Genomic DNA, 56,158 nt, shown 5'->3' with positions numbered 1-56,158 from the left:
ACTTCGGGCAGGTCGGCCAACGAGGGGAAGCAGGCCAGGCCCTGCAGTTCGCGGCGGCTGGGGTTGATGGGGTAGAGCCGGCCGCGGTAGCCCAGGCGCTGCATGTAGGCGATCGGCCGGCCGCCGATCTTGTGCGGGTTCTCGGAGGCGCCAATGATGGCGATGGACTGCGGGTTCAGCGCGGCGGCGAGCAGGTCGGTCATGGCGTGAACCTCGGGGTGCGCTTGGTGAGGAAGGCATCGATGCCCTCGCCGCATTCGGGGCCGTACAGGCCGGCGACGAAGGCGTCGCGCTCGGCGTCCAGCTGCGCGCGGTGGCCGCGGCCGCGCGCGGCGTGGACGAGCTGCTTGATGCGCTGCTGCGCGGCGCGCGGGCCGGCGGCCAGGCGCTCGGCCCAGGCCAGCGCGGACGCGATGGCCGTGCCGGGCGCGACGACGCGGTTGACCAGGCCCAGCGCCTGCAGCCGCGCGGCCGTGGCCACGTCGCCGTCCAACAGCAATTCGAGCGCGGCCTGCGGCGGCAGTGCGCGGGCCAGCGCGTCGGAGCCGCCGCCGTCGGGCGACAGGCCGATGCGGACGTACGACATCACGAAGCGCGCATCCTCGGCCGCCACGATGAGGTCGCAGCCCAGCGCCACCGAGAAGCCGCCGCCGGCCGCCGCGCCCTCGACCGCGGCGATCACGGGCACGGGGCAGTCGCGCATGGCCTCGACCCAGTCGTGCAGTGCGTCGAGGATCTGCACCTGGCCGGCCTCGGGCTGGCTGCGCTGCTGCTGCAGCCGGCGCAGATCGCCGCCGCCGCAGAAGTGCGCGCCGTCGCCGCACAGCACGATGGCGCCCAGGCTCTCGTCATCCATTGCGGCGCGGAAGATACCGGTGGCCTGCGGGTACAGGCTGGGGTGCAGCGCGTTGCGCGCGGTGGGGTTGGAGATGGTGAGCTGGAGCACGCGGCCGTGGCGCTCCACCAGCAACTGCGCCGTCATCCCGATCGTCCCGGCAGCACGTGGGCGGCCGATGTGCCGATGGCCGCGGAGCAGGCCATGCCAGCGACCGCCGCGGAACTGGCTCTGCCAGGCCGCTGGCGGTGCCCCCCTTCGCGCAGCAGAAGGGGGGAGCGGCGAAGCCGCCTGGGGGGATGTTCCATGCTTCAATCCATCTTGATGTTCGCGGCCTTCACGACCTTGGCCCACTTCTCGATCTCGCCGTGCAGCATCTGTGCGAACTTCTCGGGCGAGGTGGGCATGGACTCGGCGCCGGCTTCGTAAAGCCGCTGCTTCACGTCGGGTTGCGTCATGACCTTCTGCAGGTCGGCGCTGATCTTGGCGACGATGTCCTTGGGTGTGCCGGCCGGGGCCACGAGCGCGGCCCATGAATACGCCTCGTAGCCCGGCAGGCCGCCTTCGGCAATGGTCGGCAAGTCGGGCAGCAGGGCCGAGCGCTGGGCGCTGGCCACGCCGAGCGCGCGCACCTTGCCGGCGCGGATCTGCGGCAGCGCGGTGGGCGCGTCGGCGAACATCAGCTGCACCTGGCCGCCCAGCAGGTCGGTCATGGCCGGCGCGCTGCCCTTGTACGGGATGTGCTGCAGCTGCGTGCCGGCGTGCATGTTGAACAGCTCGCCGGCCAGGTGTGTGCCGCCGCCGTTGCCGGCAGAGCTGAACGCGATCTTGCCGGGCTCGCGCTTGGCGAGTGCGATGAGCTCGGCCACGTTCTTGGCTTGCAGGCTGGGGTGTGCGACCAGGATCACCGGGAACATCGCGCCGAAGCTCACGGGCACGAAGTCCTTTTCGATGTTGTAGGTGAGGTTGGGCTTGAGCGCGGGCAGCACCGAGTGGTGGATCGAGCACACGAACAGGTTGTAGCCATCGGCCGGCTGCTTGGCCGCGATCTCGGCGCCGACGATGCCGCCCGCACCGGCCCGGTTGTCCACCACACCGCTCTGGCCCCACAGCTCGCCGAGCTTTTGCGCCATGGCGCGGGCCGTGGTGTCCACCGGGCCGCCGGCCGGAAAGGGCACGATGAACTTGACCGGGCGGTTGGGGTAGCCGGCCTGTGCGAAGGCCGGGCGCGCGGCGATTGCGGCCGTGGCGGCCAGAGCCAGGCGGCGCGTGATGGGCAAGTGGTGCACGGGGTCTCCTTCAGAAATGCATCAAGCCGCGATGCGGGCGCGGCCGGCGTCCAGCACGGTCACGCCGCGCTCCACCGCGATGGCGCGGAACGCGATGTCGCCCAAACCCGCGCCGGCATACATCTCCATGCGGATGGTCTCGCCCGGGAACACCGGGGCCGAGAAGCGGGCGAACAGGCGCTGCAGCCGCTCGGGCCGGTCGCCGCACCAAGCCGACAGCAGCGCGCGGCAGGCGATGCCGTAGGTGCCCAGGCCGTGCAGGATGGGGCGCTCGAAGCCGGCGGCCTGCGCCACGGCGGGCTCGGAATGCAGCGGGTTGCGGTCGGCCAGCAGGCGGTACAGCAGCGCCATCTGCGGCGAGGTGCGGATCTCCAGCACCTGGTCGGGCGTGCCCGTGGGCGGCTTGGGCGGCGCGGGGGGCGAAGCGTCGGTCACGCCATCGCGCGCCGAGAAGCCGCCGTTGCCGCGCGCGAACGTGGTGTGGCGCACGGTCGCCAGCAGCGTGCCGTCGGCCTTGTCGTGCAGCTCTTTGTCGTAGGTGATGGTGGCGCCGCGGCCCTCGCCCTTGTCGACGATGGACACGATGCGGTGCGTGGCCAGCACGGTGCCGGCGGCCGGCAGCGGCTGGTGCAGCACCAGGTCTTCCTCGCCGTGCACGATGCGCGTGAAGTCGATGCCGCTGGCCGGGTCCTGCATCCACGAGCCCGGGAAGCCCAGCACCACGGCCATGCTGGGCAGTGCCAGCGGCGTGCCGGCGATGGTGTCGTTCACGTACTGCAGCTGGCGCAGGTCCATCGGGTCTTCGCCCAGGCCCAGGGCCAGTGCGTAGCGCATGCTGTCATCGGCCGTGTAGGTGTGCTCGATGACGGGGAAATGCCAGGCCTTGAGCTTGTGGTAGTCGATCATGGGTTCATTCAACCGTTGCGCCGCTGAGCTTGACGACGCGTGCCCACTTGTCGATTTCGGCGGTGATGAAGGCGTCGAAGGCCTCGGGCGTGTTCCAGGCCGCGCTGAAGCCCTGCGCGTCGAAGCGCTCGCGCACGTCGGGCTGCCCCAGGGCCTTGCCCAACTCGGCACTCAGCCGGTCTATCACGTCCTTGGGCGTGCCGGCCGGGGCCAGCAGGCCGTTCCAGGCGATGGCCTCGAAGCCGGGCAGCCCGGACTCCGCAATGGTCGGCAGGTCGGGCGCGGCCGGCGAGCGCTGGGCGCTGGTGACGGCCAGCGCGCGCAGCTTGCCGGCCTTCACGAGCGGCATGGCCGAGAGCATGGTGTCGAACATGAGCTGCGTCTGCCCGCCCATGGTGTCGGCCAGGGCTGGCGCGCTGCCCTTGTACGGCACGTGCCTGATCTGCGTGCCGGCCGTGGCGTTGAAGAGCTCGGCCGACAGGTGCGTGGACTGGCCATTGCCCGACGAGGCGAAGTTCAGCGCGCCCGGCCTGGCCTTGGCCAGCCCGATCAGGTCGGCGATGTTCTTCACCGGCAGCGCCGGGTTCACGACCACGACCAGTGGCCCGCTCGTGAGCTGCGAGACGGGCGCGAAGTCCTTGCCGAACTGGTAGGTCAGGTTCTTGAACAGGGAGGGGTTGATCGCATGCGCCGTGGTGCCCACCAGCAGCGTGTAGCCGTCGGCCGGGCTGCGCGCCACGGCCTCGGCGCCAGTGTTGCCGCCGGCGCCCGGGCGGTTCTCGACGATGAAGGGCTGGCCGGTCTGCGTCTGCAGCCTCTGCGCGACCACGCGCGCCACGATGTCGGTCGGCCCGCCGGGTGGGTAGGGCACGACCAGCCTGACGGGCTTGGACGGCCAGGCCTGGGCCAGTGCGCCGGTGGCGGTGAGCGCCAGCGCGAGAGCGGCCAGGGCGCGCGTGGCGTGGCGGCGTGTGGTGTGCATGGCGTGCCCCTTGCTCAGTGGGCGGCCGGCGAGAAGCGCAGCAGGCTGCGTTTCTCATGCGCGAAGGTGCCGGCCTTCACGTGGTCGCCGATCGTGGTGCCCGGCATGGCGTGGCCCATCACGCGCGGGCCTTCGTCCAGCTCGACCAGCACCAGCGTGTACGGCACGAGCGGGCGGAACGCGTCCGATGGCGCGCGGCTGACCACGCTGGCGGCGACCACGGTGCCGCGGCCCTGGGCCTCATGCCAGGCCAGGTGCTCGCTGCCGCAGTGCGCGCAGGCCAAGCGCGTGAGCGTCTGTGCGCGGCCGCAGTCGTCGCATCGCTGGTAGCGCAGCAGGCCCTGGGCGAGGCCGTCGGTGTAGGGATGGGTGGCTGTTGTCGTCATCGAAACTCCTTCGCCCTGGCGGGTGGCGGTGCGACCGCCTTCGGGCGGCGGTACTGCGGTCATGTGGCACTCCTGGACAAGATCAGACTGACATGCGAGGACAGCACGCCGCCGTCGGCGTGCACGAAAGCGTGGCGTGGCGGGCGCAGTTGCCGGCCGGCGGCGGCCGAGCGCATCTGGCGCACGGCCTCGACTGCGTGGCCCATGCCGCCGGCCACACCGCAGTGGCCGAAGGACAGCAAGCCGCCGTGGGTGTTGAGCGGCAGCCGGCCGTCGGGCGCGAAGCTGCCGTCGCGCACGCCGGCGGCGGACTGGCCGCGCGGGGCGAAGCCGGTCTCCTCCAGCAGCATGGCCAGCGTGATGGTGAAGGAGTCGTAGATGCCCAGCCAGTCGATGTCGCTGCGCGCGATGCCGGCCTCGGCGAACGCGCGGTCGGCCGCGGCCGATGCGCCGCTGGCCAGCACGTCGTCGAGCGCAGACAGGTGCTGGTGCTGGTGCGCCTGGCCGGCGCCGACGATGGCGACCGGCACGTCGTCGCCCGGATCGGCCGCCACCACGAAGGCCATCGCGCCGTCCGAAATGGGGCAGCAGTCCAGCAGGCGCAGCGGCGTGGCGATGGGCTTGGACGCGGCCACGTCGGCGGCCGTGATGGGCTCGCGCAAGTGGGCGTCGGGGTGGCCGATGGCGTTGCTGCGCATCTGCACGGCGAACTGGGCCAGGTCGTCCAGCGTGAGGCCGGTGGCGGCCATGTAGCGCGAGGCCAGCAGCGCGTAGTAGGCCGGCACGCTGGCGCCATTGGGCACTTCGAAGTCCGGGTCGCCGACCTGGGCCAGCGTCTGGATCGCGCTGTCGCGCGCCTGGCCACTGAGCCGGTTCTCGCCGGCCACGACCAGCACGCGCCGGCAGCGGCCCACGCGCACCAGGTCGCGCGCCAGCATCAGCATGGCCGCACCCGTGGCGCCGCCCAGCGCCATGCCGTGGGCGTAGTGCGGGCGCAGGCCGAAGCGTTCGGCGAACAGCGTGGACAGCATCAGGTGCGGCAGCGTGGTGGCATAGCCGCACAGCAGCCCGTCGATGTCGCCCCGCCGGCATTGCGCGTCGGCCAGCGCCTGCGTGGCGGCCTGGGCCATGAGGTCGAGCGGGCCCCGGCCTTCGAGCCGGCCGAAGCGCGTGTTGCCGGTGCCGGTGATGTAGGCGGTGTTCATGTGGGTGTCGATGCGGCGCCGGGCCACTGCGACTGGCACAGCGCGGCTTCGTGTTGCAGGGCTTGGGCCAGTTCCGTCTCGCGCCCGGTGATGCGGTCGCTGAGCGCGGCGATGCTGAGGGCCGCGACGGGCCGTCCGTCCGCGCCGAGGATGGGCACGCCGATGCCGCCCATGCGCTCGACGACCACGTCCAGCAGCACGGCATGGCCCCGCGCGCGCGACGCAGTGGCATTGGCCTGCAGCAGCGCGCGGTCGATGGCCGGGTAACGCTGCGTGCGCTGCAGTTGCGCGCCGACGATGTCGAGCACGGCGTCGCGCTCATGTGCAGGCAGCCACGCCAGCAGCGCCAGGCTGCCGGCGCCCACGCCCAGCAGGCGGCGGTGGCCGGGCTCCAGGTAGTTGGCGCGGATGGGGTAGCGGCCCAGCTCCAGGTCCAGGCACAGCGATTCGGTACCGCTGGGCACGGAGAGGATGGCGGTGTCCTCGAACCGGTGGGCCAGGCGCAGCAGGCTGGGGCGCACGATGGCGCGCGGGTCGATGCGCGCCAGCGCGGCGACACCGGCCAGTTGCAGCTCGGGGCCGGCGCGGTACAGCTTGGTCTGCGCGTCGCGCTGCACGAAGCCCTCGCGCGCCAGTGCGTCGAGCAGGCGCAGCACGGTGGCCTTGTCGAGCTCGGTGGCCTGGGCGATGTCGGTCAGGCGCGGCTGGGCCAGGGCGCCAATGGCGCGCAGGATGCGGCACGCCTTGGCCACCGAGGAGGGCGGCTCGGTCGCGGTGGCATCGGCCGTGCGGACGGGGGCGGCGGATTTCATCGTACAAAAAGTTGAATGCAAGGAAATACTAGGTGTCTGCAAAACTAATTTACATAGGGTTTTCGCGTGTTTCATCCCTCAAAACACAGTGAAGGCGCCAGATCGGCGCGCACGCAGTACGGCTAAAATCTGGTTGATTCAACCAACTTCTGTCGAGGACGCCATGGCCGCCATCGGACTGTTCGAAGCCAAGACCCATCTGAGCGAATACGTCGCGCGCGCCGAAGCGGGCGAAGAAGTCATCATCACGCGGCACAACAAGCCGGTGGCCAAGATCGTGGCCTTCGTCCAGCAACACCATGCACGCGATGCGCGGCAATCGGCTGTCACAGCCTTGTTGCAGCAGGCCGGCCAGCGCACGCTGGGCATGGACTGGCGCGCCCTGCGGGACGAGGGCCGTCGCTGATGCAGGCATCGTCACACCTGGTGCTGGACACCTCGGTCGCCCTGGGCGCCGTGTTCGCCGACGAGCAGGACGATTACTCGGTCGGCGTGCTGCAGGCCTTGACCGACCTGAACGCCGTGGTGCCGGTGCTGTGGCATCTGGAGATGGCCAACATCCTCTCACGCGCGCTGCGCAGCGAACGCATCTCGGCCGACGGCATCAAACAGTGCTGGCAACATCTCGCGGTGCTTGACCTGCAAACCATGCCGCTGGAGCCCGACGCCCGCTACTGGACCGAGCGGGCCTACGACTGGGAGCTCACCTCCTACGATGCCTGCTACCTCGACCTCGCGCGCCAGCAGCGCCTGCCGCTGGCCACCAAGGACAAGAAGCTGATGGCCGCCGCAAAGCGCTTTGGCGTCGACATCTTTCAGCCAGTCTGATCCCGCCCCGAGACAAACTTTTCAGTTGCGTAACCCCATGAACCAGACCGCCCCTTTCACCACCGTCGCCGACATCCGCAAGTCCTTCCTGGACTTCTTCGCCTCCAAGGGCCACACCGTCGTCGCGTCCAGCCCGCTGGTGCCGGGCAACGACCCCACGCTGATGTTCACCAACTCCGGCATGGTGCAGTTCAAGGATGTGTTCCTGGGCAGCGACAAGCGCAACTACGTGCGCGCGGCCTCCGTGCAGGCCTGCCTGCGCGCCGGCGGCAAGCACAACGACCTGGAGAACGTGGGCTACACCGCCCGCCACCACACCTTCTTCGAGATGCTGGGCAACTGGAGCTTCGGCGACTACTTCAAGCGCGACTCGCTCAAGTGGGGCTGGGAGCTGTTGACCCAGGTCTACAAGCTGCCGCCCGAGAAGCTGCTGGCCACCGTCTACATCGACGACGACGAGGCCTACGACATCTGGCACAAGGAGATCGGCCTGCCGCCCGAGCGCATCGTGCGCATCGGCGACAACAAGGGCGGCAAGTACAAGAGCGACAACTTCTGGATGATGGCCGACACCGGCCCCTGCGGCCCCTGCAGCGAGATCTTCTACGACCACGGCGCCCACATCCCCGGCGGCCCCCCGGGCAGCCCAGAGGAAGACGGCGACCGCTTCATCGAGATCTGGAACCACGTGTTCATGCAGTTCGACATGCAGGAAGACGGCAGCCTCGTGAAGCTGCCCGCGCCCTGCGTGGACACCGGCATGGGCCTGGAGCGCCTGGCCGCCATCCTGCAGCATGTGCACAGCAACTACGAGATCGACATCTTCGACCGGCTCATCAAGGCCGCGGGCAAGGCGACCGGCACCGAAGACCTGGCCAATCCCTCGCTCAAGGTCATCGCCGACCACGTGCGCGCCACCTCCTTCCTGGTCAGCGACGGCGTGATCCCCAGCAACGAAGGCCGCGGCTACGTGCAGCGCCGCATCATCCGCCGCGCCATCCGCCACGGCTACAAGCTGGGCAAGAAGACGCCGTTCTTCCACAAGCTGGTGCCCGAGCTGGTGGCGCTGATGGGCGATGCGTATCCGAACCTCAAGGCTTCCGAGCAGCGCATCGTCGAGGTGCTCAAGGCCGAGGAAGAGCGCTTCTTCGAGACGCTGGAAAACGGCATGGAGATCCTGGACGCGGCGCTGGCCGGCGACGCCAAGGTGCTGCCCGGCGAAGTGGCCTTCAAGCTGCACGACACCTTCGGCTTCCCGCTGGACCTGTCGAACGACGTGGCGCGCGAGCGCGGCGTCACGGTGGACGAGGCCGGTTTCAACGCCGCCATGGAAAAGCAGAAGGCCGCAGGCCGCGCCGCCGGCAAGTTCAAGATGGAGCGCGCCGTGGACTACGGCGGCGCCGGCCACCCGTTCACGGGCTACGAGCGGTTGGCCGAGCCGGCCCATGTCGTCGCGCTGTACCACGAGGGCACGGCCGTGCAAGAGCTGCGCGAAGGCCAGAGCGGCATCGTCGTGCTGGACACCACGCCCTTCTACGCCGAGAGCGGCGGCCAGGTCGGCGATTGCGGCGTGCTGGCCGCCGAGGGCCTGCAGTTCGGCGTGGAAGACACGCTCAAGATCAAGTCCGACGTGTTCGGCCACCACGGCACGCAGACGCAGGGCACGCTGAAGGTGGGCGACACGGTGGACGCGCGCGTGGACACCGCGCGCCGCCAGGCCACCATGCGCAACCACAGCGTCACGCACCTGATGCACAAGGCGCTGCGCGAAGTGCTGGGCGACCACGTGCAGCAAAAGGGCTCGCTGGTCGATGCCGACAAGACGCGCTTCGACTTCACGCACAACGCGCCCGTCAACGACATGCAGATCCTGGAGATCGAAAAGCGTGTGAACGCCGAGATCCTGGCCAACGCCGAGACGCTGGCCCGCGTGATGGACATCGAGGCCGCGCAACAGACCGGCGCCGTCATGCTGTTCGGCGAGAAGTACGGCGACACCGTGCGCGTGCTCGACATCGGCACCAGCCGCGAACTGTGCGGCGGCACGCACGTGGGCCGCACGGGTGACATCGGCCTGTTCAAGGTCACGTCGGAGAGCGGGGTGGCCGCAGGCATCCGCCGCATCGAAGCCATCACGGGCGAGAACGCGCTGGCCTACCTGCAGCAGCTGGAGTCCACCGTGCAGCAGGCTGCCGCCAGCCTCAAGACGCCGGTCGCCGAACTGCAGGCCCGCATCACGCAGACGCTGGAGCAGGTGCGCGCGCTCGACAAGGAAATCACCGCGCTCAAGGGCAAGCTGGCGTCGAGCCAGGGCGACGAACTGGTCACGCAGGCCGTGGATGTCAAGGGCCTCAAGGTGCTGGCAGCCCTGCTGCCCGGCGCCGACGTGAAGACGCTGCGCGACACCATGGACAAGCTCAAGGACAAGCTCAAGACCGCCGCCATCGTGCTGGCCGTCGTCGACGGCGCCAAGGTGCAGTTGGCAGCTGGCGTGACGGCCGACAGCGTCGGCAAGGTCAAGGCCGGCGAGCTGGTCAATTTCGTCGCCCAGCAGGTCGGCGGCAAGGGCGGCGGCAAGCCGGACCTGGCCATGGCCGGCGGCACGGACGCCAGCGGGCTGGCGAAGGCGCTGGAGTCGGTGAAGGGGTGGGTGGGCGAGCGGGTCTGATTGCCATCGCCCTGGGGTGGATGCTTGGTCATTATTCTGACCAAGATGCCTTGTTTTGGTTAATATACTGACCAAATGACGCACTCACCAGTCACCGCTGTACTGGAAACTCAGCTCCTGCAGCAGTTGGGCGACCGTCTCATGCGTCTGCGCAAGGCAAGAGGGCTGGGCACGGTGGAGATGGCGTCCAAGGTGGGCATCACGCGCAACACCCTACGCGCGGTCGAATCCGGCGACCCTGCGCCTTCCATGGGCACCTATCTGCGGGTGATGTCCGTCCTCGGCGTGAGCGGCGAATTTGCGCTGTTGGCGGGCGACACGATGCGGCCCGCCACGCCGGGCTCCGCGGCCGCGCGCAGTCGCCATGCGCGACCTGCCGTGCAAGTCATGGTGTCGGCTGACGCATCGCGCCACCAGGCGCAGGATCTGCAAAGCCTGGCGCTGCACCAAGCCGCCATCGAACTCGTGCAGTCCGACCCCGCGTACATCGAGCAGGCGCAGGCCACGCTGGCGCACTGGCTGCGGGACGGCGCGTCGCGCTCTGCGGGCCTGTGGAAGGAATGGGAAGAAGTCCTGCGCAGGCGCATGTGGCGCAAGGTGCTGGGCCGCACACGGCGCGCGCAGGAGCTGCGCCAGGCCTCGCCCTTGGTGACCGTGCTGCCCGATGCGACGCGCCAGGCGGTGTTGGCGCAGATCAACGAGCTGAAGCAAGGCGTCGTGCTCGGTGACGTGCAATAGGCGGCCGCGCCATGAACCGCCAGGACCTGGAACACATCATCCGCGCCAGCGCCGACCTGACGAACCAGTACGAGTTCATCATCGTGGGCAGCCAGTCCATGCTGGGGCCGGTGCCTGACCCAGAGGATGTCTTCAAGATGTCTGCAGAGGCCGACATCTACCCGCTCAACGCGCCTGAACTGGCCGACCGCATCGACGGCGCCATCGGCGAGGGCTCGCAGTTCCATGCGACCAACGGCTACTACGCGCAGGGCGTCGGTCCCGACACGGCCATCCTGCCGGCTGGATGGTTGTCGCGCGTGCAAAGCGTGCAGAACGGCAACACCAACGGCCGCGTGGGCTACTGCCTCGACGTCATGGACCTGTTTCTCTCAAAAGCCGCAGCAGGCCGCGACAAGGACCGCGTGTTCTGCATGGCGCTGCTGGAGCACGGCTACGTCACGCCAGCCAAGGCGTTCGAGCTGATCCCTCAGATGCCGCTGGACGCCGATGCGCAGCGCAGGTTGCGCGCGGGCATTCGCCGCTGGGCCAAAGCCTTGCGTCAGGCCGGGCACTTGATTCCCGAGGCGTGACAGCAGCCTCAGCCGGCCGCCACATGCACCCCCGGCCGCCTTCCCTCATTCCACTTCCCCTCGATCGCCCGCTCGACCTGCGCCGCCAGCTGCAGCAGCAGCCCGTCGTTTGCCTGCCGCGCCTGCGCCTGGATGCCCATCGGCAGGCCGCTCTCGTAAGTGGCCAGCGGCAGGCTGATGCCCGGGATGCCGCACAGGTTGGCCAGCGGCGTGTAGGCGAAGTTCTTCCACAGGTTGCCGAACCAGTCGAGCACCGAGGGGTTGTCGCTCAGCGTCAGGTATTCGGTGGTGCCGATCTTCGGCGTGGGCAGCGCGGTGATGGGCGTGAGGATGATGTCCCACTGCTCGAAGAATTCGCCGAATGCCCGCGCCGTGGTGTTGAACACGGTCTGCATCTGGAAGCGCTCGGCGAACGAGGTGTCGCGGCCGGCTTCCCAGATCTTGATGTTGATGGGCTCGATCTTGTCTTCGGGCGGGCGCTGCAGGCCCAGCCTTGCGAGATGGCCGGAGATGGTCTGCGCGAAGTTGCTGATGTAGCAGGTGGTCTGCGCGGCGAACGCGGCGCGGATGTCCACGTCGGGCAGCGCCCAGTCGACCTCGTGCCCCAGGCCTTCGAGCAAACGGCCCACGCGCGTGAGCTCGGCCACGATGTGCGGCGTGGCGCGGTAGTCGCCCCACTCGTGCGAGAGCGCGATGCGCAGGCGTTGCGGGTCGCGCTGGATCAGCTGGGCGTACGGTTCGGCCGGCGTCCAGTACGGCATGAACTCGCCCGGCGCGCCGCCGCGGCACTGGTCGATGAAGGTCGCGGTGTCGCGCACCGTGCGGCTGTGGCAGCCCTGGGTGGAGACCAGCCCCGTCAGGTCCGACAAGTGCGGCGCGATCGACAGCACGCCGCGCGAAGGCTTTAGCCCGATCACGCCGTTCACGCCGGCCGGGATGCGGATGGAGCCGCCGCCGTCCGTCGCATGCGACAGCGGCACCACACCCGCGCCCACCATGGCGCCCGTGCCGGCCGATGAGCCGCAGGTCGTGTACTCCAGGTTCCAGGGGTTGCGCGTGACGTACAGCGCCGGGTTCTCGGCGGAACTGCAGACGCCGAATTCCGGCGTCGTCGTGCGGCCGATGATGTTGAGGCCGGCCTGGCGGATGCGGCCGGTGAGGTAGCTGTCGGCCGGCGCGCGGTGGCCTTGCATCAGCAACGAGCCCATTTCCTGCAGCCGGCCCTTGAGCGTGGGCCCCAGGTCCTTCATGAGGTAGGGAACGCCGGCCAGGGCGCCTTGCGGATTCATCCCGTCATGCAGCGGGTCGGCCACCACGTCGTCGAAGACCTGGACCACCGCGCTCAGGGCGGGGTTGGTTTTCGCAATGCCGGCGGCCGCTTGCTGGGCCAGCTCGGCCGGTGTCAGCTGCCCGGTGCGGACCAGTTCGGCCAGGGCCACGCCATCGTGCCGGCTCCATTCGTCCCAACCCATCGCCAATGCCATCGTTGCACTCCCGGGCCGACCGTGGCCCGGGCGCATTGTCGCAACAAGCGTCTCAGTGGGCGGCGTCGGCCTCGACCAGCGAACGGATCGCAGCGACCACCGCCTGCGGCGCGTCGCGCTGGATGTAGTGGCCGGCATTGGCCACGGGCGTCAGCGCGCCGGTGCCGGTGAGCTGCAGCCAGTCCTGTCGCAGCGTGCCCAGCGTGGCCTGAAGGCCTTCGCCCGCGTAGGCGCTGGGGCGGGTGGACACCATCAGCAGGGCCGGCGCTGCCAGTGGCGCGCGGGTGTCCAGTGCATCCAGGCAGGCCGTTTGCGCATCGAATTCCTGGCGCATGGCCGAGGTGAACACCGTGGCGCGCGCCAGTTGCAGCAACGCCGCCGCCCCGGGCGTCTCGCGCTGCAAGGTCTTCAAGATGTCGGGGTGGGTCGGGTCCAGCAGCACCAGGCCGGCCACCTCGTCCGGGTACTGGCGGGCGTAGACGTACTGGTACAGGCCACCCAGCGAATGGCCGACCAGCACGTAAGGCGGCTTCACGCCCGAGCGCTGCAGCAGCGCGCGCTGCTCCTGCGCAATGCGGCAGGCGTCGCGCAGTTCGGTGCTTGCCGGGCTGGCGCCGTAGCCGGGTCGGTCCGGGGCAATGGCTTCGATCCGGGATGGCAGCTGCTGCAGCACCTGGGCCCAGGTGCCATGGTCGTCGCCCAGGCCGCTCTGGAACACCACCGCGGGTGAGGTGCTGCCGCGGCCCTGGTGGGCAAAGGCAATGGTCGTGCGGTCCAGCGCCGCCGTCGATAGCAGCGGCCTGGCCTGCGGGATCGTGCCCATGCACGCGCTGAGCACCAGGCCCAGGGCCAGCACGCCGCCAGCGGCCCGCCACGAATTCAATCCCAACCGCATGCGCCGTGCCCGTCCAATTTGTGTACAGCGCGCGATTGTGCATGCTGTGACACAGCCATGGATACAGGCAAAACGTCGTGAACGTGCAAGAGGCGGGATGGCGCCTGTGTCGGTCAGCATGCCGCAGGGCCGCAACAGGCTGCGCCGGGCGCGGCAGTACGATCGCGGCGAACCACAGGTGTTCCATGCGGCCGCCGGTCAGGTCGCCATGCGGCACCCCAAATGCACGCCCTGAACCGCGTGCCCAACCCCATCGAGACAAGGAAAAAAGATGGCGCACAAGCCGAGCTCCCAGTACATCGACATCCCCGCCGCCGACGGCAGCGGCACGTTCCGCGGCTATCTGGCCCTGCCCAGCGCCGGCACAGGCCCGGGCCTAGTCATCGCGCAGGAGATCTTCGGCGTGAACGCCACCATGCGCGAAGTGGCCGACGCCTATGCCGAAGAGGGCTACGTTGCCCTGGTGCCCGACCTGTTCTGGCGCCAGCAGCCCGGCATCGAGCTGGGCTACACGCCTGATGACTGGCAGCGCGCCTTTGCCTTGTACAAGGGCTTCGACGAGGCGCGCGGCGTGGACGACATCCAGTCCGCCATCAGCGTGCTGCGCCAGCGCGCCGAGGTGCCCGGCCGCCAGGTCGGCGTGCTGGGCTTCTGCCTGGGCGGCAAGCTGGCCTACCTGGCGGCCTGCCGCACCGATGCCGATGTGGCCGTGGGCTACTACGGCGTGGGTATCGAATCCGCACTCGACGAGGCCGCGCACATCCAGGCGCCGCTGTTGCTGCACATCGCCGAGCAGGACGGCTTTTGCCCGCCAGAGGCACGCGCGCAGATCCTGCAGGCCCTGCGCGGCCACCCCAAGGTGCAGGCCCAGGTCTACCCCGGCGTGGACCACGCGTTCGCGCGGGTCGGTGGCGACCACTACCACCGCAGCTCGGCCCTGCTGGCGCACGAGCGCAGCATCGCCACGCTGAAGGCCGCCATCGGCCCGCACTACGACCTGGCCGCGCTGTGGGACAAGCACTGCGAATACGAATTCGGACTGCGCGACGTGGACGCCACCATGGCCACCATGGTGGCCGAGCCCTACGTGAACCACATCCCCACCATGACCGGCGGCGTGGGCTACGAGAAGCTTCACCACTTCTACACCCACCATTTCGTCAACAGCAACCCGCCCGACACGGCCCTGGTGCCGATCTCGCGCACGGTGGGCGCCACACAGGTCGTGGACGAGATGCTGTTCAGCTTCACGCACACGTGCGAGATCCCGTGGATGCTGCCCGGCGTCAAGCCCACGGGCAAACGCGTGGAAGTGCCGCTGCTGGCGGTCGTCAAGTTCCGCGGCGACAAGCTGTGCCACGAGCACATCTACTGGGACCAGGCCAGTGTGCTGGTGCAGGTGGGCCTGCTGGACGCGAAGCTGCTGCCGGTGGCGGGCGTGGAGACGGCGCGCAAGCTGGTGGACGAGAGCCTGCCGTCCAATACCCTGATGCCTGGGGGCGGGGCGGCTTGAGGGTTCAGACTCGCCGCAGCCTGCTGCTCGCCGGCCTGGCCGCCAGCCTGCCGGCGCGCGCCCAGCACGAGGTCACCGCCTGGTCCGCACGCACGCCGTTTCCCGCCATCGAGGCGCTGGACCTGGACGGCAAGACCTGGCGCCTGGCCGACCTGAAGGGCCGGGCCGTGCTGCTGAACTTCTGGGCCAGCTGGTGCGAGCCCTGCCGCGCCGAGATGCCCACTCTGCAGCAACTGGCCGACCTGTACGGCGACGACAGGCTGGCCGTGCTGGCGCTGAACTTCAAGGAATCGGCCCCCACGGCGTTGCGCTTCGTGCAGCGCACGGGCCTGCGCCTGCCGGTGCTGCTCGACCGCGACGGCGCCATCGCGCGCGACTGCGGCGTCAGGGTGTTTCCGAGCACCGTCCTGATCGCGCCGGACGGCCGCCCGCGCCAGCGCGTGCGTGGCGAGCTGGACTGGACGGGCCGAGAGGCCGGCGCCCTGGTGCAGGCATTGCTCGAGGCGCCGCGGCCCACCCGATAATCCGCGGCCGCGCGCCGCCCGGCGCCCTCTACACCGCACAGGAGAACCCCCGCATGACGCTTGCCCGCCGGCAATTCATCGCCCAATGCGCCATCGCCTCGGCCACCGTGGCCGCCCCGTCCATCGTGCTGGCCCAGGCCGCCCCGGCCGAGCGCCGCTTCGCACCGCAGCCCCAGGGCTGGCGCAGCTTCGAGGTCACGACGCGCGTGGACCTCAAGCCCCTGCAGGGCGCGACCAAGGTCTGGATCCCGCTGCCCTCTGTGGACAGCGACTACCAGCGCTCGCTGACCCACAGCTTCGCCAGCAATGGCCAGGCCGCCCTGGCCCAGGCCGGCCATGACGGCACGCGCATGCTGGTCGCCGACTTCGCGCCCGACACGGCCCAGCCCTTCGTCGAGGTGACGAGCCGCATCGACACGCAGAACCGCGCCACCGACTGGTCGCGTCGCGACGCGCCACGCGAATCGGCCGACACCCTGGCCTACTACACGCGCGCCACGGCGCTGCTGCCCACCGATGGCATCGTGCGCGAGACGGCGCTCAAGGCCACGCAGGGCGCCCGCACCGATGTGCAGAAGGTGCAGGCCATCTACAGCTGGGTCGTCAACAACACCTACCGCGAGCCCAAGGTGCGCGGCTGCGGCGAGGGCGACATCGCCACCTTGCTGGAGACCGGCGACCTGGGCGGCAAGTGCGCCGACCTGAACGCGCTGTTCGTCGGCCTGTGCCGCGCAGTGGGCGTGCCGGCGCGCGATGTCTATGGCATCCGCCTCGTGCCCTCGGCCTTCGGCTACAAGGAACTGGGCGGCAACCCGGCCAGCCTCAAAGGCGCGCAGCACTGCCGCGCCGAGGCCTACCTGCAGGGCCACGGCTGGGTGGCGATGGACCCGGCCGACGTGGCCAAGGTCATGCGGCTGGAGACGCCCGAGTGGATCAAGACCACGCAGCACCCGGTCGTCGCGCCGGTGAACAAGGCCCTGTTCGGCGGCTGGGAGGGCAACTGGATGGCCTACAACACCGCGCACGACCTGGTGCTGCCCGGTGCCAAGGGCGAGCGGCTGGGCTTCTTCATGTATCCCATGGCCGAGAACGCGCAGGGGCGCTTCGACCCCTACGCGCCGGACGACTTCAAGTACCAGATCACGGCGCGCGAGATCGCTGGATAGTTCTGGGGGGTGCCGTTGCTGCGACGTGGGATGTCATCGCCGAGCACTGGCGTCGTCACTCTTCGCGGTCTGCGCAGGCAGGGGCTGCAGTGACAGCGCGCTCTCGAAGCGCCGCGGCGCTCCGGTCACCGGGTCCGTGAACGCGATGCCGCGCGCCAGCAGCTGCAACGGCCGCCTGTAGTCGTCCGGCTCGTCCGGGCCGCGCAGCACCTGAGGGTAGAACGCATCGTCCCGGATCGGAATGCCCAGCGCTGCCATGTGCACGCGCAGCTGGTGGCGTTGCCCGGTGCGCGGGGCCAGCGCGTAGCGGCCCCAGCCGGCGCCCGATTCCACCAGCGCCACCTGCGTGCTGGCATTGGGCTCTCCCTCGGCTTCGCGTTGCCGGAAGAAGGGCTCGCCGCGCACGATGCGGCTGGCGCGCGTGAGCGGCAGCACGAGGCCCGGGCGCAGCGGCGCGATGGCCTCGTAGGCCTTGTCGATCTGCCGCGCGCTGAACATCGCATGGTAGGCAGCGCGGTCCTCGCGCCGCAGGCCGAACAGCACCAGGCCCGCGGTCTCGCGGTCGATGCGGTGCAGCGGCTGCAGGTCTGCAAGGCCCGTCGCGCGCCGCAGACGCGTGAGCAGGGTCTCGTGCAGGTAGCGGCCGCCCGGCGTCACGGCCAGGAAATGCGGCTTGTCGGCCACCAGCAGGTGCGCGTCCCGGTACAGCACCTGGGCCTCGAAGGGCACACGCGGCTCGTCGTCCAGGCTGCGGTAGTACCAGGCACGGCCGTGCGGGCGGTAGGGCGCATCGGGCGCCAGCGGCCGGCCCTGCGCGTCCACGACCTCGCCCCGGCCCATGCGCATGCGCCAGGCCTCGGGCGTCACATGCGGAAAGCGTTCGGCGAAGAAGTCCAGCCAGGTCGGCCACGGGCCTGCCGCCAGGCCCACGCAGCTGGCGCCCACGCCATCGCGCGTCGGCAGCGGGGCAGCGTGGCGTGGCAGGGTGTCGGGCGGCATGGTGGTGGATTGTCGTCTTCGCGTTCTTCCATCGGTGTAAACCCTGGGGCGCTATGATCCGTCGCACTTTTCCAGCTCTGCCGACCATGCATTTGTTCAGATTTCAAACCTTTCCATCGCCCCTTGCGCCAGCGGGGCACTTGCATTGAGCGCGGTGGGTTGGGGGGAGGCTGCCGTCCTGGGCCTGATCCAGGGCCTGACCGAGTTCCTGCCGGTGTCCTCCAGCGCACACTTGCGCATCATCGGCCCGATGCTGCCGTCCGGCGGCGACCCGGGCGCGGCGTTTACGGCGATCACGCAGATCGGCACCGAAGCCGCCGTGCTGCTGTACTTCCGCCAGGACATCGCGCGCATCTTCACGGCCTGGCTCGCGTCGCTGGGCCAGCGCGGCCAGGCCCTGAGCGCCGACGCGCGCATGGGCTGGCTCGTGATGCTGGGCACCTTGCCCATCGCCATCCTGGGGCTGCTGTTCAAGAGCGCGATCGAGGGCTCGCTGCGCAACCTGTACATCACCGCGACCATGCTGATCGCCTTCGCCATCGTGCTGGCGCTGGCGGACCGCGGCGGCCGCAAGACGCTGACGCTGGAGCGGCTGAGCTGGCGTGACGGCGTCCTGTTCGGCTTCGCGCAGGCCATGGCGCTGATCCCCGGCGTCTCGCGCTCGGGCGGCACCATCACCATGGGCCTGATCCTGGGCTACACGCGCGAGGCGGCGGCGCGCTACTCGTTCCTGCTGGCCGTGCCGGCCGTGCTGCTGTCCGGCTTCTACCAGCTCTACAAGACCTGGGGCGTGGCCGGGCCGGTCGGCGCCGGCCAGACCTGGCTGGCCACCGGCATCGCCTTTTTCGTCGGCTATGCGGTGATCGTCGGCTTCCTCAAGCTGGTCTCCACGCGCAGCTACATGCCCTTCGTCTACTACCGCGTGGCGCTGGGCCTGGTGGTGTTCGCGCTGCTGGGCGCGGGCATCCTGTCGCCGGTCTAGGCGAGCCGGCGAAACACCAGGTCCCACACGCCGTGGCCCAGCCTGAGGCCGCGGCGTTCGAACTTGGTGTCGGGCCGGTAATGCGGCCGCGGCGCGAAGTCGCCTGCCGTGTTCTGCAGCAAGGACTCGGCGCCCAGCACCTCCAGCATCTGCTGCGCGTAGGGCTCCCAGTCGGTCGCGCAGTGCAGGTAGCCGCCTGGCGCCAAGCGCTGCACGAGCCGGGCCACGAAGGCCGGCTGGATCAGCCGTCGCTTGTGGTGGCGGTGCTTGTGCCAGGGGTCCGGGAAAAAGATGTGGATGCCGGCCAGGCCTTGCGGGTGGGCCTGCGCGTCCCAGGGCGGCAGCATGTGGTCCAGCACCTCGACCGCGTCGTGCGCCAGGATGCGGATGTTCTGCAGCCCGCGCTCGCCGATGTGCTTGAGCAGCGCGCCCACGCCGGGCTCGTGCACTTCGCAGCACAGGAAGTTGGTCTCGGGCAGCACCTGGGCGATGTGGGCCGTGGCGTCACCCATGCCGAAGCCGATCTCCAACACCGTGGGCGCCTGGCGCCCGAACGCCGCGGCCAGGTCCAGCGGCTGCGGCTGGTAGGGCAGCACGAAGCGCGGCCCCAGCTCGGCCGTGGCCTTGGCCTGGCCGGCGGTGGTGCGGCCGGCGCGTTTGACGAAGGTGCGGATGGCGCGGGGATGGGCGACGTCGGCTGGGGCGCCAGGCTGCTCGGTGGGCAACGGGGTCGCAGGGGGCGAAGAGGGGGGGGTATTCACGCGGTGGGATTGTAGGGAGCGCGCACCAGCCGCTCGGCCAGCCGCTGCAGCGCCGCCTCGGCCGTCTCCACGATCTCGGCCGAGTGGGTGAGCATCAGGTTCAGCCGCTGGCCCAGGCCCTCGACCATGGTGCCGCTGGCCACCTCGCGCAGCACGCCGGCAGGATCGCGCGCGCAGGCAGTCGCCGCGCCGATGCGCTCGGCGTAGGTGCCGGCGGGCACGCCGTAGGCCACGACCGGTTTGCCCAGCGCGACCGCGTAGCCGAGCTCGAACACCGTGCCCGAATCGGGCTCCAGACCGCGAAAGTCCATCAGGTTCGCCACCACGCCATCGGCTTCGTGGATCAGCGCGATGTTGCCCTCGTAGATGCGCCGGGCCAGCGCTGCATCGCTGCCCTGGAAACCCGCTGCGTGGCCGCCGTCCGAGGGCTCCAGCCCGACCAGGCCCAGGCGGGTGCAGCAGGCCTTCAGGTGCGCGAAGACCTGGGCGCTGTCGGGGCGGAACACATCGGGGCCGGCGAGGTAGATGCGGGGTGGGGCGGGGCGGTCGGAAGCGGTCTGGAGCATGGCTTCATTGTCCCAGCGCGGCGCGGCCAGCCACCAGCGTGCGGTCATCTGCGCTGGCCGGGTGGCCCCTGAGCGTGGCTTCGAACAAGGCATTGGCCGCGCTGCACAGCGCCATGTGGTCCTGGCACATGCGCTGGTAGCGCGCCAGGTCCGCCGCGTCATCGCCCTCGTCCAGACCGCGGCCCGAGGGCGGGTCCTCCTGTGCCTGCGCGCGCACTGCGTCGGCCACGGCCAGCGCCGCCTGGTTCTGCCGGCTGGCCACGCCCACGCCGTGTGCCAGCTGCGGCAAGGCGTCGCCCAGCAACACCCGGCCCAGCACGCCCGCCGGCACCGGCTCGTCCCGCAGGGTGGTGAGCCGGCGCAGGTTGGCCGCGTGGCCCGGCCCCGCAGCACCGCCGGCAAAGGCGAGGTCGCGAGACTCCAGCCCGGGCGCAATCGCCAGCAGCGCCGACACGCTGGTGGTGTTGCACCGGAACAGTGGCGCACCCGGCCGGTCGTCCAGCGTGCAGCCGGCTGCCAGCCGGGCGTTGAACCGGTTGGCCAGGCCAGCTGCCAGCATGCGCACGGCACCCGCCAGCGGCTGCAGCGTGCCGTGCTCGTAGTCGTCCAGCCCGCCCAGCTCGCCACCGATGTCGCGGCTGGCGAGCGTGAAGCGTTCACGCGCGAAGCGCAGCGCCAGGGTCGGCGTGCCATCGTCCAGCGGCGCGGCCTTGGCCAGCCGCGCGGCGATGCCGCGCGCCATCAGCGGCGTGCCGTTGTGCAGCGTCACGTTGCGCGTGCCATCACGCTGGTACGCCACGTGCACGCCGACCAGGGCAGCCAGCGCTTCGACCGGATTGCAGCTCTCGTCGGCCGGCAGCGCGCGCCCGGCTCCGGCGGCGGCGCTGCGCCCGTCGTGCATGGCGATCTCGGCGTTGAGGCGGTTGATCCGGGCCAGCGTGGCCGTGCGCTGCTGGCCGATCGCGGCATGCTGTTCGGCCAGCGCGTGGTGCAGGCCGTTGAAGGCTTCTGCCAGGTCCTGGGCCGCGGCGATCACCTGCTGGCGCAGCGGCATCGCAGCCGGTGCAGCACCTGCTGCACCCAGCGCGCGGAACAGCGCGTCCAGCCTGCTGTCGATGGCCGTCGCGCTGTCGCCCACCAGGCGCTCGAGCTGGCTCAGGTACGGCTGGGCGGCCCGGTGCCAGCCCTGCGCAGTCGCGGCCGCCCAGCGCCGCTGGCGCCTGAAGCCGGCGGCGTTGGGTTGCATCTGCGGCAGGTGCACGGATGGGCCGGCCACCAGTGCCGGCGTGCTGAACGCTGGTGCGCGGCCAAGGCGAGCGCGGCGCAGCGCCGGCCGGTCAGACGCCTGCATACACAGCCTGCGCTTCGGCCACCAGCACGCGGCGCATCAGGTCCTGCTGGTCGGTCATGAGCTGCAGGTTGCGCGCGTTGCGAGATCTGCAGTCGGACACGGCATGCCCCACGCGGCCCCACAGCGCCTGCAGCGGCGCGCTGCCCGTGGCGGGCATGCGGGCCAGCAGCGCATCCATGCAGGCGGGCTCGTCCTCGCCCAGCAACTGGCCGATGAGGGCCTCGCGCGCGCTGCGCCGCGCTTCCAACCGGTCCACCAGCACCACGATGCGATGCGCCAGCGCCTCCAGCAGCGCCGCATCCTGGCGCAGCGCGCCGTCGTGCTGGCGTTCCTGCAGCACGGCCAGCACCGAGTAGTCCGCCAGGTCGTCCTGCATGTCACCGAGAAGCTGCAGCAGCGCGCTGCGGGGCAGGGGAGGTGGTTCGGCCATGGTCGGCTCCTGAGGATGAGTTGGCGCGCGATGCCGGCGCTGGCGGGGGCGGTGGTCAGAAGGCCACGGCCGTGGTCAGGCGCTCGCGCATCTTGCGCAGCGCGCCCTTGTTGATCTGGCACACGCGTGCATCGGTCAGGCCCAGCACGGCGGCGATTTCCTTGAAGCTCAGGCCGCACGCACAGGAGAGCTGCACGATGCACTGCTCATGGGCGTCCAACACGGCCAAGGCCTGCTCGATGCTGCGCCGGGCCATCAGCGCAGCCTCGGGAGACTGGCCCTGCGCAGGCAGGCGGTGCAGCTCGTCCACCGCCTCGTCGTAGCTGACGAGGCGGCCGGCATGCGCGGCCAGCCGGTGTGCGCGGAGTTGCTCGGCGCTCAACTGCAGATGCGTGCGCAATTCGGTGTCGGTGGGCTCGTGACCGAGCTGGCGGCGCAGCGCGCGCTCGGCGTCACGCAGGCGGTGGCTGTCCTGGCGCACGTCGCGCGGGCGCCAGTCCTGGCGGCGCAACTCGTCCAGGATGCTGCCGCGCACGCGCAGCGCGGCGTAAGCGGCGAACTGCGCGTTCGGCACGCCATAGCGGCGCAAGGCCTCCAGCAGGCCCATGAGGCCGATCTGCTCCATGTCCTCGCGGTCCATGGCGCCGCCCACCTGTGAGTCCAGTTGGCGCGCGATGCGCTTGACCAGTGGCAGCCAGTCCCGCAGCCACGCAGCCTCCCGGGCTGCATCGCCTTGCTGGGCGGCGCTCTTGATCTCGCAGGGCACATCCAGGTCCATGGTGCACGTCCGGAAAGTCTCAAATTTTTCTACATTCAAGTCAAATTTGATGCGCAAATGTACTCAATTCTGGCTGACGCCTCAAGTGTTGATGCTTTAAGTTCATCATATTGATGAAAGTCAACGATATGATGCTGAAAATTGAATTAAATTCAGCAACCTGCGCGGGCTTCTTCACGTGCCAGCCCGTGCCGTGTGCGCAGCGCTGCTGCGCACCACCGAGCAAGGAGGGCGGACATGGGCTTCGCATCCAGATTGACGGCCGGCATGGGCGTGTTGCTGGCCGCGGGGCCGGCGCTGGCGGCGGCGGCCATTCGCCAGCGCCAGGCGCGGGTGGCGCTGCAGGAGGCGCGCGCCGCACTGACGGCGCGCAACCAGTTCCTGGGCATGATGGCCCACGAGATGCTGACGCCGCTGCAAACCATCGTGAGCTCCGTGGAACTGCTCGAACTGGACGGCCAGGTGCCGGCCGGCAACGAGGTCTTTCGTCGCCTGCGCCGCAGTGCCCAGCAGCTGGAGGCGCAGATGAACGACACGGTGGAGTTCGCGCGCCTGTCGGGCGGGCGGCTGAAGGTGTCCAAGATGCTGTTCCAGCCCGACCTGATGATGCAGCTCATCGTGGCCGAGTACGACGAGGCCGCGCGCGAGCGCGGTGTGCACCTGGTCGTGCGCATCGACCCGCAGCCCTGCCCGCGCGTGGTGACGGACCCAGCCCGCCTGCGCCAGATCGTGGCCAACCTCGTCTCCAACGCCGTCAAGTACGCGATGCCTGGTGAGGTCGTGTGCGCCCTGCAGGTGCACGAGCAGCAGGGGCGCATCCACATCGCGGTGATCGACCAGGGCCCGGGCTTCGACACCGCGATCGATCTGTGGGAGCCGTTCACGCGCGGGCAGGCCCAGGCCCAGACCCAGGTCGGCTGCGGGCTGGGCCTGGCCGTGGTCAAGCTGATGACCAGCCTGCTGGGCGGCAGCGTGCATGCCGTGAGCCAGCCGGGCCAGGGATCGGTGTTCTCGGTGCGTCTGCCCGTCGACGTCGAGCCGGTGCCGCAAGCCGCCCAGGCGCCTGCCGTGCGCGAGCGCCTGCGCCTGCTGGTGGTGGAGGACGACGTCGACGTGCGCGCCAGCCTGGAGGCCATGGTGCTGGCGCTGGGCGCGCAGGCCGACCTGGCCGGCTCGGTGCGCGAGGCCAATGCACGGCTGGACGCGGCGCACTACGACGGCGTGCTGCTGGACGTGCGCCTGCCCGACGGCCTGGGCTACGCCGTGGCCGCGCATGCGCGCACACCCGGCTCGCGCAACCGCACCACGCCACTGGTCGTGCTGTCGGCCTACCACGAATCGGACGACATCAGCGATGCGCTGTTCGCGGCCAAGTTCGACAAGCCGATCAGCGTGGGCCGGCTGCGCTCGGCGATGGAGCTGTTCCGCGCCGCGCCGACGGAGGACCGGGCGGTGCGCGCAGGGTCGGCTATACGCGCGTGAGCGCGTCCTGTTCGATCAGCTGGCGCACCTGGGCCACCATCAAGCCGAGGCGGAACGGCTTCTCGACCACCTGGATGCGCAGCGCCGTCGTGACCTGCACGATCTCGTCCTCCACCGCATGGCCGGCGGCGATGGCGCCCGTGGTCAGCACCAGCGGCACGCCGGGCTGCAGCTGGCGGATGGCGTGCAGCACGGCGCGCGCGGTCTGGCCGTTCAGCCACCAGTCGACGAGGTAGGCGTCGAAGGGTTGCAGGCTGGCGCGCGCGGAGAGCTCGGCCGCCGAGGTGAACAACTCGACGCGCAAACCCGATGCCTCCAGCGCATCGCGCAGGTTGGCTGCAAGGTCGCGTGAATCCTCCAGCACGGCCACGCGCGGCATCTGGCGCTGCACCGGCGTGATCACGAGCCGCAGCACGCGCTGGCGCACGAGCCGGGGATCGGCCGCCGCATAGGGCTGCACCAGCCAGTCGTCGCCCTGCGGCGTGGCCACGAGTTCGCAGTGCTCGCCGGCAGCCAGCGCGTCGCCCAGCTGCACCTGGCAGCGCAGCCGCGTGCTGCCGATGAGGATGCTCGCATTCGGCACGCCGCCGGCGCTGCGCGGCGTGGCCGACAGCGGCGCGCTGCTGAGCAGCTGGCTGACGTCGACCGCGAAATGCTGGGCCAGGGCCTGCAGGTCGCCTGCGGAGAACGAGCTGTCCTGGAACTTGCGGAATGCGCCCGAGCGCGACAGCCCCAGGATCACGGCGAGCTGCGAGGCATGCTTGTGCCGCGGCAGGCCCTGGTCGGCAAAGAAGTCATGCAGCCGCTGGGCGATGACGCTGCCCTCGGCGTCGGTTTGCAAATCGGCGAGGGCGTCGGGCGAGGGCTTGCTCACCGGCGGTGGCATGGCAGTGTGAAGACCATGGCGTTGGATGCCTTCCTTGCGACGAAAGTGTGCGGGATGTTAAGCGCGAGGCGGGGCGCGCGTGAGAAAGATGCGAACGGCGCATCGATGCGACGCGGCTCGCTTCAGTGTGCCAGCCAGGCGCGCGTCCAGGCCAGCAGCCGCTCGCCCGCCGACCCGTGGGCCGGCGGCAGGCCCAGCACCGTGGCCGCGGCCTGCAGCGCGGCCGGCGGGTCGGCCAGGTCCAGCGCCTGCGCGCCGTTCTGCTTGGAGAGCTTTTCGCCATTGGCACCCAGCACCAGCGGCGTGTGCAGGTAGCGCGGCGTGGGCAGGCCGAGTGCGCGCTGCAACAGGATCTGGCGCGGTGTGTTGTCGGCCAGGTCCGCGCCGCGCACTACGTCGGTGATGCCTTGCGCGGCGTCGTCCACGACCACGGCCAGCTGGTAGGCCCACAGGCCGTCGGCTCGGCGCAGCACGAAGTCGCCCACCTCGGTGGCCACGTCCTGCCGCTGCGGGCCCAGGCGCCGGTCCACCCACGCGAGCGGCGCTGCAGGCTCGACGCGCAGCCGCCAGGCCCGCGCCGGCCGGCCGTTCAGGCCATGCCGGCAAGTGCCGGGGTAGACCAGCTCACCATGGCGCGAAGGCGCGATGCCGAGCGCCTGGCGCGCGGCCAGGATCTCGCTGCGCGAGCAGGCACAGGGGTAGGCCAGGCCGGCCGCGATGAGCCGGTCGAGCGCCTGCTGGTAGGCCGCGCCGCGCTGCGATTGGTAAGTGGGCGGCTGGTCGGCGATGAGCTGGCACGCGTCCAGTTGCTGCAGCACGATCGCGTCGGCTCCTGCCGGGCAGCGCGGGATGTCCACGTCCTCGATGCGCACCAACCATTGGCCGCCATGGGCCCGCGCGTCGAGCCAGCTGGCCAATGCCGCGACCAGTGAGCCCGCATGCAGCGGACCGGTGGGCGACGGTGCGAAGCGCCCCGTGTAGCGCATGGACGAGCCTGCGCCCTCCGGGCTGCGGCGCTGGGCACTTTCGGGCGGCCGGGCGGCGCTCACTCGCGGGCCTTCGGCTTCGCCGGCGGTGCGCGCTTGCTGGGGGCGGCCCGGCGCAGCGCTCACGCCATCGCGAGCGCCAGTTCCAGCCCCGAGACGAACGCGTTCTCGACGCGGTGGCCCAGGCACCAGTCGCCGCAGACGCCCACACGCAGCTTGGCATCCCACAGGTGGCTGTCGCCCAGCGGTGTCAGCGTCTGCGCCTGGTGCCAGCTGTGCACCGAGGCGAAGGCCGGTTCGGCGCGGATGCCCGTGACTTCGGAGAAGGCTTTGCGCAGCTTGGCCAGCACGCGCGGCGCGTCGTCCTGCAGGTGCTCGGCCGACCAGGCCGTGCTGGCCTGCACCGTCCAGCGCTCGACGCTGCCGCGGCCGGGCTTGGACGACTCGCGCGCCAGCCAGGCAATGCGGTGGTGCGTGCTGCGCGCCGCGTTCCACTGCGGGCCCAGGTGCGACAGGCCGGCCTGCATGGCCTGCGGGAAGGCCAGCAGCAGCGTCCAGCACGGGCCCACGCTGACCGGCGCGAGCTGGCGCTGCAGGGCCGCAGCCAGCGAGGACGCGCGCAGCAACTGCACGGCTTGCGCATGGGGCACGGCCAGCACCACGTCGTCGAAGCCGCCGAACACGCGCTGCGCGTCCGGCGCGCCGGTGGCGCCCATGGTGGCCAGCTGCCACTGCTGCGGCTGCAGCGCGTCGCGGCCGATGGCCGTGACCTGGGTGTCGAATTCCACCGCCTGCTGCGCCACGAGCGGCGCGGCCCAGTGGCGGGGCAGGGCGCTCATCCCCGGCGTGGGCACCCAGTGCGCCTCGGTGGCTGGTAGCGACGCGGCCGCCACCCGGCCATAGGCGTCGAGCACGCGCACGGTGTTGGCGCTCCAGGCCTTGCAGAGTTTGGGGCTCAGCGCCAGCGCCTGCTGGAAACGCGGGTCGCGCACGGTGAAGTACTGCGCGCCGTGGTCGAAGCCGCCGAAGGCCGTGTCCTCGGTGGCCATGCGGCCGCCGGGCAGTGCGTTGCGCTCGAACAGCTGCACCTGGTGCCCAGCTTGCACGAGGGTGCGGGCGCAGGCGATGCCGGCCATGCCGGCGCCGATGACGGCGATGCGCCGCGCACGTGGCGCGACGGTGGATGTTGTGTCTCTTGGTGTCCGTGTGCGCTTTGTCATGGGCCGCACTCTACACGGCTCAGTTGTGCTGCTGCGCGTGGAGCAGGGCGGCGCGCGTTTTGGGGCTTTCGAGCTGCTGCAGCCACCACTTGAGCGCGCGGCCCTGGCCCTGGCCCGTGCCCTGCTCGCGCCAGGCATAGCTGACGACGATCACCCGGTCGGGCCGCTGCACGCGGCGCTCGACCAGGCGGCCCGTGTCGACATAGGGCCGCGCCAGGCTTTCGGGCAGGAAGCCGCCACCCAGCCCGCGCAGCTGCGCCTCGAGCTTGGCGCGCATGGTGGGCACGGTCAGCACGTCCTGCCCGCCCAGCAGGCCCAGCGTCACGCGGCCCCGCTGGCCGGTGTCGGCCACCGCCACGGCGCGGTGCTGCTGCAGCAGCGCGTCGGCCAGCGGCTCCTCGGCCTGGGCCAGCGGATGGTGCGGCGCCACGGCGTAGATGAAGCGCATCTGGCCCATGGGCTTGCTCTGGATGTCGCGCACCGCCGCGCCCTCGGCGGCCACGCCGATGGCCAGGTCGGCCTGGCCCGAGCCCAGCGCCTCCAGCGTGCCCGACAGCACCTCTTCGCGGATCTTCAGCCGCGTGGGCGGCGCCGTGGCGTAGAACGATTCGCACAGGTCCATCATCGTGGCGCGCGAGATCACGCTGTCCACTGCCAGCGTGAACTGCGGCTCCCAGCCGGTGGCCACGCGCCGCACGCGGTTGGCCACGGCGTCGATCTCGTGCAGCAGCCTTCCGCCCTCGCGCATGAGCTCGGCGCCGGCCTCGGTCAGTCGGGCCTGGCGCGAGCTGCGGTCGAACAGCAGCACGTCCAGCGCATCCTCGATCTGGCGCACGCGGTAGGTCAGCGCGCTGGGCACCAGGCCCAGCGAGCGCGCGGCCGCGGCAAAGCTGCCGGACTCGGCGATTGCCAGCAGCATGGCGAGGGCGTCAGGGGTCAGCGCATCGCGCGCGTTTTGAATGCTCATGGGCTAGCGTTTCAGTTTTTTTGAATGATGCCATCAAGGCCCGGCGCTGTGAGCGCGGCGTGCGAAATCTAAAGTGCAGACCACGCGATGCAGGCATCGCACCACCACCAGGAGCCCGACATGATCACCCTGCGCAAATCCAGCGACCGCGGCCACGCCGACCACGGCTGGCTCAAGTCGCACCACAGTTTCTCGTTCGCCGGCTACCACGACGCCGCGCACATGGGTTGGGGCAACCTGCGCGTCATCAACGAGGACCGCATCGCGGCCGGCACCGGCTTCGGCACCCACGGCCACCGCGACATGGAGATCATCAGCTACGTCCTGCAGGGCGAGCTGGCGCACAAGGACACCATGGGCAACGTGAAGGCCATCCCGCCCGGCGACGTGCAGCGCATGAGCGCCGGCACGGGCGTGCAGCACAGCGAGTTCAACCATGCCGAGGACCAGACCACGCATTTCCTGCAGATCTGGATCGAGCCGAACCAGCGCGGTATCCCGGCCAGCTACGAGCAAAAGAGCTTCGCGGCCAGCGAGAAGCGCGGTGCACTGCGGCTCGTGGCATCGCCCGACGGCGCCCAGGGCTCGGTGACCCTGCATGCCGACGCGGCGCTGTACGCCGGCCTGTTTGACGGGGCCGAGGCCGCGCGACTCACGCTCGACCCGCAGCGCAAGGGCTACGTGCACCTGGTGCGCGGCGAGCTCGACGTGAACGGCCAGCGCCTGAAGGCCGGCGACGCCGCGCTGCTCGCCGGCGAGTCGCAACTGACGCTCGCGCGCGGCAAGGACGCCGAAGTCCTGGTCTTCGACCTGGCGGCCTGACGTATCCTGCGGCGCGGCCGATGCGTCGCGCCATCCACCGTTTTTCTTTTCAGGGAGTCATCACCATGGCCAGCCTTTCGACCACCCCCCCATCGACCGCCAACAGTGCCCAGGACGGGCTGGCCTTGCTGGGCCGCATCCTGCTGGCCGTGCTGTTCGTGCCCGCCGGCATCGGCAAGCTGACCGGCTTCGCCGGTACGGTGGGCTACATCGGCTCGGTCGGCCTGCCGCTGCCGCAGGTCGGCGCGGCGCTGGCCATCGTGGTCGAGCTGGGCCTGGGCCTGGCGCTGCTGGCCGGCTTCAAGACCCGCTTCGCCGCCGCCGTGCTGGCGCTGTTCACGCTGGCCGCGTCGTTCTTCTTCCACAACTACTGGGCCATGCCGGCCGACAAGGCCATGGTGCAGCAGCTCATGTTCATGAAGAACGTGGCCATCACGGGCGGCCTGCTGGCCTTCGTGGCCTTCGGCGCCGGGCGGCTCAGCATCGACCGGCGCTGAGGCGCGCTCAGTCGCGCAGCCTGGGTGCGCCGGCGGTGCGCATCGGTGCGCGGGCCAGCAGCCGCGCGCGGACCCAGTTCTGCGCCGGCATCTCGAAGCTGCGGTAGGCCAGCGCACCCAGCCCGACCGATACGCCCACATTGGCCTGAAGGAAGGCCGCGGACTCGCCACGACGCCGAAGCTCGCAATGTGCAGTTGGTACAGGTGCGAGAAGCGCAGCACGAAGAAGTGCCACGCGCCCACCGCGCCGGTGTGGATCCCGGCCAGGTACTTCCAGAAGAAGATGAAGCCGCTGATCATCCAGAACACCTGCACCCCGAAGACGCCCCATTCGTAGAACAGGGCGAGATAGCGGTACAGCGGCTGGGCCGACCGATCGAAATGGACGGCCTGCCCGCCCACGTACCAGACGTGCTGGTAGTGCCAGATGAGCACGGCGAGCGCGGACAGCAACCGCAGAATTTCCAGGCCGATCAGCTTGGAGTGGTCGGAGGTGTTGCCTTCAATTGGTTTGGGGTGCGCAGTTCTGGCTGAATGTTCTGGCGCCATCGGGACTCTGGACGTAGACGTTGGGCTGGACCTGCCCCTGCAGGCCAGTGTTCAGGACGAGGCCGGTGGTCGTATCCGGCGCCTGGACGATGCACCATGGCGCCAGGACGCCCGGGCTCAGATTGCGAACGGTGTTGTTCCAGATCCGGGTGTTCCTCACGTAATAGATGCCGGCGGGCGTGACGCGCCCGACCACCCGCACCGCATCGGTCGCCGTGCCCATGAGGGAGGCGCTGGAGATGGTGTTGCTGTGCACCTGCAGGTCACGGAGGTCGGCGCTCATGGCGGCAATATGCATGGCGCCATGCCCAAGCTCTGCGCGTGTTTTGGTGTCTACCAGCTCATTTCCTGCAACTTCAACGTTGCTCACGCCGCCCGTCACAAATGTGTAGCGAACGCCATCCATCTCTGCATAGCCTTCGATGGATGCGATGCGGATGCCGGCAGCGCCCGACCGTTCGATGTAATTGTTGAGGACCTGTGCAACCGCCGTGCCTTCCACGGCCACCCCGCTGCCCCACTTGACGTCGCGAAAGCGCACGCGGTTGTTGCGGATCGTGATGTCGTGGTTCGGCCCGGCTTGCGCCCCGCCGACATAGCCGATCGACGACAACCCGTCGTCGCCGGAATCGAAGACGGTGTTGTCTTCGAGCGCGATGTTGGACGACGGCCCGGCGATGTGGATGCCATCGGCGGCGGGGCGCTGCACGAAATTGCGCATGGCGCGGCTGTCGGTCGCGCGGTAGAACTGGATGCCGGGGCCCAGCGGGTTCAGGATCGCCAGCTGCCGCAGCTCGACCTTCGAACTGTTCTCCACATAGACGCCGATCGCATCCGCATTGCCCGTGCGCTCGGCATAGCCTGGCGGGCGGGCGACCTCGATCCGGAAGTCGCGCAGCAAGATGCCCGAGGAGCCGTAAACGATGAAGCCCGAGCGCAGCTTGTCGGTGGCGATGAGCCGCGTGCTCGGTGCACCGTGGCCCACCACCTCGACATCGGTCTTGCGGTCCAGGCGCATGGCATTGATCCCCAGCGCGCCGCTGTACTGGCACGAGCCGAACGGCAGCTTCAGCACCTGGCCGGAGGCCAGGTTGCGCAGCGCGCGCGACAGCGCGGCCGTCACGTCGTTGCCATTGCAGGCGAACGGCGCCTCGACGATGGGCTTGGTCGTCACATACAGCTCGCCCACGACATAGCGCGACGAGCCCGGGCGGTCTTCGAAGGTATAGCTCGGCTCGGTGCTGGCCGGGTCGGCCACGGTGCCCAGCGGGGTGCGCACCCGCGTGGGCGGGTCGAACAGGCCGACGGCGATCTGGTAGCGCCCACTCGTGGCGGCCGACGGCAGCGTGACGAAGCGCTGGTAGCTGATCTCGCCATACCACTGGCTGGTGGCGGCCGGCGGCTGGTGGTCGTCCTGGAACACGATCTTGCCGGCCGCATTGATGAAGTGCACGAACACACGCCGGGACGCCGCGGTGGGCGCCGTGGACTTGAAGCGGTAGGTGATCGCGATCTGTTGCGATGGGTTCACGGTGAAGACATAGGGCTGCGTGTGCAGCACCGTGATGGACGGGGCGGCGCGCGCAGGCGCGCAAATGCACAGCAGCGCCAGGGCGGCTGCCAGCCATGGACCAATCGCTTTCATGTTCGCCTTTCGAGGGGTGAGAGGGGCTAGGAGGTGGCCGTGGCCGGTGCCCGGCGGCACCGGCCCCGTTCTTTTCAAAGGCGGCTGGATTCGCCGGGCACGGCGCCCCGCTCGTGCCGCCTGGGTGGCCCAGCGCTGCCGCCGGTCGGCGCGCTGGGGGCGCCGCCCGGCGCCGCGGCGCTGACTACACTTATTCCCCACCCACGCCTGGAGAACGACAGATGCCCATCGAACTACTGCTGACCGGACACGACAAGGACCTGGGAGGCGGCTTCGTCGTGCGCCGGCTGCTGCCCGCGGCCGCGCGCCAGGCGGTCGGCCCCTTCCTGTTCTTCGACCACTTCGGCCCGGCCGTGCAGCACCCGCAGGACAACCACGATGTGCGCCCCCATCCGCACATCGGCCTGGCCACCGTCACCTATCTGTTCGAGGGCGCGATCTTCCACCGCGACAACCTGGGCAGCGAGCAGGAGATCACGCCGGGCGCCATCAACTGGATGACGGCCGGCAGCGGCATCGCGCACTCCGAGCGCCGCCCCGAGCGCCTGGCGCAGCAGACCTATGTGAACCACGGCCTGCAGCTGTGGGCGGCGCTGCCCGAGGCGCACGAGGAAGCGCCGCCGGCCTTCGAGCACACACCGGCTGACGCCATTCCCGAAGTCGACATGGACGGCGTGCGCGTGCGCGTGCTGATCGGCCACGCCTTCGGCAAGCAGTCGCCGGTGACCACGTTCTCGCAGACGCTGTACTTGGACGTGGCGCTGCAGGCCGGCGTCTCCTTCGTGTTGCCGCCTTTGGCCGAGGAGCGCGCGGTCTACGCCGTCGACGGCGAGGTCACGGTCGACGGCCAGCCCGTCGGCGCCCGTCAGATGGCCGTGCTGCAGTTCGGCGCACCGGCTGTCATCCACTGCCGCCAGCCCACGCGCCTGGCCGTCGTCGGCGGCGCGCCGATCGGGCACCGGCAGATCTGGTGGAACTTCGTCTCCAGCCGCAAGGAGCGCATCGTGCAGGCCGCCGACGACTGGGAGGCCGGCCGCTTCGCCCAGGTGCCGGGCGAGACCGAGTTCATCCCGCTGCCCGAACGCCGCTTCAAAGCCTGAGCCAGGCCCGGCCGAAGTTACAGTTCGCGCGCCAGTGCTGGTGTACATTGGGTCGCGATCCATACCAAATGACACACTCCGGGGCCGCAGCTGCTTCGGACCATTGGAGGAATCGACGCGTGGTGCAGCAGGACAACGGACTGGCGCAGTGGCTGCAACAGCTGGGCCTGGGCATGCATCTGCCTGCGTTCGTCAGCAACGACATCTCCTGGGCGGTGCTGCGTACGTTGTCCGACGCGGACTTGAAGGAACTGGGCCTGTCGCTGGGCCATCGCCGCATCCTGCTGGCGGCGCTGAGCGGCATGCACATGCTGCCGATGGAGCCCACCAGCATGCCGCGCGCCGAGCGCCGTCACGTGACGGTGATGTTCGTCGACCTGGTCGGCTCCACGGCGCTCTCGTCGCAGCTGGACCTGGACGATTTGTGCGATGTGCTGCATGACTACTACGCCGCGTGCAGCACTGCCATCGAGAGCGCGGGCGGTTTCGTGGCCCGCATCGTCGGCGACGGCGTGCTGGCGTATTTCGGCTACCCCATCGCACGCGAGGATGCAGCCGAGTGCGGCATCCGCGCTGCGCTGGGCATCCGCGAGGCGCTGGTCCGCGAGCCGGCGACCGGGCTGGCGCGCGCCAACGTGCGCATCGGCCTGGCCAGCGGCGTCTCGGCGATTGGCGACATCGTCGGCGGCAGCCTGGCGGAGCGGCATTCGGCCACCGGCCTGACACCCAACGTCGCCGCGCGCATCCATGCGCTGGCGGAGGCGGGCGACATCCTCGTGGCCGACGACACCAAGCGCCTGGCCGATGGCCTGTTCCGCTACGAGGACATGGGCGCGCACCCGCTGCGCGGCGTGCCCAAGCCTATCCATTTGTGGAAGGTGCTGGGCGAGAGCAGCAACCGGGCGCGCTTTTACGCCAGGCGCGGCACCATCCACGAATGCCTGGGCCGCGGCGAGGAGCTGGGCGCCATCGCACGTGCGGCGACGCGCGCCGCCCACGGCCAGTGCCACGTCGTCAGCGTGGTCGGAGAGCCCGGCATCGGCAAGTCGCGGCTGCTGCATGCTGCGGCCACGCAGACGCCGGGCCAGCAGATCCTGTTGCAGTGCGTGCCCACCCAGTCGGACACGCCCATGTACCCGGTGATCGACTGGATCCGGCGCGCGGCCGGCGTCAGCGACGGCCATGCGGCGCAGAACTTCACGCTGCTGGCGCGCTGGCTGGGCGAGCAGGCGACCGCGCTGGAGGTGGACCTGCTGGCTGAGTTCGTCGGCCTGCCGGCGCAGGCAGACCACGCCGCCGCCGCGCAGCTGTCACAGGACCGCAAGCGGGCACGCACGCACGAGCTGCTGCTGCACCACTTCGAGTTGCAATGCGACACGGGGCCCGTGCTGCTGCTGCTCGAGGATGCGCATTGGCTGGACCGTGCGACCGAGGAGTTCGTGCGCGCGCTGTTGCGGCGCCTGGCCGCCAAGCCGCTGCTGGCCATCGTCACTGCGCGGCCGCACCGGTGCCAGGACTGGTCGGACAGCGCATCGCAGACCAGCATCCGGCTCGATGCGCTGCCGCGCGTGCACGCCGCCGGCCTGGTCCAGCAGGTGTGCCGGGGCCGGCGCCTGCCGCCCGAGGTGCTCGGCTTGATCCTGGAGAAGACGGACGGCGTGCCCCTGTTCGTCGAAGAGCTGACCGAGACCATCCTCGAATCGGGCTGGCTGCGCGAAGAGCACGACGCGCTGGTGCTGGCCGGCCCGCTGCCGTCGCTCCACATCCCGTCGACGCTGCACGACAGCCTGGCCGCGCGGCTCGACCGCCTGGGCGAGGCCAAGGCGATCGCGCGCATCGCCAGCGCGATCGGGCGCACCTTCGAGCTGTCGCTGCTGGTGCAGGTCAGCGGGCTGACGGCAGACGAGGTGCGCCAGGCCCTGGGCCGCCTCATCGATGCCCATCTGCTGTTCGAGCAGAGCCCCGCGCCACACGCCAGCTATGCATTCAAGCATGCGCTGGTGCAGCAGGCGGCCTACGACAGCCTGCTGCGGCATGACCGCCAGGCCATGCATGCGCGCATCGTGCAGGCGATCGAGACCTGGCAGCCCGAGACGGCCGCCCGCGAGCCCGGCCTGATGGCCCACCACTGCGAGCAGGCCCAGATGACCGACAAGCAGGTGGACTACCTGGACGCTGCCGGCCGCGCGTCCACGCGCATGGTGGCCATCCGCGAGGCGCTGGCGTATTTCGACAAGGCCGAGCGGCTGCTGGCCACGCTGCCGCCGTCACCGCGCAACGCCAGCCGGCGCATCGACGTGATCCTGGGCCTGATGGACGTGGGGCGCTTCGCCATCCTGCCCAGGCGGCTGGTGGAACTGGGCCAGTCGGCACGGGCGCTGTCGGGCGTGGCCGGCGTGTACTGCGATGCCGAACGCCTGTCGACCATTCTGTTCCAGGAAGGTCGCGCGCTGCTCTATTCGAGCCAGTATGCGCAGGCCGGCCGGGTGTTCGCCGAGATCCGCAGCCTGGGCCGCACGGCGCAGTCGCCGCAGATCGAGTCCAAGCCCGGCTCGGCGCTGAGCATGGGCCTGTGCTGCCAGGGCCTGTTCAACGAGACGCTGGCCTTCATCCACGAGGGCAACATCGCGCAGTACAAGGCTGCCGGCAAGCTCATCGACTACATCTCCGGGCTGGGCTGGATCGGCTATGCCGCCTGTGAGACGGGGCAGGGCGAGGCCGCTCTGCGCTTTGGCGACATGTCGGTGCACGAGGCCGAGCAGCTGGAGTCGCCGATCTACCAGGGCGGCGCCTGCATCTGGCGCAGCCATGCGTTGATGGCGCTGCGCCGCATGGACGAGGCCGTGGCCGATGCGCAGCGCTGCGTGCAGCTCAGCCGCGAGCATGCCGTGCCCTACCTGGACTGGCACGGCCAGGTGTTCCTGTCGCTGTGCCTGTGCCGTGCCGGGCGACTGGACGAGGCGTCCGCGGCGTTGCGCGATGCCTGCGGATTGCTCGAGCGTGTCGCGCAGGGCCATTGGTCGCTGCTGGACTACGTGCCCGCCATCGAGGCGGAGATCGCCTGCTTCCAGGGTGCGCACGAGGCTGCGATCGCGTCGGCCGACCGGGCCATCACGATCGCCGCGCCGATCGGCGGGCATTTCGCCGAGGCGATGGCCTGGCGCGCCAAGGCGATCGCCAGCCTGTGGCTGGGCCACGACCTGGCACTGGCGCAGCAGCACTTCGACCGCGCTGCCAGCCTGCACGAGCGCGGCGGCGCGCAGGCCGAGCTGGCTTTCTCCACGCTGACCTGGGCCCACGCGCTGCACCAGACCGGCCACAGCCAGGCCGCGCGGCATCACGTGCGCAGCGCCGTCGCGCGTGCGCGCCGTTTCGGGTTCGTGCTGGAGCGCTGCGAGCACGGCGCGGCAGCCGTGCTCGCGCCGGCGCTGGTCTATGCCGACGGCGTCCTGGCCGACCTGGACCGTGCGGCCGCCTTGCCTGGCCGGCCCTTGCCGGAGGGCGCCGTGCTGCTGGGTTCCGGCGGTGCTTCGCCCCAGGCGCTCAGCACATCGGGCAAGGGCGCGCCATAGAAATGCGCTGGCATGCCGAGCCCGTCGCGATCGCGCTCGCTGCCCTCGATGAAGAACAGCAGGTCATGCGGCCGCATGGCGTGGAAGTACAGCGGCGTCGACGCCGCCCCCAGGCACTGCGCGATGGCGCGGCCGGCCTGCGCCGCCACGGCCTGCCGCAGGGGCACATCGCCGTCGTAGCCGATGCGGATCCAGCGCAGCCCTTCGCCGGTGTAGAAGTGCACGATGGCCGGCGCGGGGCTCAGCTCGGACAGGCGCGCGTCGATGTCCCGCGCCAGTGTGCTCGCGGGCCCGGTCGGGGTCTTGGACTGCGGTGGCTTGCCGGTGGCGGGCGGCTGGGCAGCCGGATCGGGCAACGCGAACGTGGGCACTTCCCACTCATCAATATGACTCATGACGCCTCCTGACATCGCCAACACAATACCCGCGCTGTGGCCCGGCGCTCTGTGATCCGGCAGCTTCGTTTCCCCAACATGCAGGAAGAAACCCATGGATGACGGCAAGAAGAAGAAGCGCGCCATTGCGCTGGCAGGCGGCGGCCCGGCTGCCGGCCTGCACATCGGCGTGCTGGCTGCGCTGGAAGAGGCAGGCGTGGAGTTCGACGTGTTCACGCTGTCGTGCGTGGGTGCCTGGGTCGGCCTGGTCTACAACAGCCGCGAAGGCCCTCATCGCGCAGAGCAGACCTTGCAATTCTTCAAGAAGCATTGCTTTCGCGAGGACGCCAGCCATGACTGGTTTCCCATCAACCAGGGCTTTGCCTCCGACTTCCAGAGCATGCTCAAGGCCTATGCGGCCTTCGGTCTCTCCAAGGACCTGAACTGGGGCAGCCTGGTGCTGCCGCATCAGATCCAAAAAAGCCTGTTGCAGACCTGGGAGCTTGCCACCAGCCCCGAGCGCTGGTCCGCGCGGGAGTTCAACTACTGGCTGCTGAACGACGTGCTGGCCGTCAACCCGGTGACGCGCTTCTGGACCTCGCTGGCCTACAAGTCCGACATCAAGGGGCTGTCCAGGATCTACTACGACGACAGCCCGGCGCTGGCCGATATCTTCGGCGAGCACGAGCACGAGATCGCGGCCACGAAAAAAAGCAAGGTCGCGCAAAAGCGCAAGCAGCATGAGCTTTTGTACGGTCCGCGTGCGCCCGTGATCTACCACAACGCCTGGCGCCTGCCGCGCGAAGAGGAGCCGGGCAGGATGCAGCTCTTCCACAACGCACCGGCCAAGGGCGAGTACATGCGGATGGACGCGCGCTCGCTGTGCGCGTGCTCGGCCCTGCCGTTCATCGAGGAGAGTGTCACGATCGGCGACGATGAGTACACCGAAGGCGCACTGGTCGACACCGTGAACTTCAAGAACCTGTTGAACCAGCACTCCGACCTCGACGAGGTCTGGGTCAACCGCATCGTCGACAACAAGCAGGTCCGCTCGGCCAAGGGCCTGCACGGCTCGCTGTCGAACCTGCCGATGCAGTTCGCAGCCGAGGTCGGGGAGAACGACGTCAAGCTGTTCCGCCAGCATCTGCTGAACCAGACGCGCATGAAGCCGCGCCTGGTCGAGATCCCGATCCTGGACAAGACCCGGGTCAACTTCGACTGGAGCCATGGCAACCTGATGCAGGGCTATCGCGAAGGCAAGTTCGCCGCGGAGAGCCTGCTGGCGCACGATCCGAGGCTCAAAGACTCCCGGCGCAGCCCTTGAGCGGACGCGCGCGGCGGATCAATCCTCCACGAAGGCCTCTTCGCGCTTGGCCTTGACCGATGGCAGCAGCACGACGACCAGCAGCAGCGCGGCGACGGCCAGCAGGCTGGCCGACAGCGGCCGCGTGACGAAAACGCTCCAGTCGCCGCGCGACAGCAGCAGCGCGCGGCGCAGGTTCTCTTCCATCATCGGGCCGAGGATCAGGCCCAGCAGCAGCGGCGCGGGCTCGCAGCGCAGCTTGTGGAACTTGTAGCCGACCACGCCGAAGATGGCGACCATCCAGATCTCGAAGCTGTTGTTGTTCTCCGAATAGACCCCCACCGCGCAAAAGAGCACGATGGCCGGGAACAGCCACTTGTAGGGGATGGTCAGCAGCTTGATCCACACGCCGATGAGCGGCAGGTTCAGGATGATCAGCATCGCGTTGCCGATCCACATCGAGGCGATCAGGCCCCAGAACAGCTCGGGGTTGGCGGTCATCACCTGCGGGCCGGGCTGGATGTTGTGGATGGTCATCGCGCCCACCATCAGCGCCATCACGGCGTTGGGCGGGATGCCCAGCGTCAGCAGCGGGATGAACGAAGTCTGCGCGCCGGCGTTGTTGGCCGACTCGGGGCCGGCCACGCCGCGGATGTTGCCCTGGCCGAACGGCACCTCTCCCGGCTTGAGCTTGGTGCGCTTCTCGATGGTGTACGACGCGAAAGCCGACAGCAGCGCGCCGCCACCGGGCAGGATGCCCAGCGCCGAGCCCAGCGCCGTGCCGCGCAGCACGGCGGGCGTCATGCGCTTAAAATCTTCCTGGGTCGGCATCAGGCCCTTGACCTTGGCCGTGAACACTTCGCGGTCGGCCGAGGGAATGGCCAGGTTGGCGATGATCTCGCCGTAGCCGAACACGCCCATGGCGATGGCGATGAAGCTGATGCCGTCGGTCAGCTCCGGAATGTCGAAGCTGTAGCGCGCCACGCCCGAGTTCACGTCAGTGCCCACCAGGCCGAAGGCCAGGCCCAGCAGGATCATGGCGATGGCCTTGAGCAGCGAGCCCGATGCCAGCACCACGGCGCCGATCAGGCCCAGCACCATGAGCGAGAAGTACTCGGCCGGGCCGAACTTGAAGGCCACCTCGGTCAGCGGCGGCGCGAACGCGGCCAGGATCAGGGTGCCGACGCAGCCGGCGAAGAAGGAGCCCAGTCCGGCGGCCGCCAGTGCGGGCCCGGCCCGGCCTTTGCGCGCCATCTGGTAGCCGTCGATCACGGTCACGACCGATGAGGCTTCGCCCGGCAGGTTCACGAGGATGGCGGTGGTCGATCCGCCGTACTGGGCGCCGTAGTAGATGCCGGCCAGCATGATCAGCGCGGCCACCGGCGGCAGCGCGTAGGTGGCCGGCAGCAGCATGGCGATGGTGGCGACCGGGCCGATGCCCGGCAGCACGCCGATCAGCGTGCCGAGCAGGCAGCCGACGAAGGCATAGGCCAGGTTCTGGAAGGTGAACGCGACGCCGAAGCCGATCGAGAGGTTGTCGATGAGATCCATGGGGTCAGACGATGAAGGTGGGCCAGATGGGGAAGTTCAGCTTCAGCGCGAGTTCGAACGCGACATAGCTGCCGATCGCCAGCACGGTGGCCAGCACGGCCACGCTTTTGGCGTTGAAGCTGTCGCCGGCCAGGCTGGCGACGAAGGTCAGCACGTAGATGGCCACGATCAGCCCCATGGCGGGGACGCCCAGCGACGGCAGGCCGGCCAGCAGCACGCCGAAGGCCAGGTTGGCGCCGATGATGAAGACCAGCGGGCGCCAGGCGATGGCGCCGATGCGGTCGCCGTCTTCGGTGCCGGCGCGCAGGGATTGCAGCGTGATCAGCACGCCCAGGATGGCGATCAACACGCCGACGATCAGCGGGAAGTAGCCCGGGCCCATGCGGGCGGCGCTGCCGACCGTGTAGCTGGTCGCGCCCCAGGCAAATGCCACGCCGAACGCGCTGAACAGGACGCCCGAGTAGAAGTCCTTCTCACTTTTGATTCTCACCTTGCAGGTCTCCTTGGATGGATGGCATCCGCGCGGGCAGGGCTGCTCGCCGCTCGGGCACGGTCTGTGCACAGGCGATGGTAGGAACGCGGTGGTGCGGGCTGCATGAACAAAACATTGCCGTTTGTCCATGTGCGGCCGGCGCTCAGGGGCCTGTCAGGCGGGCGGCCATTCGATCTGCACGCGCAGGCCGGGCCCGGCCCCGGCATAGTGCAGGCGGCCACCATGCAGCGCCACGATGGCGCGCACGCTGGCCAGCCCGAGGCCGTGGCCGGGCACGTCGGGCGACAGCCGCGTGAAGCGCTCGCCCAGCCGCGCGAGCCCGCCGGCCGGGACGCCGGGGCCGTCGTCCTGCACGGTCAGCACGGGCGTGCCGTCGCGCCAATGCGTGCCCACCCGCACGGTGCAGCCGGCGCCGCCGTACTTCAGCGCGTTGTCCAGCAGGTTGGCGACCGCGCTGGCCAGCAGGTCGCGGTCACCGGGCACCTGCAGCGGCTCGTCCGGCGCGCGCACGAGGGTCGCGCCCTGGGCCTCGGCCACCGCTTCGTACAGCTCTGCCACGTCGGCCACGATGGCGTGCAGCGGTTGCAGCTGGAACGGCTGGCGCCGCGCGCCGGCCTCGGCCTCGGCGATCTGCAGCAGCTTGTGGAACACCACGTTCAGGTCCTGCAGTTCGTGGATCGCCGTGGCGATGGCCTGCTGCAGCTGCGCGGCCCCGGTGCCGGGCCGCTGCGCGTCGTGCAAACGGGCCAACACGCGCGTGAGCGGCGTGCGCAGGTTGTGCGCGATGCTGTCGGACACGTGGCGCACGCCGGCCATCAGGCCCTCGATGCGGTCCAGCATGCGGTTGATGTCCTGCTCCAGCCGCGCGAACTCGTCGTCGTCGTCCGAGGCTGCGACACGCTGGGCCAGCTGGCCGGCCGCGACCTGGGCCGCGGTGCGGCGGATGGCGCCGATGCGGCGCTCCAGCAATTCGCGGAACAGGTAGGTGCCGCCGATCACCATCAGCAAGGCCATCAGCGCCGCGGCGCGGATCGCATCCAGCACGAGCTCGGCCACCTGCAGCTGCTCGCTGCGGTCCTGGCCGACGACCAGGCGCGTGTCATCGGGCAGGTGCCGCGTCATGACGTAGCCGGGCGCGCTCTGGTTGGCGCGCAGCAGGGTCTGCTCGTGCAGTGCGGTGTCGGGCAGGTGGGCGTCTGCTGGTGGGTCGAAGCGCGCGCTGCCGGCGATGCGCTGGCCCTGCGCGTCCAGCAGCAATAGCAGTTCGCGGTCGGAGTCCTCGCCATCGGCCAGCGCGCGCTCGATGCCCTCGACCAGCGCCGGGCGCCCGCCCTGGTCGAAGCGCGCGACGAGGTGCTGGGTCATGTTGCGGATGTCGCGGTTGGAGCGTTGCTCCAGCAGCACCACGGTCTGCAGGTAGAACACCGACAGCACGATCGCCATCGTGGCAGCGGTCAGCACGCCGAATGTCAGCGCCAGTCGGAGCGCGGCCGAGCGGCGCCAGGGCGTGGCGCCGGGCGGTGTGGCGCCGCTCATCCTGGCGGCGTGGCCGACAGCAGGTAGCCGCTGCCGCGCACGGTGTGGATCAGCGCGGGGCTGAAGCCGTGGTCCACCTTCTTGCGCAGCCGGTTGATGTGCACGTCGATCACGTTGGTCTGCGGGTCGAACTGGTAGTCCCAGACCGATTCGAGCAGCATGGTGCGCGTGAGCACCTGGCCGGTGTTGGACATGAGGAAGGCCAGCAGCCGGAATTCGCGCGGCTGCAGCGCCAGCGGCTGGCCGGCACGCTCCACGCCGCGCGTCATGAGGTCGATCCTGAGGTCGGCCACCTGCAGCTGGCGCACCTCGGGCGCGCTGCTGGCGCGGCGCACGATGGCCTCCAGCCGCGCCGCGAGCTCGGAGAACGCGAAGGGCTTGGTCAGATAGTCGTCGCCGCCGGCCTTCAGACCGCGGATGCGCTCGTCCACGGCGCTCAGCGCGCTGAGCACCAGCACCGGCGTCTTCTTGCCGAGCTGGCGCAGCGTGGCCAGGATGGCCAGGCCGTCGACGTCGCCAGGCAGCATGCGGTCCAGCACGATCACGTCCCACGATTCCTCGACGGCGCGGGCCAGGCCCGCCACGCCGTCGCGGCAGTGCACGACGGCATGGCCCAGCTCACGCAGGCCGGTGCCGATGTAGCGGGCGTGTTCGAGCTCGTCTTCGATGACCAGGCAGCGCCACATCAAGTGGAGGATTTCAGTTCGCTGTCCACGGCGCGGCGCTCGTCGAACACGAAGCAGTCGCCGTGGTAATGCGCGCCGTCGGTTTCTTCGAAGTACTTGAGGATGCCGCCTTCGAGCTGGTAGACGTGGGGCAGGCCGGACGCGCGCATGAGCATGGCGGCCTTCTCGCAGCGGATGCCGCCGGTGCAGTAGCTGACCACCGTCTTGCCCTCCAGCTCGGCGCGGTGCGCGGCCAGCGCGGCCGGGAATTCGCTGAACTTGCCGATGCGCCAGTCGATGGCGTTGTCGAATGCGCCCACGTCCACCTCGAAGGCATTGCGCGTGTCCAGCGTCACGACGGGGCGGCCCTCGTCATCGACACCGCTGTCCAGCCAGCGGCGCACGGTGGCGGCCGACACGGCCGGCGCGCGGCCCGTGGGGGCGCTGAAGTCGGGCTGGATGGCCGGCACGTCCATGCGGATGATCTCGCGCTTGACCTTGACCAGCATCTTGCGAAAAGGCTGCGCGTCGGACCAGCTTTCCTTGGGCGCCAGGTCGGCGAAGCGCGCATCGGCCTGCAACGTGGCGACGAAGGCGCGCACGGCGTCGGCCGCGCCGGCCACGAACAGGTTGATGCCTTCTGCGGCCAGCAGGATGGTGCCCTTGAGTTCGAGTTCGATGGCGCGTGCCAGCAGGCTGTCGCGCAGGGCGGCTGTGTCGTGCAGTTGCACGAACTTGTAGACCGAAATGTTCAGGATGGACGTCACGGCGGGATTATCGGCGGGCCTAAACTGCGGCCCCGCAGCAACAGGGGGCGACATGCAGGAAGAAGTTCGACACGAGGTGGAGCGATGAAGGCGCTGGCATTCCTGCCCTGGTACGATTGGCTGGCGATGGCATGGTTCTTCGGGCTGTGGATCGGATACGGATGGTTCTCGCGCACGACAGCCAAGGTCTCGCTGCTGCAGACCACCAACCGTTACCGCCGCTACTGGATGGAGCAGGCCACGGCGCGCGACCCGCGCGTGCTGGACGGCATCATCACGCAGAGCCTGTCGACCAGCCCTTCGTTCTTCGCGTCTACCACCATCATCATCATCGGCGGGCTGCTGGCCCTGCTGGGCACTACCGACAAGGCGGCCGACTTCGTGCGCGAGATCCCGTTCGCGGTGCGCACCTCCATGCTGGTGTTCGATCTCAAGGTGCTGTTGTTGATCGGCATCTTCGTGTTCGCGTTCTTCCGGTTCACATGGTCGATGCGCCAGTACACCTTCGCGGCGCTGGTGATCGGCTCCATGCCCGACCCGCAGGACTTCGCTGCGGGCAAGTTCGACCGGGCGCATTTCGCCGACCGCGCCGGCAAGATGCTGGGCATGGCGGCCGAGACCTTCAACGACGGCGTGCGGGCCTACTACATGTCGTTCGCGGCCACGGCCTGGTTCTTCTCATCGCTGGTGTTTGCCATCGCGACAGCCGCCGTGGTGCTGATCCTGTACAGCCGGGAGTACCGCTCCACGGTGCTGCACGTGCTGCGCGAATAGCCTCAGCTCTTGCCGGCCGCCAGGTTGGCCTGCACGCGGCGCAGCAGTTCCAGCAGCCGCGCCTTCTCGGCCGCGTCCAGCCCGGTGACGGCCTGCGCTTCGAGCTGGCGCGCCTGGCGCTGCAGTGCGCGTTGGATGGCCAGGCCTGCGTCGGTCGGCGTCAACCGCAGGTTGCGCCGATCCGCCTCGTCGGCCACGGCATCGAGCAGGCCGCGCTCGCGCAGGCCCTTGATGAGCCGCGCCAGCTGCGCCTTGTCGCGCCCGGTCTGCTGCACCAGGTCGCTCTGGGTGGCACCAGGGCGGCGCACGAAAAACCCCAGCACCTTGCTTTCCATGTGCGTGAGCTCGTGCGTGCCCTGGCGCAGGGCCTGGAACAGCTGGGAGCGGAACTGGTGCATGACGGTGTGCACCAGCTCCAGAACCTCGTCGCTCGCAGGGTCTTGGCGGGGAGGACGGTTGACCTTATCAACTGATTCGCGCATGATTGGAGACATTATCAACCAATCCGGAAATGCCATGTCCGAGGAAATCACCGCACCGCGCCAGGTGCAGCGCATCCGCCACGAGATCAAGCGCCGTGCGCTCGAGGTGCGGCGTGTCGAAACCCTGAGCCCGCAGATGCGCCGCGTGGTGTTCGGCGGCGAGGCGCTGGCCGATTTCGTCAGCGCCTCGTTCGATGACCACGTCAAGATCTTCTTTCCCGCCGGCGGCGAATCCGTGGCGCGCGACTACACGCCGCGCCACTACGACCCGGCAGTGCGCGAGCTGACCGTCGACTTCGCGCTGCACGGCGACGGACCGGCTGCCGACTGGGCGCGCCAGGCTGCCGTCGGCCAGCCGCTGACCGTGGCCGGCCCACGCGGCTCCTTCGTCGTGCCGCTGGATTTCGACTGGTACCTGCTGGTCGGCGATGAAACGGCGCTGCCTGCGATTGCGCGCCGGCTGGAAGAGTTGCCGGCCGGCAGTCGTGCCATCGTGCGCCTGTATGTGGCCGAGGTCGACCGCCTGGCTTTGGGCAGCGCTGCCACGGTGGATCTGCAATGGGCCGACGACGATGCAGCCTTGCTCGACGCCTTGCGCGCGCTCGAGTTGCCGGCCGGCTTCGGCTACGCGTGGTGCGCGGCGGAAGCGGGCGTTGCCGCCCAGGCGCGCAAGATCCTGGTCGACGAGAAAGGCCATGACCGCCGTGCCATCCGCGCCGCCAGCTACTGGAAGCGCGGCGCCATCGCGCACCACGAGAACCTGGAAGAGCCGCGGTGATGGGATGACGGCGCGGGGAGGGCGGGCTCCTAGAATCACTGGATGTTCGTTCACCTGCGCATCCACACCGAGTTCTCCGTCGTCGACGGCACCAACCGCATCGACGACCTGGTCGGCGTCGCCGCCAAGGACGGCCAGCCCGCCCTGGCCATCACCGACTACAACAATCTGTTCGGGGCCATCAAGTTCTACAAGGCCGCGCGCGGCAAGGGCGTCAAGCCCGTCATCGGCGCCGAGATCGTGGTCGAAGGTCTGGGCGCCGAGCCCGGCAACACCTCACGCCTGCTGCTGCTGGTGCAGAACACGCAGGGCTACCTGAACCTGTGCGAGGTGCTGGCCCGGGCCTGGACGCAGAACATCGTCAAGAACCAGGCGGTCGTCAAGCTGGCCTGGCTGCAGGAGCTGGGCGCGGGGCTGCTGTGCCTGTCGGGCGCGCAGTCCGGCGCGGTGGGCCAGGCACTGGTGCAGCGCGACGCGACCCGCGCCTCGGCCGTGGCGCTGCAACTGGCGGGGGTGTTCCCGCATCGCTTCTACATCGAGGTGCAGCGCGCCGGGCGGCCGGACGACGAGGCCCATGTCGTGGCCGCCGTCACATTGGCCTCACGCCTGAAGCTGCCGGTCGTGGCCACGCATCCCGTGCAATTCACCGCCGAGGGTGACTACGAGGCGCACGAGGCGCGCGTGTGCATTGCCGATGGCGAGATCCTGAGCAACCAGCGGCGTGTGCGCCGCTTCACGCGCGAGCAGTACTTCAAGTCGGCAGCGCAGATGGAGGCCTTGTTCGCCGACATCCCTTCCGCCATCGCCAACACGGCAGAGATCGCCAAGCGCTGCAACCTCACGCTGGTGCTGGGCAAGCCGCAGTTGCCCAACTTCCCGATCCCCGAAGTCGACGGCCGGATCATGAACACCGAGGAGTACTTCCGCCACGTCTCGCACGAGGGGCTGGAAGACCGCCTGGCGCACCTGTACCCCGACGTGGCCAAACGCGACGCCGAGCGCCCGCGCTATGTGGAGCGGCTGGAGTTCGAGATCAACACGATCCTGAAGATGGGCTTTCCGGGTTACTTCCTGATCGTGGGCGACTTCATCATCTGGGCCAAGCAGAACGGCTGCCCGGTGGGACCGGGCCGGGGCTCGGGCGCTGGCTCGCTCGTTGCCTATGCGCTCAAGATCACCGACCTGGATCCGCTGCAGTACAACCTGCTGTTCGAGCGCTTCCTGAACCCGGAGCGGGTGTCCATGCCCGACTTCGACATCGACTTCTGCCAGGGCAACCGCGACCGCGTGATCGACTACGTGAAGCAGAAGTATGGCAAGGAGGCCGTGAGCCAGATCGCCACCTTCGGCACCATGGCGGCGCGCGCGGCCATCCGCGACGTGGGCCGGGTGCTGGACATGAGCTACACCTTCTGCGATGGCATCAGCAAGCTGATCCCGAACAAGCCCGGCATGTCGGTCACGCTGCAGTACCCGCCCGAGACGAAGAAGGAGGGCGACAAGAACAACTACGCCATCGAGATGGAGCCGGTGCTGGCCCAGCGCATCCAGGACGAGGAAGACGTCAAAACCGTCATCGAGTACGCGCAGGCGCTGGAGGGCATGACGCGCAACATCGGCATGCACGCCGGCGGCGTGCTGATTGCGCCGGGCAAGCTCACCGATTTCTGCCCGCTGTACCAGCAGCCCGGCAGTGAGTCGGCCGTGAGCCAGTACGACAAGGACGACGTGGAGGCCATCGGCCTCGTCAAGTTCGACTTTCTGGGCCTGGCCACGCTGACCATTTTGGAGATCGCGCGCGAATTCATCGTCAAGCGCCATCCGGGGCAGGAGGGCTTTGCCTACGAGAACATCGCGCTGGACGACAAGCCCACCTACCGGCTGTTCCAGGAGGGCAAGACCGAGGCCGTGTTCCAGTTCGAATCGCGCGGCATGCAGGGCATGCTGCGCGACGCCAAGCCCACGCGGCTGGAAGACCTGATCGCGCTGAACGCCTTGTACCGGCCGGGGCCGATGGACCTGATCCCCAGCTTCGTCGCGCGCAAGCACGGCCGCGAAGAGGTGGAGTATCCGCACCCCATGGTGGCCGAGATGCTCAGCGAAACCTACGGCATCATGGTCTACCAGGAGCAGGTGATGCAGACCGCGCAGATCCTGGGCGGGTACTCGCTGGGCGGTGCCGACATGCTGCGCCGGGCCATGGGCAAGAAGAAGGCCGAGGAGATGGCCGAGCACCGCGAGATCTTCCGCAAGGGGGCGGCCAAGAACGGCATCTCGCAGGAGAAGGCCGACGAGGTCTTCGACCTGATGGAGAAGTTCGCAGGCTACGGCTTCAACAAGTCGCATGCCGCCGCCTACTCCCTGCTGGCTTACCACACGGGCTGGCTCAAGGTTCACTACACGGCCGAGTTCTTCTGCGCCAACATGACCGTGGAAATGGACGACACCGACAAGCTCAAGGTGTTGTACGAGGACGCGCTCAAGATGGGCCTGACCTTCGAGCCGCCGGACGTCAACCGCGGTGGCTACCGCTTCGAACCGGTCACCGACAAGGTCATCCGCTACGGCCTGGGCGCCGTCAAGGGCACGGGCCAGCTCGCGATCGAGGCCATCGTCGCGGCACGCGAAGGCCGCGGCGCGGGGCCGTCGGGCGACGTGGCAGGGCCGTTCAAGAGCCTGTTCGACTTCTGCCTGCGCGTGGACCGCGCGCGCATGAACAAGCGCACCGTGGAGGCGTTGATCAAGGCTGGGGCCTTCGACGCGCTGCAGCGCAACCGTGCGGCTCTGATTGCCTCGATCGACCGGGCCTTCGACTTCGCCGCTGCCAGCGTGGCCAACGCCAACCAGGTCGGCCTGTTCGACATGGTGGACTCGCACGCGGCCAGCCACCAGGAGCCGGACCTCGTCGATGCCACGCCCTGGGGCATCAAGGAGCAACTGGTCTACGAGAAGACGGCCGTGGGGTTCTACCTGTCCGGCCATCTGTTCGACGAGGTGGCGCGCGAGGTGCGGCGTTTCGTCAAGCGCGGCCTGGACGACCTGATCGACACGCGCGAGCAGCAGCTGTTCGCCGGCATCGTGACCGATCTGCGCGTCATCAACGGCCAGCGCGGCAAGCTCGCGCTGTTCAAGCTGGACGACAAGTCCGGCGTGGTCGAGGCGCGCGCCGATGAGTCGCTGATCAACCTGCACCGCAACCTGCTCAAGGACGACGAGCTCATCATCGTCATGGGCAAGCTGCAGCCGGATCGCTTCAGCGGCGGCCTGCAGTTGACCGTGCAGCAGATCTGGGACCTGGCCGCTGCGCGCTGCCGCTTCGGCAAGTTCCTGCGTGTCAAAGTGGACCGCACGAACGGCCACAAGACGCCGTCCATCGAGCGGCTGCTGCAGGACTTCCCGGCGCAGCGCGAGCAGTCCGAGCATGGCGAGCTGGTCCGCGGGCTGGCGGTGCGGTTCTCGCTGGTGTTCCCGGAGTTCGTGGCCGAAGACGTGGTGCGGCTGGAAGACAGCAAGTTCTTCCCCACCGACGCAGCACTGGCCGGCTTTTGCGCCCAGGCCCATGAAGGGCAGGCCGGCATCGTGTACGAATAGTCTGTCTTCGTGACGACTTCTCGACGTCATGAAAATGTCACGCAAAGCGCGCAAACTGGCTTTACATTCGCCGGCCCTTGTCTCCGGCGCAAAAGCCATGCTCCTTTCCGCCGATCTGCAGGCCGCCGACAGCGCGGCGCCCACCGTCACGTTCCTGGACCGCGACCACAGCATCCTGGCGTTCAACGAGCGCGTGTTCGACTGGGCCCAGCGCAGCGACGTGCCGCTGCTCGAACGCCTGCGCTACCTGTGCATCGTCTCGTCCAACCTGGATGAATTCTTCGAGGTGCGTGCCGCCACGCACCTGGATGCGGCGAATGGCCGTGTCGTCGATGGCCCCTACACGCAGGAGTCGTTCCGTGCGTTGTCCGAGGCGGCGCACGACCTCGTCGCGCGGCAGTACGCGCTGTTTAACGACACGCTGCAGCCGGCCATGAAGCGCGAGAGCATCCAGATCGTCTCGCATTCGGAGCGCGATGCGGCGCAGCGGCAATGGGTCAAAAGCTACTTCGAGCGCGAGGTGCGGCCGTTGCTGATGCCCACGGGGCTCGACCCGGCGCACCCGTTCCCGCTGGTGGCCAACAAGTCGCTGAACTTCATCGTGCAACTCAAGGGCCGCGACGCATTCGGGCGCGAGAACGACATCTCCATCGTGAAGGTGCCGCGCGTGCTGCCGCGGCTGATCCGCCTGCCCGACAAGCTGACCGGAGGCCGCACCCTGTTCGTGCTGCTGACCAGCGTGATCCGCGCGCACCTTTCCGAGCTGTTTCCAGGCCGCGACGTCGGGCAGTTCTCGCAGTTCCGGGTCACGCGCCACTCGGACCTGGCGATCGACGAGGAGGAGGTCATCAACCTGAGGACCGCACTGCGCCAGGGCCTGGAGTACCGGCACTACGGTGAGGCCGTGCGGCTGGAGGTCTCGGCCAGCTGCGATGCGCAGTTGTCGGACTTCCTGCTGCGCCAGTTCAAGCTGCCGGACCTGGCGCTGTACCGCGTGCACGGCCCGGTGAACTTGGCGCGGCTGACGCAGCTGATCGACCTGGCCAACGTGCCGCGGCTGCTGTTTCCCGAGCACACGCCGGTCTGGCCCCTGCAGTTCCCGGTCGACCAGCCCATGTTCGAGCGCTTGCGCGAGGGCGATGTGCTGGTGCACCAGCCGTTCGAGAGCTTCGACGCGGTGCTGGGCCTGCTGCGCGAGGCTGTGCAGGACCCGCAGGTGCTGGCCATCCGCCAGACCATCTACCGCACGGGCAGCGACCCCGAACTCATGGGCCTGCTGCGCGAAGCCGTGCGGCGCGGCAAGGAGGTCATGGTCGTCGTGGAACTCAAGGCGCGCTTCGACGAGGAGGCCAACATCAACTGGGCCGAGATGCTCGAAGGCATCGGCGCGCAGGTGGTCTATGGCGTCGTGGGCCTGAAGACCCACGCGAAGATGCTGCTGATCACGCGGCGCGAAGGCAGCAAGCTGCGGCGCTACGGGCATCTCTCGACGGGCAACTACAACCCGCGCACGGCCCGTCTGTATACCGACATCAGCTATTTCACGGCGGATCCCAAGCTGACGGCCGACATGGAGCATGTGTTCGTGCACATCACCGGGCAGAGCCGGCTGCCGCACATGGCGCATCTGCTGGTCGCGCCGTTCCATCTGCAAAAGGCGCTGCTGGAGCGCGTCGACGCAATGGCTGTTGCGGCGGCGGCGGGCAAGGCCGCGCGCATCATCGTGAAGACCAACGCGCTGACCGACGAGCAACTCGTGCGGGCGTTGCTGCGCGCGGGCCAGAGCGGCGTGCGCATCGACTTGATCGTGCGCGGCGCCTGCATCCTGCCGGCCCAGGTGCCCGGCGTGTCCGACAACATCCGCGTGCGCTCGGTCGTGGGGCGTTTCCTGGAACACACGCGCGTGTTTTATTTCCGCCAGGGCGACGAGGAGCAGCTGTACCTGTCCAGCGCCGACTGGATGAGCCGCAACATGCTGCGCCGGATCGAACTGGCCTGGCCCGTGACCGACGCCGATCTGCGCCAGCGCGTGGTCGACGAATGCCTGGTGCCGTATCTGCACGACGGCTGCGATGCATGGGATCTGGGGCCGGACGGTCGCTACATCCGTTCGCTGGACGCCGCGCGGGACGAGCACCACAGTGCGCAGCGGGCGTTGGCCCTGCGCTATGCGCAGAGCTCTGTTCAGGCGCTTGCGCCGGCCAGTGAGAGCAACGGCTCCGGAGGCAGAACATGGACCTGATCCTGTGGCGCCACGCCGAGGCCCACGAACCAGGCGCCCATGGCACCGACCTGGAACGCGAGCTGACCGCGCGCGGCCACAAGCAGGCCAGCCGTGTCGCGGCCTGGCTCGATCGCCAGTTGCCGGACGGCGCACGCATCTTCGCCAGCCCGGCGCAGCGCACGGTGCAAACCGTCGATGCGCTGGGACGCAAGTACAAGCTGCGCAACGAGCTGCTGCCCGATGCAGCCCCGGCCGAGCTCCTGGAAGTCGCCCAATGGCCGCAGGGCCGCGGCACCGTGCTGGTCGTCGGCCATCAGCCGACCCTGGGCCAGACCGTGGCCCAGCTCCTGGGCCTGTCGGCGCCGGAACTGGCGCTGCGCAAGGGTGCGCTGTGGTGGTTGCGCACGCGCGAACGCGACGGGCAGCACCAGACCATCGTGGTGGCGGTGCAGGGCCCAGACACTGTTTAGCGCGGTGGCGCCAAAAGGCGCGCGTGAACTCCTGCACGGCCCCACACACCAAGTGCCGCGGGCCGCGCCGCGGCTTGAATTCCCCTTGCTGCAACCCCAGGTAGGCACCGATAGAATGTTTCGCATGGCCACCAAAATTCCTCCCAAGCCCGCACAGCCGAAGGTCAGGCCTTCGCGCCCGGACGACGGTGAATCGGTTGTCCTGGAGCGGCGCACCGAGAAGGTCAAGCCGCCGCAGATGCACATGGTGCTGATGCTCAACGACGACTACACCCCGATGGAGTTCGTCGTCGTCGTGATCCAGGAATTCTTCAGCAAGGACAGGGAGACAGCGACGCAGATCATGCTCAAGATCCATCTCGATGGGCGGGCGGTGTGCGGCGTGTATTCAAAAGACGTGGCGGCGACGAAGGTCGACCAGGTCCTGGAAGCGGCTCGTCAGGCGGGTCACCCGCTGCAATGCGTCAGCGAGCCTGTGGAGTGATCTGTTGAAAAGCGATCCTCCAAACCCATGTAGAGCGCACGTTATCAGCAAGGTGTTAAAGGAATTTTCATGATCGCCCAGGAATTGGAAGTCAGTTTGCACATGGCCTTCGTGGAAGCGCGTCAGCAACGCCACGAGTTCATCACCGTCGAACACCTGCTGCTGGCCTTGCTGGACAACCCCAGTGCTGCCGAGGTACTGCGGGCCTGCTCGGCCAACATCGATGACCTGCGCAAGTCTCTTGCGAACTTCATCAAAGACAACACGCCCCAGGTGGCGGGAACGGACGACGTGGACACCCAGCCCACGCTCGGGTTCCAGCGCGTGATCCAGCGCGCCATCATGCACGTGCAGTCCACCGGCAGCGGCAAGAAGGAAGTCACCGGCGCCAACGTGCTGGTCGCGATCTTCGGCGAGAAGGATTCGCACGCTGTCTACTACCTCCACCAGCAGGGCGTGACGCGGCTGGATGTGGTCAACTTCATCGCCCACGGCATCAAGAAGAGCGACCCGCCCGAGCCCACCAAGGCCAGCGAGTCGCCGGCCGAGAGCGAAGAGGGCGGGAGCGAGAAGAACGAAAAGGCGTCGCCGCTGGAGCAGTTCACGCAGAACCTGAACCAGCTCGCCAAGGACGGCAAGATCGATCCGCTGATTGGACGCGAGTACGAGGTCGAGCGCGTGATCCAGATCCTGTGCCGCCGCCGCAAGAACAATCCCCTGCTGGTGGGCGAGGCTGGCGTCGGCAAGACTGCCATCGCCGAGGGCCTGGCCTGGCGCATCACGCAAAAGGACGTGCCCGAGATCCTGGCCGAGGCACAGGTCTACTCGCTGGACATGGGCGCGCTGCTGGCCGGCACCAAATATCGCGGCGATTTTGAGCAGCGCCTGAAGGGCGTGCTGAAGTCGCTGAAGGACAAGCCCAACGCGGTGCTGTTCATCGACGAGATCCATACGCTGATCGGTGCCGGCGCGGCCTCGGGCGGCACGCTGGACGCGTCCAACTTGCTGAAGCCTGCGCTGTCCAGCGGCCAGCTCAAGTGCATCGGCGCGACCACGTTCACCGAATACCGCGGCATCTTCGAGAAGGACGCGGCCCTGTCGCGGCGCTTCCAGAAGGTCGACGTGGTCGAGCCGACGGTGGAGCAGACGGTGGAGATCCTCAAGGGCTTGAAGTCGCGCTTCGAGGAACACCACAGCGTCAAGTACGCGGCTGCGGCCCTGCAGGCTGCGGCCGAGCTGTCGGCCAAGTACATCAACGATCGCCACTTGCCCGACAAGGCCATCGACGTGATCGACGAAGCTGGCGCCGCCCAACGCATCCTGCCGCCGAGCAAGCGCAAGAAGACCATCAGCAAGACCGAGGTCGAGGAGATCGTTGCCAAGATCGCGCGCATCCCGCCCGCCAACGTGTCCAACGACGACCGCGGCAAACTCAAGACGCTGGAGCGTGACCTGAAGAGCGTGGTGTTCGGCCAGGACAAGGCGCTCGACGTGCTGGCTTCTGCCGTCAAGATGGCGCGCTCGGGCCTGGGCAAGGGCGACAAGCCGATCGGCTCCTTCCTGTTCAGCGGCCCCACCGGCGTCGGCAAGACCGAAGCGGCCAAGCAGCTCGCCTACATCATGGGCATCGAGCTGATCCGCTTCGACATGTCCGAGTACATGGAGCGCCACGCCGTGTCGCGCTTGATCGGCGCGCCTCCGGGCTACGTGGGCTTCGACCAGGGTGGTCTGCTGACCGAGGCCGTCACGAAGAAGCCGCACTGCGTGCTGCTGCTCGACGAAATCGAGAAGGCGCACCCGGACATCTTCAACGTGCTGCTGCAGGTCATGGACCATGGCAGCCTGACGGACAACAACGGGCGCAAGGCCGACTTCCGCAACGTCATCATCATCATGACGACGAACGCGGGTGCCGAGACCATGAACAAGGCGACGATCGGCTTTACGAACCCGCGCGAAGCGGGCGACGAGATGGCCGACATCAAGCGCCTGTTCACGCCTGAGTTCCGCAACCGGCTGGACGCCATCGTCAGCTTCAAGGCACTGGACGAAACCATCATCCTGCGCGTGGTGGACAAGTTCCTGCTGCAGCTCGAGACGCAGCTGGCCGAGAAGAAGGTCGACGTCACGTTCACGGACGCGCTGCGCAAGTACCTGGGCCGCAAGGGCTTCGACCCGCTCATGGGCGCCCGGCCGATGCAGCGCCTGATCCAGGACACGATTCGGCGCGCGCTGGCCGACGAATTGCTCTTTGGCCGCTTGATCGACGGTGGCCGACTGACCGTCGACATCGTGCTGAGCAAGGATGAAAAGGGTGTGGAAACTGGCGAAGTGCAGCTGGACATCCAGCCGCTGCCGAAGAAGGAAGGCAAGCCCAAGCCCGAGGCCGAGGAAGCCACCGCAGGCTGAGCGCGGCCAGACCGCTGCAAAAAGCCGGCACCGCCGAGGTGCCGGCTTTTTCTTGGCTGTCTGTATACGACGCGAGACTGTCCTCAGACTTTAAGTTGGCAGTGCAAGTCGTTGATCTTGCGCATCCTTTTTGACATCGATACACTCGCGCGTCTGTGATTACTTCTCAAGGTGGATGCATGTCTTCTCGTGAAAACCTCAGCCTGCATCGCTTCCTTCAGTGTGTGGTCGTGATGTCATGCCTGTTCGTGCTGGCCTGGCCCAATGCCGATGCCGCGCCCCGCAAGAAGAAGGTCGTCGCCGAGAAGAAGGTCAGCAGTTCTAGGGTCAGCGGTTCCAAGGCCGCTGGCGTCAAGACGGTGGTGGCCAAGCGCCGCGCCGTGACGGTTCGCATCGAGGGGCGCCAGCGGATCGCAACGCCGCGTGCCGAGATCATTCCGGTTCGGCCTTCATTCGGCCAACTCGCCGGCCTGCACTCCGTGGACGATCCCCTGGACCTGAAGTCCAGCGTGGCCCTGGTGATCGACCAGGACACCGACGAAGTGCTGCTGCGCAAGAACGAAAGCGCCGTGCTCCCGATCGCCTCGCTGACCAAGCTCATGACGGGCGTCATCATCACCGAAGCCAACCTGCCGATGGATGAGATGCTGACCATCACGCAGGACGACGTGGACACCGAGAAGGGCAGCCGTTCGCGTCTCGTTGTCGGCACCAGCCTGAGCCGTGGTGAGTTGCTGCATTTGGCGTTGATGTCCAGCGAAAACCGTGCTGCACACGCCTTGGGCCGCACCTTCCCCGGTGGCATGCCAACCTTCGTGAGCCGCATGAACGCCAAGGCGCAGTCTCTGGGCATGCTGGGCACGCGCTATGTCGAGCCGACCGGCCTGTCCAGCAACAACCAGTCCAGCGCCCATGACCTGGCCCTGCTGGTTGGTGCCGCATACCGCGATCCCGTGATCCGCGAACTGTCCACCTCGCCAGGCCATGTCGTGGATCTGGGCAAGCGCACCCTGCAATACAACACCACGAACCGCCTTGTGAAGAACCCGGACTGGGACATTGGCCTGCAGAAGACCGGCTACATCTCCGAGGCTGGCCAGTGCCTGGTGATGCAGGCCAGCATCGCTGGCCGCAAGCTGATCATGGTGTTCCTTGATTCGGCCGGCAAACTCAGCCGGCTGGGCGATGCCGAGCGCGTGCGCAAGTGGGTGGAGGCATCCGCGGCCGCGGCGATCATTGCGCCGACGACGGCCACGCGGGGGTCCCCGACCACCATCCTGCTGCCCGTTTCCACGAAATAGCGGCACCGAGCCCGCAGGCTCATTTGAACAGGGCGGCAGCGATGCCGCCCTTTGCTTTTCAGGCAGGGTGGTTGCGGTGCTCGCGGTAGCCTAGCGAGGCCGAGATGTCGTCGGCCGTGTGCTGCAGCTTGGGCAGCCAGCTCTCGTCGAGCCGGTCGGCCGGGGCCGAGATCGACAGGCCGGCCACCAGGCGGCTCTGGTCGTCGTAGATGCCGGCGGCCATGCAGCGCACCCCCAGCTCGAGTTCCTCGTTGTCACGTGCCACGCCGGACTGGCGCGCAGTGGCGAGCTCGCGCTCCAGCAGGGGCAGCTGCGTCAGGCTGTTCTTGGTGTGGCCGGCCAACCCGGTGCGGGTTGCGTAAGCCCGCACGCGTTGCGGGTCGTCGGCCGCCAGGAACAGCTTGCCGACCGAGGTCAGGTGCAGTGGTGCCCGGCCGCCGATGGCGCGCACCACCTGCATGCCCGAGCGCTCGCTGAAGGCGCGCTCGATGTAGACGATCTCATCACCCTGGCGCAGCGAAAGGTTCACGGGTTGCTGAATCAGCCGGTGCAGCTCGCGC

At 69.0% G+C, this 56,158-nt stretch carries 53 protein-coding genes (2 of these 53 only partly in view); 24 read left to right on the top strand and 29 right to left on the bottom strand.

The genetic code is table 11. The annotated features are described in order from the left end of the window. The 8 genes from ASF43_RS19645 to ASF43_RS19610 all read right to left on the bottom strand — a co-directional run. Positions 1–203, bottom strand: the start of a protein-coding gene (locus ASF43_RS19645; protein WP_056184459.1) for an acetate--CoA ligase family protein. It extends 1,876 nt beyond the left edge of the window; the window shows 203 of its 2,079 coding nt (coding positions 1–203); its start codon is at positions 201–203; its stop codon lies beyond the left edge, outside the window. After that, positions 200–982 (bottom strand): oxepin-CoA hydrolase, alternative type, encoded by a 783-nt coding sequence (locus ASF43_RS19640; protein WP_056184457.1) that lies wholly within the window; start codon positions 980–982, stop codon positions 200–202. The genes ASF43_RS19645 and ASF43_RS19640 overlap by 4 nt, the downstream gene beginning before the upstream one ends. A gap of 164 nt (positions 983–1,146) precedes the next feature. Next, entirely contained in the window at positions 1,147–2,124 is a 978-nt protein-coding gene (locus ASF43_RS19635) for a tripartite tricarboxylate transporter substrate binding protein (protein ID WP_056184455.1), read from the bottom strand. A 21-nt stretch (positions 2,125–2,145) separates the two neighbouring features. Further along, positions 2,146–3,030: a MaoC family dehydratase gene (locus ASF43_RS19630; protein WP_056184453.1), complete on the bottom strand. Its 885-nt coding sequence runs from the start codon at positions 3,028–3,030 to the stop codon at positions 2,146–2,148. 4 nt (positions 3,031–3,034) lie between these two features. Then, positions 3,035–4,012 carry a tripartite tricarboxylate transporter substrate binding protein gene (locus ASF43_RS19625; protein ID WP_056184451.1) on the bottom strand — a complete coding sequence of 326 codons (978 nt, stop codon included), beginning with the start codon at positions 4,010–4,012 and terminating at the stop codon, positions 3,035–3,037. 14 nt (positions 4,013–4,026) lie between these two features. Then, positions 4,027–4,398, bottom strand: a complete 372-nt coding sequence (locus ASF43_RS19620; protein WP_056184450.1) for a Zn-ribbon domain-containing OB-fold protein — start codon at positions 4,396–4,398, stop codon at positions 4,027–4,029. A 59-nt stretch (positions 4,399–4,457) separates the two neighbouring features. After that, positions 4,458–5,603, bottom strand: coding sequence for a thiolase family protein (locus ASF43_RS19615; RefSeq protein ID WP_056184640.1), 1,146 nt, complete (start codon positions 5,601–5,603; stop codon positions 4,458–4,460). Then, a complete protein-coding gene (locus ASF43_RS19610; protein ID WP_056184448.1) occupies positions 5,600–6,415 on the bottom strand; it encodes an IclR family transcriptional regulator in 816 nt (271 codons plus the stop codon). Before ASF43_RS19610 ends, ASF43_RS19615 begins: the two co-directional genes overlap by 4 nt. 163 nt (positions 6,416–6,578) lie before the next feature. On the opposite strand from ASF43_RS19610, the gene ASF43_RS19605 reads away from it, so the two are divergent. The 5 genes from ASF43_RS19605 to ASF43_RS19585 all read left to right on the top strand — a co-directional run bounded on the left by ASF43_RS19605 (position 6,579) and on the right by ASF43_RS19585 (position 11,221). Further along, positions 6,579–6,821 carry a type II toxin-antitoxin system Phd/YefM family antitoxin gene (locus ASF43_RS19605; protein ID WP_056184446.1) on the top strand — a complete coding sequence of 81 codons (243 nt, stop codon included), beginning with the start codon at positions 6,579–6,581 and terminating at the stop codon, positions 6,819–6,821. Further along, positions 6,821–7,243 carry a type II toxin-antitoxin system VapC family toxin gene (locus ASF43_RS19600; protein WP_056184445.1) on the top strand — a complete coding sequence of 141 codons (423 nt, stop codon included), beginning with the start codon at positions 6,821–6,823 and terminating at the stop codon, positions 7,241–7,243. The genes ASF43_RS19605 and ASF43_RS19600 overlap by 1 nt, the downstream gene beginning before the upstream one ends. Positions 7,244–7,280: 37 nt before the next feature. Then, entirely contained in the window at positions 7,281–9,911 is a 2,631-nt protein-coding gene (alaS, locus tag ASF43_RS19595; protein ID WP_056184442.1) for an alanine--tRNA ligase, read from the top strand. A 75-nt stretch (positions 9,912–9,986) separates the two neighbouring features. Continuing rightward, the gene (locus ASF43_RS19590; RefSeq protein WP_056184441.1) at positions 9,987–10,649 is read left to right on the top strand and encodes a helix-turn-helix transcriptional regulator; all 663 of its coding nucleotides are present in this window, start codon (positions 9,987–9,989) and stop codon (positions 10,647–10,649) included. An 11-nt stretch (positions 10,650–10,660) separates the two neighbouring features. Then, positions 10,661–11,221 carry a DUF6036 family nucleotidyltransferase gene (locus ASF43_RS19585; RefSeq protein ID WP_056184439.1) on the top strand — a complete coding sequence of 187 codons (561 nt, stop codon included), beginning with the start codon at positions 10,661–10,663 and terminating at the stop codon, positions 11,219–11,221. Between the two features lie 8 nt (positions 11,222–11,229). Here the strand turns inward: ASF43_RS19585 and ASF43_RS19580 are convergent, their stop codons facing one another. Then, positions 11,230–12,705: an amidase gene (locus ASF43_RS19580; protein ID WP_056184437.1), complete on the bottom strand. Its 1,476-nt coding sequence runs from the start codon at positions 12,703–12,705 to the stop codon at positions 11,230–11,232. Positions 12,706–12,757: 52 nt separating this feature from the next. Then, on the bottom strand, positions 12,758–13,594 hold the full coding sequence (locus ASF43_RS19575) for an alpha/beta fold hydrolase (RefSeq protein ID WP_162241832.1): 837 nt from the start codon (positions 13,592–13,594) through the stop codon (positions 12,758–12,760). A gap of 277 nt (positions 13,595–13,871) precedes the next feature. On the opposite strand from ASF43_RS19575, the gene ASF43_RS19570 reads away from it, so the two are divergent. From ASF43_RS19570 to ASF43_RS19560, 3 genes are read left to right on the top strand one after another with little or no spacing between them, the layout of a single operon-like run. Continuing rightward, positions 13,872–15,113 (top strand): dienelactone hydrolase family protein, encoded by a 1,242-nt coding sequence (locus ASF43_RS19570; RefSeq protein ID WP_056184434.1) that lies wholly within the window; start codon positions 13,872–13,874, stop codon positions 15,111–15,113. Next, a complete protein-coding gene (locus ASF43_RS19565; RefSeq protein ID WP_056184433.1) occupies positions 15,110–15,637 on the top strand; it encodes a TlpA disulfide reductase family protein in 528 nt (175 codons plus the stop codon). Before ASF43_RS19570 ends, ASF43_RS19565 begins: the two co-directional genes overlap by 4 nt. 53 nt (positions 15,638–15,690) lie before the next feature. Then, a complete protein-coding gene (locus ASF43_RS19560; protein ID WP_056184431.1) occupies positions 15,691–16,803 on the top strand; it encodes a transglutaminase family protein in 1,113 nt (370 codons plus the stop codon). A 33-nt stretch (positions 16,804–16,836) separates the two neighbouring features. Here the strand turns inward: ASF43_RS19560 and ASF43_RS19555 are convergent, their stop codons facing one another. Beyond that, positions 16,837–17,802: a pseudouridine synthase gene (locus ASF43_RS19555; RefSeq protein ID WP_056184430.1), complete on the bottom strand. Its 966-nt coding sequence runs from the start codon at positions 17,800–17,802 to the stop codon at positions 16,837–16,839. Positions 17,803–17,956: 154 nt separating this feature from the next. Here ASF43_RS19555 and ASF43_RS19550 point away from each other — a divergent pair, with 154 nt between their 5' ends. Then, complete coding sequence (locus ASF43_RS19550; RefSeq protein ID WP_082498020.1) at positions 17,957–18,784, top strand: undecaprenyl-diphosphate phosphatase; 828 nt, start codon at positions 17,957–17,959, stop codon at positions 18,782–18,784. On the opposite strand, the gene trmB is transcribed toward ASF43_RS19550, so the two are convergent. From trmB to ASF43_RS19525, 5 genes are read right to left on the bottom strand one after another with little or no spacing between them, the layout of a single operon-like run. After that, positions 18,781–19,545, bottom strand: coding sequence for a tRNA (guanosine(46)-N7)-methyltransferase TrmB (trmB, locus tag ASF43_RS19545; protein WP_156373426.1), 765 nt, complete (start codon positions 19,543–19,545; stop codon positions 18,781–18,783). The genes ASF43_RS19550 and trmB overlap by 4 nt on opposite strands. Then, entirely contained in the window at positions 19,542–20,111 is a 570-nt protein-coding gene (locus ASF43_RS19540; protein ID WP_056184639.1) for a nucleoside 2-deoxyribosyltransferase, read from the bottom strand. The genes trmB and ASF43_RS19540 overlap by 4 nt, the downstream gene beginning before the upstream one ends. A gap of 4 nt (positions 20,112–20,115) precedes the next feature. Beyond that, positions 20,116–21,462: a hypothetical protein gene (locus tag ASF43_RS30890; protein WP_056184424.1), complete on the bottom strand. Its 1,347-nt coding sequence runs from the start codon at positions 21,460–21,462 to the stop codon at positions 20,116–20,118. Then, complete coding sequence (locus tag ASF43_RS19530; RefSeq protein ID WP_056184422.1) at positions 21,449–21,892, bottom strand: flagellar protein FlgN; 444 nt, start codon at positions 21,890–21,892, stop codon at positions 21,449–21,451. Before ASF43_RS19530 ends, ASF43_RS30890 begins: the two co-directional genes overlap by 14 nt. 55 nt (positions 21,893–21,947) lie before the next feature. Beyond that, positions 21,948–22,670 (bottom strand): FliA/WhiG family RNA polymerase sigma factor, encoded by a 723-nt coding sequence (locus ASF43_RS19525; RefSeq protein WP_056184421.1) that lies wholly within the window; start codon positions 22,668–22,670, stop codon positions 21,948–21,950. Positions 22,671–22,907: 237 nt separating this feature from the next. Between ASF43_RS19525 and ASF43_RS19520 the strand changes: the two genes are divergently transcribed. Continuing rightward, the gene (locus ASF43_RS19520; protein ID WP_056184419.1) at positions 22,908–24,152 is read left to right on the top strand and encodes an ATP-binding protein; all 1,245 of its coding nucleotides are present in this window, start codon (positions 22,908–22,910) and stop codon (positions 24,150–24,152) included. Here ASF43_RS19520 and ASF43_RS19515 read toward each other — a convergent pair. The 4 genes from ASF43_RS19515 to ASF43_RS19500 all read right to left on the bottom strand — a co-directional run bounded on the left by ASF43_RS19515 (position 24,139) and on the right by ASF43_RS19500 (position 28,205). Then, positions 24,139–25,038: a helix-turn-helix domain-containing protein gene (locus ASF43_RS19515; RefSeq protein ID WP_056184417.1), complete on the bottom strand. Its 900-nt coding sequence runs from the start codon at positions 25,036–25,038 to the stop codon at positions 24,139–24,141. The two genes, ASF43_RS19520 and ASF43_RS19515, sit on opposite strands and share 14 nt — an antisense overlap. Before the next feature lie 122 nt (positions 25,039–25,160). Further along, positions 25,161–26,024 carry a tRNA glutamyl-Q(34) synthetase GluQRS gene (gene gluQRS, locus ASF43_RS19510; protein WP_056184637.1) on the bottom strand — a complete coding sequence of 288 codons (864 nt, stop codon included), beginning with the start codon at positions 26,022–26,024 and terminating at the stop codon, positions 25,161–25,163. Positions 26,025–26,146: 122 nt separating this feature from the next. Further along, positions 26,147–27,244, bottom strand: coding sequence for an NAD(P)/FAD-dependent oxidoreductase (locus ASF43_RS19505; RefSeq protein WP_082497986.1), 1,098 nt, complete (start codon positions 27,242–27,244; stop codon positions 26,147–26,149). Between the two features lie 19 nt (positions 27,245–27,263). After that, on the bottom strand, positions 27,264–28,205 hold the full coding sequence (locus tag ASF43_RS19500; protein ID WP_056184635.1) for a LysR family transcriptional regulator: 942 nt from the start codon (positions 28,203–28,205) through the stop codon (positions 27,264–27,266). Between the two features lie 126 nt (positions 28,206–28,331). On the opposite strand from ASF43_RS19500, the gene ASF43_RS19495 reads away from it, so the two are divergent. After that, complete coding sequence (locus ASF43_RS19495; protein ID WP_056184634.1) at positions 28,332–29,033, top strand: pirin family protein; 702 nt, start codon at positions 28,332–28,334, stop codon at positions 29,031–29,033. A 65-nt stretch (positions 29,034–29,098) separates the two neighbouring features. Continuing rightward, a complete protein-coding gene (locus ASF43_RS19490; RefSeq protein WP_056184413.1) occupies positions 29,099–29,530 on the top strand; it encodes a DoxX family protein in 432 nt (143 codons plus the stop codon). Positions 29,531–29,537: 7 nt separating this feature from the next. On the opposite strand, the gene ASF43_RS32060 is transcribed toward ASF43_RS19490, so the two are convergent. Next, positions 29,538–29,669: a hypothetical protein gene (locus tag ASF43_RS32060; RefSeq protein ID WP_255358135.1), complete on the bottom strand. Its 132-nt coding sequence runs from the start codon at positions 29,667–29,669 to the stop codon at positions 29,538–29,540. 50 nt (positions 29,670–29,719) lie between these two features. Here ASF43_RS32060 and ASF43_RS30885 point away from each other — a divergent pair, with 50 nt between their 5' ends. After that, entirely contained in the window at positions 29,720–30,064 is a 345-nt protein-coding gene (locus ASF43_RS30885) for a hypothetical protein (RefSeq protein WP_156373425.1), read from the top strand. Here the strand turns inward: ASF43_RS30885 and ASF43_RS19485 are convergent. Continuing rightward, positions 30,033–31,724, bottom strand: a complete 1,692-nt coding sequence (locus tag ASF43_RS19485) for a right-handed parallel beta-helix repeat-containing protein (RefSeq protein ID WP_056184410.1) — start codon at positions 31,722–31,724, stop codon at positions 30,033–30,035. The two genes, ASF43_RS30885 and ASF43_RS19485, sit on opposite strands and share 32 nt — an antisense overlap. Positions 31,725–31,945: 221 nt before the next feature. On the opposite strand from ASF43_RS19485, the gene ASF43_RS19480 reads away from it, so the two are divergent. The 3 genes from ASF43_RS19480 (at position 31,946) to ASF43_RS19470 (ending at position 38,094) form a co-directional block, all read left to right on the top strand. Continuing rightward, positions 31,946–32,824 (top strand): pirin family protein, encoded by an 879-nt coding sequence (locus tag ASF43_RS19480; RefSeq protein ID WP_056184408.1) that lies wholly within the window; start codon positions 31,946–31,948, stop codon positions 32,822–32,824. Between the two features lie 119 nt (positions 32,825–32,943). Next, positions 32,944–36,396, top strand: coding sequence for an AAA family ATPase (locus tag ASF43_RS19475; protein ID WP_056184406.1), 3,453 nt, complete (start codon positions 32,944–32,946; stop codon positions 36,394–36,396). A 489-nt stretch (positions 36,397–36,885) separates the two neighbouring features. Then, positions 36,886–38,094: a patatin-like phospholipase family protein gene (locus ASF43_RS19470; RefSeq protein WP_056184404.1), complete on the top strand. Its 1,209-nt coding sequence runs from the start codon at positions 36,886–36,888 to the stop codon at positions 38,092–38,094. Between the two features lie 18 nt (positions 38,095–38,112). Here the strand turns inward: ASF43_RS19470 and ASF43_RS19465 are convergent, their stop codons facing one another. The 5 genes from ASF43_RS19465 to ASF43_RS19445 form a co-directional block, all read right to left on the bottom strand. Then, positions 38,113–39,624: a tripartite tricarboxylate transporter permease gene (locus tag ASF43_RS19465; protein WP_056184402.1), complete on the bottom strand. Its 1,512-nt coding sequence runs from the start codon at positions 39,622–39,624 to the stop codon at positions 38,113–38,115. Between the two features lie 4 nt (positions 39,625–39,628). Beyond that, complete coding sequence (locus ASF43_RS19460; RefSeq protein ID WP_056184400.1) at positions 39,629–40,114, bottom strand: tripartite tricarboxylate transporter TctB family protein; 486 nt, start codon at positions 40,112–40,114, stop codon at positions 39,629–39,631. 156 nt (positions 40,115–40,270) lie between these two features. Next, positions 40,271–41,653 carry a HAMP domain-containing sensor histidine kinase gene (locus ASF43_RS19455; protein ID WP_056184398.1) on the bottom strand — a complete coding sequence of 461 codons (1,383 nt, stop codon included), beginning with the start codon at positions 41,651–41,653 and terminating at the stop codon, positions 40,271–40,273. After that, positions 41,650–42,339 carry a response regulator transcription factor gene (locus ASF43_RS19450; RefSeq protein ID WP_056184396.1) on the bottom strand — a complete coding sequence of 230 codons (690 nt, stop codon included), beginning with the start codon at positions 42,337–42,339 and terminating at the stop codon, positions 41,650–41,652. Before ASF43_RS19450 ends, ASF43_RS19455 begins: the two co-directional genes overlap by 4 nt. Beyond that, positions 42,339–43,085: a sulfurtransferase gene (locus ASF43_RS19445; protein WP_056184394.1), complete on the bottom strand. Its 747-nt coding sequence runs from the start codon at positions 43,083–43,085 to the stop codon at positions 42,339–42,341. Before ASF43_RS19445 ends, ASF43_RS19450 begins: the two co-directional genes overlap by 1 nt. 84 nt (positions 43,086–43,169) lie before the next feature. On the opposite strand from ASF43_RS19445, the gene ASF43_RS19440 reads away from it, so the two are divergent. After that, entirely contained in the window at positions 43,170–43,859 is a 690-nt protein-coding gene (locus tag ASF43_RS19440) for a DUF599 domain-containing protein (RefSeq protein WP_056184392.1), read from the top strand. 2 nt (positions 43,860–43,861) lie between these two features. Here ASF43_RS19440 and ASF43_RS19435 read toward each other — a convergent pair whose 3' ends face one another. Further along, positions 43,862–44,257 carry a MarR family winged helix-turn-helix transcriptional regulator gene (locus ASF43_RS19435; protein WP_235578302.1) on the bottom strand — a complete coding sequence of 132 codons (396 nt, stop codon included), beginning with the start codon at positions 44,255–44,257 and terminating at the stop codon, positions 43,862–43,864. A 118-nt stretch (positions 44,258–44,375) separates the two neighbouring features. Between ASF43_RS19435 and ASF43_RS19430 the strand changes: the two genes are divergently transcribed. From ASF43_RS19430 to ASF43_RS19400, 7 genes are all read left to right on the top strand, one after another. Beyond that, on the top strand, positions 44,376–45,119 hold the full coding sequence (locus ASF43_RS19430) for a siderophore-interacting protein (protein WP_056184389.1): 744 nt from the start codon (positions 44,376–44,378) through the stop codon (positions 45,117–45,119). Between the two features lie 42 nt (positions 45,120–45,161). Next, on the top strand, positions 45,162–48,710 hold the full coding sequence (gene dnaE, locus ASF43_RS19425) for a DNA polymerase III subunit alpha (RefSeq protein ID WP_056184387.1): 3,549 nt from the start codon (positions 45,162–45,164) through the stop codon (positions 48,708–48,710). 97 nt (positions 48,711–48,807) lie between these two features. Beyond that, positions 48,808–50,952, top strand: a complete 2,145-nt coding sequence (ppk1, locus tag ASF43_RS19420) for a polyphosphate kinase 1 (RefSeq protein ID WP_082497983.1) — start codon at positions 48,808–48,810, stop codon at positions 50,950–50,952. Beyond that, the gene (locus ASF43_RS19415; RefSeq protein WP_056184384.1) at positions 50,943–51,404 is read left to right on the top strand and encodes a histidine phosphatase family protein; all 462 of its coding nucleotides are present in this window, start codon (positions 50,943–50,945) and stop codon (positions 51,402–51,404) included. Before ppk1 ends, ASF43_RS19415 begins: the two co-directional genes overlap by 10 nt. Positions 51,405–51,528: 124 nt before the next feature. Next, positions 51,529–51,888 (top strand): ATP-dependent Clp protease adapter ClpS, encoded by a 360-nt coding sequence (gene clpS / locus ASF43_RS19410; RefSeq protein ID WP_056184632.1) that lies wholly within the window; start codon positions 51,529–51,531, stop codon positions 51,886–51,888. Between the two features lie 69 nt (positions 51,889–51,957). Beyond that, on the top strand, positions 51,958–54,297 hold the full coding sequence (gene clpA / locus ASF43_RS19405) for an ATP-dependent Clp protease ATP-binding subunit ClpA (RefSeq protein WP_056184382.1): 2,340 nt from the start codon (positions 51,958–51,960) through the stop codon (positions 54,295–54,297). A gap of 179 nt (positions 54,298–54,476) precedes the next feature. Next, the gene (locus ASF43_RS19400; protein ID WP_056184380.1) at positions 54,477–55,598 is read left to right on the top strand and encodes a serine hydrolase; all 1,122 of its coding nucleotides are present in this window, start codon (positions 54,477–54,479) and stop codon (positions 55,596–55,598) included. A 58-nt stretch (positions 55,599–55,656) separates the two neighbouring features. On the opposite strand, the gene ASF43_RS19395 is transcribed toward ASF43_RS19400, so the two are convergent. Further along, positions 55,657–56,158: the 3' portion of an IclR family transcriptional regulator gene (locus tag ASF43_RS19395; protein ID WP_056184378.1), read on the bottom strand. The gene runs 293 nt beyond the window's last position; 502 of the gene's 795 nt are visible here — the last part of the coding sequence; the start codon falls outside the window, past its right edge; its stop codon occupies positions 55,657–55,659.

Source organism: Pseudorhodoferax sp. Leaf267, from assembly GCF_001422405.1.
Taxonomy (GTDB): domain Bacteria; phylum Pseudomonadota; class Gammaproteobacteria; order Burkholderiales; family Burkholderiaceae_C; genus Pseudorhodoferax.
Note: the sequence above shows the minus strand (reverse complement) of the source record. Positions and strands in the feature narration are given on the sequence as shown.

Bases quoted from the DNA above. Each gene is read 5' to 3' on its own strand.
- ASF43_RS19625 (WP_056184451.1), bottom strand. From the start codon at position 4,012: ATGCACACCACACGCCGCCACGCCACGCGCGCCCTGGCCGCTCTCGCG.
- ASF43_RS19540 (WP_056184639.1), bottom strand. From the start codon at position 20,111: ATGCTCCAGACCGCTTCCGACCGCCCCGCCCCACCCCGCATCTACCTC.
- ASF43_RS19485 (WP_056184410.1), bottom strand. From the start codon at position 31,724: ATGAAAGCGATTGGTCCATGGCTGGCAGCCGCCCTGGCGCTGCTGTGC.
- ASF43_RS19525 (WP_056184421.1), bottom strand. From the start codon at position 22,670: ATGGACCTGGATGTGCCCTGCGAGATCAAGAGCGCCGCCCAGCAAGGC.
- ASF43_RS19530 (WP_056184422.1), bottom strand. From the start codon at position 21,892: ATGGCCGAACCACCTCCCCTGCCCCGCAGCGCGCTGCTGCAGCTTCTC.
- ASF43_RS19590 (WP_056184441.1), top strand. From the start codon at position 9,987: ATGACGCACTCACCAGTCACCGCTGTACTGGAAACTCAGCTCCTGCAG.
- ASF43_RS19455 (WP_056184398.1), bottom strand. From the start codon at position 41,653: ATGAGCGGCGCCACACCGCCCGGCGCCACGCCCTGGCGCCGCTCGGCC.
- ASF43_RS19505 (WP_082497986.1), bottom strand. From the start codon at position 27,244: ATGACAAAGCGCACACGGACACCAAGAGACACAACATCCACCGTCGCG.
- ASF43_RS30890 (WP_056184424.1), bottom strand. From the start codon at position 21,462: ATGCAGGCGTCTGACCGGCCGGCGCTGCGCCGCGCTCGCCTTGGCCGC.
- ASF43_RS19430 (WP_056184389.1), top strand. From the start codon at position 44,376: ATGTCCGAGGAAATCACCGCACCGCGCCAGGTGCAGCGCATCCGCCAC.
- ASF43_RS19400 (WP_056184380.1), top strand. From the start codon at position 54,477: ATGTCTTCTCGTGAAAACCTCAGCCTGCATCGCTTCCTTCAGTGTGTG.
- ASF43_RS19470 (WP_056184404.1), top strand. From the start codon at position 36,886: ATGGATGACGGCAAGAAGAAGAAGCGCGCCATTGCGCTGGCAGGCGGC.
- ASF43_RS19515 (WP_056184417.1), bottom strand. From the start codon at position 25,038: ATGCCACCGCCGGTGAGCAAGCCCTCGCCCGACGCCCTCGCCGATTTG.
- ASF43_RS19630 (WP_056184453.1), bottom strand. From the start codon at position 3,030: ATGATCGACTACCACAAGCTCAAGGCCTGGCATTTCCCCGTCATCGAG.
- ASF43_RS19490 (WP_056184413.1), top strand. From the start codon at position 29,099: ATGGCCAGCCTTTCGACCACCCCCCCATCGACCGCCAACAGTGCCCAG.
- ASF43_RS19615 (WP_056184640.1), bottom strand. From the start codon at position 5,603: ATGAACACCGCCTACATCACCGGCACCGGCAACACGCGCTTCGGCCGG.
- ASF43_RS19520 (WP_056184419.1), top strand. From the start codon at position 22,908: ATGGGCTTCGCATCCAGATTGACGGCCGGCATGGGCGTGTTGCTGGCC.
- ASF43_RS19555 (WP_056184430.1), bottom strand. From the start codon at position 17,802: ATGCCGCCCGACACCCTGCCACGCCACGCTGCCCCGCTGCCGACGCGC.
- dnaE (WP_056184387.1), top strand. From the start codon at position 45,162: ATGTTCGTTCACCTGCGCATCCACACCGAGTTCTCCGTCGTCGACGGC.
- ppk1 (WP_082497983.1), top strand. From the start codon at position 48,808: ATGCTCCTTTCCGCCGATCTGCAGGCCGCCGACAGCGCGGCGCCCACC.
- gluQRS (WP_056184637.1), bottom strand. From the start codon at position 26,024: ATGCGCTACACGGGGCGCTTCGCACCGTCGCCCACCGGTCCGCTGCAT.
- ASF43_RS19415 (WP_056184384.1), top strand. From the start codon at position 50,943: ATGGACCTGATCCTGTGGCGCCACGCCGAGGCCCACGAACCAGGCGCC.
- ASF43_RS19450 (WP_056184396.1), bottom strand. From the start codon at position 42,339: ATGTGGCGCTGCCTGGTCATCGAAGACGAGCTCGAACACGCCCGCTAC.
- ASF43_RS19640 (WP_056184457.1), bottom strand. From the start codon at position 982: ATGACGGCGCAGTTGCTGGTGGAGCGCCACGGCCGCGTGCTCCAGCTC.
- ASF43_RS19435 (WP_235578302.1), bottom strand. From the start codon at position 44,257: ATGCACCAGTTCCGCTCCCAGCTGTTCCAGGCCCTGCGCCAGGGCACG.
- ASF43_RS19605 (WP_056184446.1), top strand. From the start codon at position 6,579: ATGGCCGCCATCGGACTGTTCGAAGCCAAGACCCATCTGAGCGAATAC.
- ASF43_RS19580 (WP_056184437.1), bottom strand. From the start codon at position 12,705: ATGGCATTGGCGATGGGTTGGGACGAATGGAGCCGGCACGATGGCGTG.
- ASF43_RS19620 (WP_056184450.1), bottom strand. From the start codon at position 4,398: ATGACGACAACAGCCACCCATCCCTACACCGACGGCCTCGCCCAGGGC.
- ASF43_RS19600 (WP_056184445.1), top strand. From the start codon at position 6,821: ATGCAGGCATCGTCACACCTGGTGCTGGACACCTCGGTCGCCCTGGGC.
- clpS (WP_056184632.1), top strand. From the start codon at position 51,529: ATGGCCACCAAAATTCCTCCCAAGCCCGCACAGCCGAAGGTCAGGCCT.
- ASF43_RS19480 (WP_056184408.1), top strand. From the start codon at position 31,946: ATGCCCATCGAACTACTGCTGACCGGACACGACAAGGACCTGGGAGGC.
- ASF43_RS19495 (WP_056184634.1), top strand. From the start codon at position 28,332: ATGATCACCCTGCGCAAATCCAGCGACCGCGGCCACGCCGACCACGGC.
- ASF43_RS19585 (WP_056184439.1), top strand. From the start codon at position 10,661: ATGAACCGCCAGGACCTGGAACACATCATCCGCGCCAGCGCCGACCTG.
- ASF43_RS19465 (WP_056184402.1), bottom strand. From the start codon at position 39,624: ATGGATCTCATCGACAACCTCTCGATCGGCTTCGGCGTCGCGTTCACC.
- clpA (WP_056184382.1), top strand. From the start codon at position 51,958: ATGATCGCCCAGGAATTGGAAGTCAGTTTGCACATGGCCTTCGTGGAA.
- alaS (WP_056184442.1), top strand. From the start codon at position 7,281: ATGAACCAGACCGCCCCTTTCACCACCGTCGCCGACATCCGCAAGTCC.
- ASF43_RS19560 (WP_056184431.1), top strand. From the start codon at position 15,691: ATGACGCTTGCCCGCCGGCAATTCATCGCCCAATGCGCCATCGCCTCG.
- ASF43_RS19610 (WP_056184448.1), bottom strand. From the start codon at position 6,415: ATGAAATCCGCCGCCCCCGTCCGCACGGCCGATGCCACCGCGACCGAG.
- ASF43_RS19440 (WP_056184392.1), top strand. From the start codon at position 43,170: ATGAAGGCGCTGGCATTCCTGCCCTGGTACGATTGGCTGGCGATGGCA.
- ASF43_RS19570 (WP_056184434.1), top strand. From the start codon at position 13,872: ATGGCGCACAAGCCGAGCTCCCAGTACATCGACATCCCCGCCGCCGAC.